The following is a 56,838-nucleotide window of genomic DNA, read 5'->3' on the forward strand; positions in this document are numbered from 1 at the left end:
AGCCCGATTGCACATCATTCGAGCCGACATAGGACAACAGCAGGTCGCTGTTCACCCGCGTATTCGACCCCACGACCGGAATGCCCGCGTCATGGGCGGCCTGCACCGCGGTCGCGCCGGCCTCGATGTCGATCGGCACGAAGATGATCGCGTCGAAGCCTTGGGTAATCATGGTTTCGAACTGTTCCTGCTGGACCAGCGCGTCATAGCGACCGTCGAACACGGTCACTTCGACCACGCCGTCGACAACGGCGGGATGCTGTTCCAGCGCGGCCGCCCAGAGCTGCATGAATTCGGCGTTCAGCCCGTAGACGGCGGCGCCAATGCGCGGCACGTCTTGCGCGACAGCCGCAGTGCCGCCCATCAGGGCCGCGGCCAGTGTCATGGTCTTGAGAAGTTTCGTCATCGTGCGTGTCCTCCCTTGGATATGGCACATTTCATCTGGTCGCCTTCGCAGTTGAAACCGCTGCCGAAGGCGGGCAGATTCTGGTAAAGGGTTGTCCGGTCAGGCGTGTTTGTGCCGCGCCTGGTCCAGCATCACGGCTGCCACGATCAGCATCCCCTTGATGACCTGCTGGTAGTAGGATTCCACCCCCATCAGGTCCAACCCGTTATTCACAACCGAAATCAGCAGCGCACCGATCAGCGTTCCCGTCACCCGGCCCACGCCGCCCGACAACGATGTGCCGCCGATGACCACCGCCGCAATCGCGTCCAGCTCATAGGCGATGCCCGCTTGCGGCAGCGCTGATCCGGTGCGCGCGGCCAGGATCATGCCGGCCAGCCCCGCCAGCGCCCCCGAGATGATGTAGACCGCCATCCGCACCCGTTTCACATTGATGCCCGACACCCGCGCGGCGTGGGGGTTGCCGCCTGCCGCGTAGACATGGCGCCCGAAGCGGGTCGAGGTCAGCACAACCAGCGCGACCACGAACACGGCGGCGAACAGCACGATGGGCATGGGAATGCCGAACAGGTCGCCCGTGCCGATATAGCGGTACTCATCGGTCAGCGACGGGACCGGGCGGCCGCCCGTGTAAAGCAATGTCAGACCGCGCGCCGCCGACAACATGCCTAGCGTCGTCACGAAAGAGGGCACGTTGAAATACGCAACCAGAACGCCATTCACCCAGCCCGCGACCATGCCCACCAGAATGCCCAGGCTGAGCGCGATGTAGAACGCATAGGGCGCTCCCGCGACCCCGGCGGTGGCAGAGGTGGTAGCCAATGACGCAGACACAACCCCCGCAAGTGCCACGACAGACCCGACCGACAGGTCGATCCCGCGTGTCAGGATCACGAAGGTCATGCCGATGGCGAGAATGCCGTTGATCGACGCCTGCCGCAGCACGTTGATGATATTGCGCTGGGTCAGGAAGAACTCATTGGCAAGCGCCAGCGCGGCGCAGACCAGCACCAGCGCGATCAGGATGCCATAGCGTTGCCCGTAATCGGCGGCGCGTGCCTTGAAATCCTGTGTGTCGGCGTTCGTGTTCATGCCTTGCTGTCCTCTTGCTCGATCTGCCCGGCTTATGCCGCCAGGTGCAGCAGTGAATTGGCCGAGAGCGCGTCGCGCCCCACTTCGCCGCTGATGCGGCCGTCGCGCAGCACGATGACCCGGTCGGCCATGCCCAGAACCTCGTCGGTTTCAGAGCTGATCATTATGACCGCGCCGCCCTTGGCCGCGAAATCCGACATCACGCGGTAGATCTCGCGCTTGGCGCCCACATCGACGCCGCGTGTCGGTTCGTCCAACAGCAGGATTCCCGGCTCTGTCAGGAACCATTTGCCCAGCACAACCTTTTGCTGGTTGCCGCCCGACAGGCCCGACACGACCAGCCGATCATTCGGGGTCTTGATGCCGAACGCCTCGATCATGCGTTGCGCGGCGCTCGCCTCTCGGGCGCGGTTCATGAAGCCCAGCTTCGACAACTCATCCAGCCGCGCCATGCAGATGTTGTCGCGCAAGTCGGCCATCAGGTTCAGGCCAGAGCCCTTGCGGTCCTCGGTCACGAAAGCCAGCCCATGCGCAATGGCGTCATTCGGGCTGGACAGGCTGACGCGCTTGCCGTTCAGCGTGATCTGGCCGCCCATATCGGGCGACAGGCCGAACAGGCGCTCGAAAATCTCGCTGCGGCCCGACCCCATCAGGCCATAGAGCGCAAGGATCTCACCACGGTGCAGGGTAAAGGAAATGTCCTTTACCCATGTTTCCGCGTTCAGGCCGTTGACCTGCAAGACCGGCTGGTCGGTGGGGGTGTTCGACTTGGCGAATTCTTCCGTCAGGGGGCGGCCCACGATCATCTCGATCAGGGCGTCGCGGGTGACATCGGCGATGGCCCCTTCGCCCACGAAGCGCCCGTCGCGGAACACGGTGTACTCATCGGCGATCTCGAATATCTCTGACAGGCGATGGCTGACATAGATGATGCCCTTGCCCTGCTCTTTCAGGCGCTTGATCGCGGCGAACAGCTCGTCCGCCTGCGCTTCGCCCAAGGCAGAGGTCGGCTCGTCCATGATGATGATTTCGGCGTTGTAGGACAGCGCCTTGGCAATCTCGACCAGCTGTAGCTCTGCGACGGTCAGGTCCATCATCAGGCTGCGCGCGGAAATGCTGAAATGCAGACTGTCGAGCAATTCCTGCGCATCGGCATTCATGCGGGCGAAATCGACGCGACCGAAAAGGCCCGTGGGTTCGCGGCCAAGGAAGATATTCTCGGCCACGCTCATGGCGGGGACGGGGCTGAGTTCCTGCTCGATGATCGACACGCCCGCGGCCAGCGCATCGGACGGGCGGGTGAACTGCGCTTCCTTGCCCAGAACGCGAATTGACCCCGCGTCGCGCGACTGGATTCCCATCACGATGGTCAGGAAGGTCGACTTGCCAGCGCCATTGCCGCCACATAGCGCATGGACCGTGCCGGGGCGCAGGGTAAAGCGCCCGTCCGACAGGGCCGCAACCCCGCCGAAAGACTTGGTCAGCCCGCGCACCTCCAGAAGCGGCTGCATGATGAGTTCCTCCCAGACCCGATCTTGGCCTTACGATGTGCCGCCGCCATATCAAATGTCAATAATAATTTAAAAAATGTCACACATGCCAAATAAAACACTGTAATAAAATGTAAAATTAAAATCCATAACTCTGGAGAACGTGAGCATTCACCCATCCAGACCGTCCACCCCGCCCGGTCTGGCCGGGCGCAAGCCGTGCGCGGCGGCAGTCTGTGCAATGGAAAAGGGCGCGCAAATCTGCGCGCCCTTGACCTGCCGACAGGGGAGAGAGGATTAGTTCGACAGCGTGAACGGGGCGGTATACTGGTCCACGTTGTCAGGCGTAATCAGCAGGCAGTCGAACAGCTGCTTTTCTTCTGCGACCATCGGCTCGCCATTCTTGATGTAGTAATCCGCCTGGATCACGGCCTCGCGCGAGAAGACGGCGACCGGTTGCAGGACCGTATACGCCATTTCGCCCGCCTTGATCGCGTCGACCGCGTCGGGGCTGCCGTCGAAACCGCCGATGATCGTGCCTTCCAGGCGGCCGGCTTCTTTCAGTGCGGCAATCGCGCCCAGCGCCATTTCGTCATTGCCAGAGATGACGGCGTCGATTTCGGGGTTCGCCTGCATGATCGACTGCATCCGGTTATAGCCTTGGGTGCGGTCCCAGTTCGCCACTTCCTCGGCGACCTTTTCCAGCCCCGGATACTGGCTGAGCACCGTGTTGTAGCCGTTAGAGCGGGTGGCCGCGTTGTTGTCCGACGGGTTGCCGAAGAATTCGACATACTTGGCTTCTTCGCCGACAATGCCCTGCCATGTCACGGCACCCAGTGCCGCGCCTTGGGCGTTGTTCGACACCAGCTGGGCAATCGCGATCCCGGCTTCGTTGATCTCGGCATTCACAAGGAACACCGGAATGCCCGCCTCGGTCGCGCGGCGCACGACACCCACGGAGCCATCGGCATTGGCCGGGTCGAGGATGATCGCGGCGGCGCCATTCGTGATTGCCGCGTCGACAAGGTTCGATTCGACATTCGTGTCGCCGCGATGGGCCGAGACATTTGCGGTATAGCCCAGCTCTTCGGCGGTCGCGCGGGCGACTTCGCCCTCGGTGAACCAATAGGGGTTGGCCGGGTCGTTGACGATGATGGAAATCAGCCCTTCGGCCCAGGCCGAGCTGGCCATCAGCGGCATCGAGACCGCAGCCGCGAGCAGCGCGCGTTTGGTAATCTTGAACATGGTTCTTCTCTCCCTTGGTGGTGTGCCGGAAACCGGCGGTTTCGCGCCGGGCCACCTTGGCCCGTGACGCCGCGAAGCTGGATCGGGGGTCAGAGCTTGAAGCCTTTTCCCCCGTATTGGATGGAGTTGAGCATGACGGCGAGCACGATCACCGCGCCGGTGAACACCGTTTGCCAGTAGGACGATACGCCGATGATGACCAAGCCCGCGCCCAGATAGACGATCACGAACGCGCCCAGAAGCGTGCCGCGAATGGTGCCGCGCCCGCCCATCAGCGATGCACCGCCAACCACAACCGCGGCGATGGCGGTCAGCTCATAGGTCGTGCCCGCCGTCGGCCCGGCAGAGGTCAGCTGCGAGCTGAGCACAAGCCCCGCGATGGCGGCGCAAATGCCCGACAGCACATAGACCCAGACCTGCACGCTGCGCACCGGAACGCCCGACAATTCGGCGGCGCGTGCATTGCCCCCGGTGGAATAGAGCCAGCGGCCAAACGGTGCGCGGGTCAGCAGCAGATGCGCGGCAAGCGCCGTGGCGGCCAGCACGAAAATGCTGATTGGCACGCCCCAAAGCCGGTTGAACCCCAGCCATTCAAAGCCGGTATTGCCAAGGCTCGGGTCGCCCGAAAGGCGGTTGAAGGTCAGCCCGTTGGTCATCAGAAGCGCCGCGCCGCGCGCCATGTACAGCGTGCCAAGCGTGGCCACGAAGGCGGGCACTTTCAAAAAGGCCACCAGAATACCGTTCACCGCGCCCACGAAAGCCCCCATCGCCAGCGCGCAGACCACCACGGCCCAGACCGGCAGATACAGGATCACCCCCAGCGATTGCAGTTCTACCCCCTGCATCAGCCAGCCCGCGAAGACGCCGCAAAGCGCAAGGGTGGATCCGACCGACAGGTCGATCCCGCCCGACAGGATGACCAGCAGCATCCCGATGGCCAACAGCCCGAAGATCGCCACTTGCGAGGTCATGGTCAGTGCGTTCGATGCCGTCAGGTAATTGGGCGACAGGAACGAGAAGATCGCGATGATCGCGATCAGCGCGAAGAAGGCCCGCCCTTCCAGCAGCAGGTGCAGCAGGTTCAGCCCTTGTTTTGGGGCGGCTTGGGCCGTCGCATCTGTGGTGCGGTCTGACATGGTTTCGTCCCTCATGCGTCTGTCAGGCAACCAGGCTTTCGCCCGAGGCGGCCATGATCGCTTCCTTGGTGGCATCGGCGGTGAACTCGGCCGAAATCCGGCCCCGGCGCATGACGATCACACGATGCGCGATGGACAGGCATTCGCCCACTTCGGACGTGGTATAGACCACCGCCATTCCCGCGCGCGCGTGGTCGGAAAGGATGCGGAACACCTCTGCCTTGGCGCCGATGTCAATGCCGCGTGACGGCTCGTCCAGCAGCATGACCGATGGCTTCGTGGCGATCATCTTGCCGATGACGACCTTTTGCTGGTTGCCGCCCGACAGCGACCCGATGGGCGCATCCGGGCCGTCGGTCTTGACCGTGACCTCCCGAATGGCGCGGTCGATGATCGCACGCTCGTCGGCGCTACGCGTGAACAATCCGCGTGTGAAATTCCCGATAGAGGCCAGCGACAGGTTGCGGCCCACGGTCATGGTTTGCACCAGCCCGTCGCGCTGCCGGTCCTCTGGCACCAGCACAAGCCCAGCCGCGATCCGCTGTGCAATGCTCAGCTCGTCTATGTCGCGGCCATGTAGCAGGATTTGCCCCTCGGCGCGCGGCAAGCGCCCGGCGGCGCATTCCATCAACTCTGTGCGCCCCGCGCCCATCAGGCCGTAGATGCAGACGATCTCTCCCGCCTTGACCGACAGGTCTATGCGGTTGACCGCCATGCCACCCGCCGCGCCGGGCACAGAAACGCCGCGCAACTCCAGCGCGGGCGTGCCCATCGCGTAGCCGGTGGGCGGCTGGCCAAGGTCGAAATTCTCGCCCACCATGTTTCGCACGATCCATTCCAGGTCGATCTCGGCGCGCGGGGCATAGGCGGTCATCACACCGTCACGCAGCACGACAGCATGGTCGGTGATCGTCAGCGCTTCTTCCAGGTGGTGCGAGATATAGACGATCGACACGCCCCGCGCTTTCAGGTCGCGGATGACCTTGAACAGCACCTCGACCTCTGACGCGGATAGCGCCGATGTGGGTTCATCCATAATCAGAATGCGCGAATTGACCGACAGGGCGCGCGCGATCTCGACGATCTGCTGCTGGCCCAGCCGCAAATCCTCGACCGGGGTCAGCGGGTCGATGTCTTCTTCCAGCTCGCGCATCAGGGCGCGGGTCTGGCGCTCTTCCTCGGCGTAATCGACACCGCTTTTGCCCATGATCTCGCGGCCCAGAAAGATATTGTCGCGCACGTTCATATTCGGCGCGAGGCTAAGCTCTTGGTGGATGATCGAGATTCCGTTGCGCTGGGCGTCGACGGTCGACGACAACTCCAAAGGGCGTCCGTCGAGGATCAACTCGCCGCTGCTGGGGCGCTGCACACCCGACAGGATTTTCATCAGCGTGGATTTGCCTGCGCCGTTTTCGCCGAAGAGTGTTGTCACTTGCCCCCGGTGCACATCGAAATTCACGCCCTTCAGCGCGCGCACGGCCCCGAAATTCTTGGCGACATTGCGCGCGGCCAGCACCACTTCCGACGCATCGGGGCGGGCAGAGGGGGTTTCGTCATGCCGGGGCGTGGTCATTGCCGCACCTCGAAGGCGACAGGAGTAATCAGCCAATTCTTGGGGTTTATCATGGTGAACGCGCCGGTCAGCGACACGGTCGCACCGTTGAGCGCATCGCGATCCAGATCGTTCAGGGTTTCGGCGGACATGGCGCGATTAATGCCCGCGCCCGCATCCTGATATTCGATCTGGTTGGTGAAATCGCCAAAGGCAATGTCGCCCACCACATCGCGCAGTTCCGTTCCGTTGATGGCCGGGCCGGTCTGCACCCGGATGGTCATGCCGTCGGGCAAGCCATCGACCGCAACCGGAAAGATCCCCGAGCGCCCTTCGCCCAGAACCCCCGTCACGCTGACCGCAAGCACCGGGAAGGCGCCTGCCATCGTGCCATAGTCGGCAATCGCGGCGGCGCGATCCTCTGCCAGAGCGTTTGCCATTGTCGCGGCATCGGGGGCGCGGTCCAGAACGAACTCGCGAATGCGCGGAAATTCACGCTGGCCGAATTGATCGGGGTCGAAAGCCTGCTGGCGCAGATCGTTATCCGACCCGATGCGCACCACGGTGGTGTCCAGCGCCATTGCCCCCAGCAGCAGCACCCCGGCTGCGCCCAGCACCAAGCCGCGACGCCCTAGCCGTGCCTTGCGAAACTGCGTTGCGCTGGTCGTTGCCATCGCGATCCTCCCTCGCCCCGTCGAAGCCGGGGTTTGCCCTGTATCTTGCGCGACGCTCCCCGCTCCTCGATTCGGGTGTGCCGCCTGTGCTGCGCCCGCTTGGAGCGACAACTTGTCACGACCATAGATGAAAAAATTTGCTCTGTCTGCAAAAAATTTCACACGCTGCGAAAATCTGTGCTAGAACGTAACTCCCGCGGGTTTGACGCGGGCTGGAGGACTGCAAGAGGGGCATGGCAAGATGACGGGCCACCACGACACCGCACGGAACTTGTGCCATGGCTGACCCGCAAGACATCATCATCGGGGTTGATGCGGGGACATCGGTGCTCAAGGCCGTGGCCTTTACGCTGTCGGGCGCGCAGATCGCCGTGTCTTCGGTGCGCAACAGCTACAAGACCGGGGCCGATGGCCGTGCGACACAGGACATGACCCGCACATGGGCCGATTGCGCCGCCGCCCTGCGCGGGCTGGCGGACCATGTGCCGAATCTTGCCGCGCGCACCGCCGCGATTGCGCTGACGGGGCAGGGCGATGGCACATGGCTGGTCGGGGCCGCCAACGCGCCAGTGGGCGACGCGTGGTTGTGGCTGGATGCCCGCGCCGCGCCCACGGTTCGCAAACTTGCGCGTGGAGAGGCTGAGCGCGCACGCTTCAGCGCAACGGGAACCGGGCTGAACACCTGTCAGCAGGGCAGCCAGTTGGCCCATATGCAAGCGACCGCGCCAGAGCTGTTGGCACAGGCAGAGGTCGCGCTGCATTGCAAGGATTGGCTGTATCTGAACCTGACCGGCATTCGCGCCACCGACCCGTCCGAAGCCAGTTTCACCTTCGGTAATTTCCGCACCCGGCGCTATGACGACACGGTGCTGGACGCGCTTGGACTGACCGCTCGGCGCGCGCTTTTGCCGGACATCGTCGATGGCACGCAGCTGACGCACCCGCTGACCGAAGCCGCCGCGCAGGCGACGGGGTTGCGCGCGGGCACGCCCGTGTCGCTTGGCTATGTCGACATGGTCATGACCGCGCTGGGCGCGGGCGTGCATACCGGCGATGCCGGTGCCGCCTGTTCCACCATCGGGTCCACCGGGGTGCATATGCGCGCCGTCGCCGCGCAGGATGTGCATCTGAACGCCGAGGGCACGGGCTATGTGATCTGCCTGCCGGTTCCGGGGCTTGTGACACAGGTGCAGACCAATATGGCGGCCACGCTCAATATCGACTGGGTGTTGGGTTTGGCGCAGGACGTGGTCGCGCAACTGGGTGTGGCGACCGACCATGCCGCGCTGGTCGCCCGCATCGACGACTGGCTGGCGCAAAGCCGGGCCGGGGCGGTGGTCTATCATCCCTATATCTCTGATGCGGGGGAACGCGGCCCCTTTGTCGATGCCGACGCCCGCGCCAGCCTGATCGGGCTAAGCGCCGGGCATCGGTATCCCGATCTTGTGCGCGCCGTGATCGAAGGGTTGGCCATGGCCGCGCGGGATTGCTACGCCGCCATGGGGCAGATGCCGCGCGAGTTGCGCCTGACGGGCGGCGCCGCGCGCTCTGCCGCGCTGCGCGGGGTTCTGGCGGCGGCCCTGAACACGCCCGTGCGGGTCAGCGACCGGGCCGAGGCGGGGGCTGCGGGTTGTGCGATGATGGCCGCTGTCGCCATCGGGGTCTATCCGGGTATGGACGCCTGCATCGCGGAATGGACGACCCCGCTTCTGGGTGCGCCCGACCTGCCCGCCCCCGAACTTGTTGGAACCTATGACGCGCTCTTTGCGTCCTATTGCGCGTCGCGCCAAGCCTTGCAGCCCGTCTGGGCGCAAATGGCCACGGCGCGCGCAACTGAAAGGTAGTTGCCATGACATATACACGCGATGTCGATCTGTTCGTGATCGGGGGCGGAATAAACGGGGCCGGAATTGCCCGCGACGCGGCAGGCCGTGGCCTGAGCGTGGTTCTGTGCGAGAAGGACGATCTGGCCGAAGGCACCTCGTCGCGGTCGGGCAAGCTGGTGCATGGCGGCTTGCGCTACCTTGAATATTACGAATTCCGGCTGGTGCGCGAGGCACTGATCGAGCGCGAGGTCTTGATGAACGCGGCCCCGCATATCATCTGGCCCATGCGCTTCGTATTGCCGCACAGCCCCGCCGACCGCCCCGCCTGGTTGGTGCGGTTGGGCCTGTTCCTGTATGACAATCTTGGCGGCCGCAAGAAACTGCCCGGCACCCGCGTTCTGGACCTGCGCCGCGATCCGGAGGGCGCCGCGATCAAGGACAAATACACCAAGGGGTTTGAATATTCCGACTGTTGGGTCGATGACGCGCGGCTTGTGGTGCTGAACGCGATCGACGCGGCAGAGCGCGGGGCAGAGGTGTTGACCCGCACCCCCGCCATTGCCGCGCGGCGCGAGAATGGCGCGTGGCTCGTCACCACCCGCAACAGCCTGACCGGCGAGACGCGCGAGTATCGCGCGCGGATGATTATCAACGCCGCCGGGCCTTGGGTGACGGATGTGCTGACCCGCGTCGCCGGGTCGAACAGTGCACGCAATGTCCGCCTTGTGAAAGGCAGCCATATCGTCGTGCCCAAGTTCTGGAAGGGTGAGAATGCCTATCTGGTGCAGAACCATGACAAGCGGGTCATCTTCATCAACCCCTATGAGCGCGACAAGGCGCTGATCGGCACAACCGACATCCCTTACGAAGGACGCGCCGAGGATGTCGCGGTGGATGAAAGCGAGATCCAGTATCTGCTGGATGCCGTGAACCTTTACTTCAAGGAAGAACTGACCCGCGCCGATGTGGAAAGCAGCTTCTCGGGCGTGCGGCCCTTGTTCGACGACGGCAAGGGCAACCCGTCTGCGGTCACGCGCGACTACGTCTTTGACGTGGACGAAACCGGCGGCGCGCCCATGCTGAACATCTTCGGCGGCAAGATCACCACGTATCGCGAATTGGCAGAGCGCGGGATGCACAAGGTCAAACGCTTCTTCCCCAAGATGGGGGGTGACTGGACCGCGACAGCGCCCATGCCCGGCGGCGATATGCCCAAGGCGGATTACGAAGCGTTCCGCGGCTGGATGAAGGCCACCTATCCGTGGATGCCGCGCAGCCTGCGGCGGCATTATGGCCGCCTCTATGGCACCCGTATTGCCATGATCGTGGGCGATGCAACATCTGTCGCGGGGCTGGGGCGGCATTTTGGCGGCGATTTGTACGAGGCAGAGGTCAGCTACCTGATGCGGCATGAATGGGCACAGACGCCCGAAGACATCCTTTGGCGGCGCACCAAGCACCGGCTGCATCTGTCCGAGGACGAGCAAGCCGCTTTCGCCGAATGGCTCACCGCCCATGCAGAGGCCGCCTGATGCCGCTGACACTGTCGCTGAACACCAACCCGCTGGTCAACCGTTTTGCTGAACCCGACGACCTGATCGACGCTATCACCCGCGACATCGGCATTCGCGACATCCAGCTGACGCATGAGTTCATCAACCCAAGCTGGCCCGCGCCGGTCATTCGCCGCCTGACGCGCGACATGGGCCGCGCGCTGGCACGCAGCGGCGGGCGGGTCACGTCGGGCATGACCGGACCCTATGGGCGGCTGAACCATTTCGGCCACCCCGATGCGGATGTGCGGCGCTATTATATCGACTGGTTCAAGACCTTTGCCGATATCATCGGCGAACTGGGCGGCACGTCCGTGGGCACGCAATTCGCCATTCTGACCTATCGCGATTACGACGACCCGGCCCGGCGCGAGGCGTTGACCCAGACAGCGATCGACGCCTGGGCAGAGGTGGCGGAACACGCCAAGGCCGCCGGTCTGGAATATGTGTTCTGGGAACCGATGAGCATAGGCCGTGAATTCGGCGAAACCATCGCGGCCAGCATGGCGCTGCAAGATCGGCTGACGGCGGCAGATATGGCCGTGCCGATGTGGATGATGGCCGATATCGACCATGGCGATGTGACCTCGCCCAACCCCGATGACACGGACCCCTATGCCTGGGCACGGGCCGTGCCGCGCGTGTCGCCTATCATCCATATCAAGCAATCCATGATGGACAAATCCGGCCACCGGCCCTTCACCGCGGACTACAACGCCAAGGGCGCGATCCAGCCGGCCCCGCTGCTGGCGGCTTTTGCCGAAGGCGGTGCGCGCGACAACGAAATTTGCCTGGAGCTGTCCTTCAAGGAACGCGAACCGAATGACCGGCAGGTCATCGCGCAGATTGCCGAGAGCGTTGCCTTCTGGGCCCCGCATATCGACACGGGCGCGGCGGACCTGACGGTATGAGCTGCGACGCCGCCGCGCTTGCCAAGGCGGTCGGGCTTGGGGCATTGCCAAAGGGGTTGTTTGCAAAAGGGTCATGCCGATGAAGGATTGGAGCGCCAGCGAGATCGAGCATTCGCTCGCCATTCGGGCGGCATGGCTGCATTACGTTGGCGGATTGCGGCAGGCCGAGGTTGCGAAGCGGCTGGGCGTGCCCTCGGTCAAGGCGCACAGGCTGATCCAGAAGGCCGTGGCCGAAGGGGCGGTCAAGGTCAGCATCGAAGGCGACATGGTCGAATGCGTGGAGCTGGAAGCGGCGCTGTGCGAACGCTTCGGGCTTGCAACCTGCGAAGTCGCCCCCTGCCTGGAAGAAGACGGCCTGCCGCTGCGCGCGCTGGGCGCGGCCGGCGCGTCGTGGTTGCGCCGCTGCCTGGAGCAGGGCGAAGACACCACCATCGGCATCAGCCATGGTCGCACCCTGACCGCCGCCGTGCGCAGCCTGTCGCATCTGTCCTTGCCGGACCTGCGCTTCGTGTCGCTGCTGGGCGGCCTGACCCGCAATTTCGCCGCCAACCCGCATGATGTGATGCACCTGCTGGCCGAAAAGACCGGCGCGCAGGCCTATGTCATGCCGGTCCCCTTCTTTGCCAACTCGGTCGAGGATCGCGCCGTTTTGCTGGCGCAGCGCGGGATCGCCGATGTGCTGACCATGGCGGAAAACGCCTCTCTCAAGCTAGTCGGCATTGGTACCGTGTCATTCGAGGCGCAACTGGTCGTCTCTGGCCTGATCCAGAAATCCGAGATCGAGGCGATCTCTGCCGATGGCGGCTTGGGCGAAATGCTGGGTCACTTCTTCGACGCGTCGGGCCATATCATCGACACGGCCCTGACGAAACGCACCATCGCCGCCTCGCTCGGGTCCGGGCCGGGGGCGGGCGGGCGTATCGTGGCGCTGGCGGGCGGCCCTCACAAGGTGGCCGCCATCAGCGCGGTGCTCAACAGTGGCAGGCTGCACGGCCTGATTACCGACGAAAACACCGCGCGCGCGTTGCTGGCCTAGTAGGACTTGGCCATAACCGCCAAGGATTTGGCGCGGATCTTCTCGGCCTGTCCTGCGGTGCCGAAAGCGTCGAACTTGATGATGCACTGCGCCGTCATCGCATCCATCGCGGGCTTCAGATACTTGCGCGGGTCGAATTCCTCGGGCTTCGAGGTGAACACTTCGCGGATCGCGGCGGTCGCGGCCATGCGCAGGTCGGTGTCGATATTCACCTTGCGCACGCCATGGCGGATGCCGCGCTGAATCTCTTCCAGCGGCACGCCCCATGTGGGCTTCATCTGGCCACCATGGGCGTTGATTTTCTCGCGCAGGTCTTCGGGCACAGAGGACGATCCGTGCATCACCAGATGGGTGTTGGGCAGACGCTTGTTGATCGCCTCGATCACGTCCATGGCCAGCACGTCGCCATCGGGTTCGCGGGTGAACTTATACGCGCCGTGGCTGGTGCCCATGGCAACCGCCAGCGCATCGACGCCGGTTTCGGCCACGAAGCGCTCTGCTTCTTCGGGGTCGGTCAGAAGCTGGTCATGGCTCAGCTTCTCGGTCGCGCCATGGCCGTCTTCCTGATCGCCCATGCCGGTTTCCAGCGACCCCAGGACGCCCAGCTCGCCCTCGACCGAAACACCGGCCGCATGGGCCATCTGCACCACGGCGCGGGTAATGCCGACGTTATAGGCGTAATCGGCGGGGGTGGTGCCATCCTCCATCAAAGAGCCGTCCATCATGACCGATGTGAACCCGTGCTGGATCGCGGTCACGCAGGTGCCCAGATTGTTGCCATGGTCCAGATGCATACAGACGGGGATGTGCGGATAAATCTCGACCAGCGCGTCGATCAGCTTGGCCAGAACCGTGTCATTGGCATAAGCCCGCGCGCCCCGGCTGGCTTGCAAGATCACGGGAGAGCCGGTCTTGTCGGCGGCGGCCATGATCGCCAGCCCCTGCTCCATGTTCGACATGTTGAATGCGGGCACGCCATAGCCGTTTTCGGCGGCGTGATCGAGAAGTTGGCGCAGGGTGATGCGGGCCATTGTCAGAACTCCGGTGTTTGGGAAAGATAATCGGAAACGGTCGCCACCTCGGACGCGGCACCGAAGACCAACGGCACACGGGCGTGGTTGTCCTGTGGCGTAAGGTCCAGAATAGGGTTTTGACCATCGGTTGCGGCCCCGCCTGCCTGTTCCATGAGGTAGGCGATGGGAAAGGCCTCGTAGGGCAGGCGCAGAAAGCCGTCCTTGTAGCCCGCGCGCGCGTCGGCGGGATACATGAACATGCCGCCACGGCGCAAAATGCGGTGCAAATCGCCCACGGCAGCGGCAATCCAGCGCATGTTGAAATTGCGCCCGCGGGGGCCGTCCTCCCCGGCCAGCAGGTCGGCGACATAGTGTTGCAGCCCCGGCACCCAATGCCGCTGGTTCGACGCGTTATAGGCAATCGTGCTGGCGGTGTCCTTGACTCGCACATCCGGCGCATCGACATGGAACTGGCCGCCGACAGGGTCCAGCGTGGCGATATGCACGCCCGCCCCCGTAGAAAAGCCGAAATCCACCGAATGGCCAAAGCTGACATAGGCGGCGGCGATCATTTCCCGGCCCTTGCGCCGGAAATGGCCCTGCGCCGGGAAGATCGCGAATAGCGCACCCAGCGGCGCGCCGATGCCGATGCTCCCAGACCCGTCAATCGGGTCCATCGCGACATCGAACCGCCCGGTCGGGGTCAGCGCGATGATGTCCTGCGCTTCCTCCGACAGAACGGTGGCGACCGACTGGCCTTGCAGCACGGTCAGCATGTGGTGATGTGCGCCCATGTCCAGCGCCTTTTGCGTGTCACCGGACTGGTTCGTGCCCACGACCGCGTTAGGGTTGCCGGTCAACCGCCCTTGGGCAAGCCGCCCGGCCAGCGCCTTGCTGCCCTCGGCCAGTGCCACCAGCAGCGCGCGCAAATCCGCATCGCCGCAATGCTGCTGCAAGAAGGCTGCCAGCGTCGGTGCGGTGATCGGTTCGTCGGTCGGCAGATGCAGGGGGTGCGTCATCGTCAAATCCCAATTTCGCCCGCTTATACAGTTGCCCCTTGAAAATCACAATCATAAATCACAAAATCACATCATTGACGATACTCATGTTATAAGGCATGTTAGCGCTAATCAGAGGGCACCCATGAAGCGCGACGAAAGACAGCAAGAGATCATGGACCTGCTGGTCGCACAGGGAGAGGTCGAGCTGGACGCCTTGGCCGAGCGCTTCGCCGTGTCGCGCATGACCATTCACCGCGATCTGGACGAGCTTGAAAGCGCGGGCGTGCTGCGCAAGATCCGGGGCGGGGCCACCATTCGCAGCGGCACCCAGTTCGAAAGCGATTTCCGCATTCGCGAACGTCAGGACGCGCCGGCAAAAGCTGCCATGGCCGCCGCCGCGCTGCGTTTGGTAGAGCCGGGGATGAGCGTTCTGGTCAATGACGGGTCCATGGCCGCCACGCTGGCCGATGCGCTTGTTGCACGTCGCCCGCTGACCATCATCACCAACAATGCAGCCGTGCTGGAGCGGTTGCGCGGCGAAGCCGGGATCACCCTGATCGCGCTGGGCGGCGTGTATTCGGCCAAGTTCAACGCCTATCTGGGCAAGATCACCGAAGATACTCTTGCCCAGCTCCATGCCGACATCGCCTTCATCTCGACCCCCGCCCTTGCCGGGCTGGAGGTGTTTCACATGGATGACGCGGTCGTGCGGGCCAAGCGCGCCATGATGGATGCAAGCGCAATGCGTTGCCTACTGGTCAACCATACCCGCTTCGGCCATGCCGCCCTTCACCGGCTGGCGGCACTGGCAGAGTTCGACCACATCATCACCGATACCGCGCCCGATGCGCAGGCGCGCGCCGCGCTTGCGCGCGCGGGCCTGACCCTGACCCTTGCAGACAGATTGGACCCCGACACATGAGCGACGCAGGATTCTGGATCGGCACAAGCTGGAAAATGAACAAGACCCTGCCGCAGGCGATGGACTTCGCCACGCGGCTGGCCAATGCCGATGCCGCGCGCGACGCGCGCGTGCAGCGCTTCGTGATCCCGCCCTTCACGGCGGTGCGGCAGGTGAAAGCGGCTTTGGCTGATACGTCTGTCAAGGTTGGCGCGCAGAACATGCACTGGGCCGATGCCGGTGCCTGGACAGGAGAGGTCTCTGCCCCGATGCTGGTTGATTGCGGGCTGGACATGGTCGAGTTGGGCCATTCCGAACGCCGCGCGCATTTCGGCGAAACCGATGAGACCGTGGGCCTGAAGGTGGAAAGCGCCGTGCGCCATGGGCTGACCCCGCTGATCTGCCTGGGCGAGACATTGGCCGAACGCGACGCAGGCCGCGCCGCCGAGGTGCTGGCACGCCAGACCCGCTTGGCGCTGGCCAAACTGTCCGATGCCCAGAAAGCCGCGCCGGTTCTGTTTGCCTACGAACCCGTCTGGGCCATCGGCGAGGGCGGTATATCCGCCACATCCGATTATGCCGATGCTCGCCAGGCTGAGATCATAGCCGTCGCAGAAAGCGTCTTGGGGCGGCGTGTGCCCTGCCTCTATGGCGGTTCCGTCAACCCCGAGAATTGTGCCGAACTGATCGCCTGCCCGCATGTGGACGGCTTGTTCATCGGGCGTTCTGCTTGGGATGTGGACGGCTATCTGGACATTCTTGGCCGCGTTTCGGCGGCCATCTGACCCTTTGAAAGGAGTGACACTCATGAAACTTGCCATCGCAGGCGACAGCGCCGGAGAAGGTCTGGCCAAAGTTCTCGTCGACTACCTGAAAGACAAACACGAGGTTTCAGACCTGTCGCGCACCGCTGACGGGCCGGATGATTTTTATGCCAACCTGTCCGACCGCGTGTGCAGCGCGGTGTTGCGCGGGGAATATGACCGCGCGATCCTTGTTTGCGGCACGGGCATTGGCGTGGCGCTGTCGGCCAACAAGGTGCCCGGCATTCGGGCCGCGCAATGCCATGACACATATTCGGCAGAACGCGCTGCGCTGTCGAACAACGCGCAGGTCATCACCATGGGCGCGCGCGTGATCGGCACGGAACTGGCCAAGGCGATTGCCGATGCCTACTTGGCCCAGAGTTTCGACCCCGAGGGCCGCTCTGCCGGGAATGTGCAGGCCATTGACCGGGTCGACGCGAAATATCGCAGCGCCTGAGTGCGTTCCTGCGGTTCTGTCACACGCGGTTGCGGTGGCGGGTCCGCAACAGCGCGCGCGTGTCGTCCAGCTCTTGGCTGCGGCGCGCGCTGTCCCAGCCCAGATGTGTCGCCGCCAGATCGGCGAGGGCTTGCAACCCCGCTTCCGTGATCTGGCCGGTAATCGCCAGCGAAGTGCGACGCAGCACCATGTCTTGCAGGTGCACGACATGTTCGTGGGTCAGGATATGTCGTATCTCTTGCACCGAATGATCGGGCGCGTCTGGCAGGGGCGTGGGGGCTGACCCTTCGGCCCGCAAGATTTCGGCGGCCACGCTGCCATAGCGCCCCAGCAGCAAGCCCGCGCGCAGGGGCGTGCAGCCGGTGGCCTCTGCCATTTGGGCAGCCCATGCCGCGCGGTCGTCGGGATAGTCGCGCCCACCGCCGATAGGCAGGGTGTCTGTCCCGGTCCGGCGCGGCCTGCCCAATCGCGCAAGGACCGTATCGGCCACCTCTTCGGCGAAGCCGCGAAAGGTGGTCCATTTGCCCCCGACCATGGACAGGATCGCAAAGGGGCGGGTGTCATCCGCAGGCAATTCCGGCGTGGAATGATCGCGGCTGATAAGCCCCGCCGCCGTGCCCTCCGACACGGGCAGGGGCCGGATGCCGCTATAGACATGCACGATCTGATCTTCGCCGAAGCTTAGGGCCGGAAACAGTCCGCGCAGTGCCGTCAGGAAATAGCCGACCTCATCTTCGTCGCAGGCAACGGTATCGGGGTTGTCGGCCCGAATGTCGGTAGAGCCGACAAGCACCCGTCCCAGATGCGGAAAGGCAAGGCAAATGCGCCCGTCATCGGCCTCGAAATAGACCATCTTGCCGCCAAGCGCGCGCAAAAGGTCGGGGTGGTCCAGCAGGATATGCGACCCCTTTGTGCCGCCGATGAAGCGCGAGGGCGCGCCCAGTCTGCCATTGACCAGGTCGATCCAAGGCCCGGCGGCGTTCACCACAAGGCGTGGCGCCAGCCACTGCTCTGCGCCATCCGGCCCGCGCAGCCCGACACGCCCCGCATCCGCGCCCAGAAGCGCCGTGTGGTTCATCGCGGTCGCCTGTGGGCCTGCGCGCAGCCCGTCCTGCACCAGTTCCAGCACCAGCCGTTCAGGATAGGTGACATGCGCGTCGTAATACTGGCCGGCGGCGCGAATGGCGGGGGTCAGCGCCGGGATCTCGCGCAGCGCGCGCCGCCTGTGCCACATCTGGTGGCGGGGCATGACGCGGGCGCGGGCACCGTAGAAATCATACATCATCAGCCCCGCCCAGATCAGCGCAGCGCCCCGGCTGCGCGGGGCAGTGGTGGACCCCATCAATGTGCGCAGCGCGGCCCCTATTCCCTTGGCCCTGGACATGATCGGAATGACGGTCGGCAGCGGGCTGACCAGATGCGGCGCGTTACGCAAAAGCAGGTTCCGCTCGTAGGTCGATTGCGCGACAAGGCGTAATTCGCCGGTTTCGAGGTATTTCAACCCGCCATGGATCAACCGCGACGGTGCGGCCGAGCTGCCGCCGCCATAATCGCCCTTGTCGGCCAGCACGACCGACACCCCCTGAAGCGCCAGATCCCGGAACAGGCCCGCCCCGTTCACCCCGGCCCCGAGGATCAGAACATCGCAACGCTCGGGCAGGGTCATGACAGGTCCACAAGGTTCAGGGGCACGCCTGCATCGCGCAATGCGCGTGCCTGCGACGCGGGCAGCCCGGTATCGGTATAGACGGCGTCGAACGCATCCAGCCGGGCCAGCTTGTTCAGTGCGATCCGCCCGAATTTGCCGGACCCCAGCACCAGCACCCGCCGTTCTGCCGCGGCCAGCATGGCCGCCTTGGCCCGTGTGACCTGCGCGTCTTGCACAAGCGCCACGCCATCGGCCACGCCAGAGGCCGAGACCAGCGCCAGATTGACCCGGATACGCCCCAGCGCCGCCTCGCAATCCGGGCCGATAAAGGCGTTATAGGTCGGGGCATAGTTGCCGCCGATGGCGATCAGCGCAATCTCGTCGCGATGTGCCAGTTCTTGCATCAGCCCAAGGCTGTTGGTCGCGACCGTCAGGGGGGCGGCATCGGCGATCATGGGGGCCAGCGCCGCCACGGTGGTCGAATCGTCCAGCAGGACTGCTTGGCCCGGCGTGACTTCGGCCATCGCCGCATGGGCCAGTGCGGCCTTGGTCGCCATGTCGGCCTGACTGCGATAGGCATACAGGCTTTCATAGACGCTAGAGGGTTGCGCCGTGACCGCGCCGTGCAATTTGCGCAAGACGCCTTGCTGCGCCAGTTTGTCGATGTCGCGATGGATGGTCATGCGCGACACGCCGAAATGTTCGGCCAAGGCGTCTAGCCGGGCTTCGCCCTGCATGCGCACATATTCGGCAATCGCGGTCAGCCGATCGGGGGTCATGGGCGTTCCTCTTCTTCCAGCCGTGCCCAGACCGGGGCCAGGGCATCGGCCATGTCGCAATGCAGCCGGTAGCGCCGGGCAAGGTGAGGGGCGCGTTCGGGGTCGGGTTGGTAGTGGCGGCGCAGGGTGTTCAGGTCTCTGGGGTCCGCGGTCGGGCTGTCGAACAGGCCAACACCCGCGCCCGCGCACAGGGCCGCGCCCCATGCGGCGGGTTCTTCGGTATCGGTCACGATCAGGGCTTGGCCCAGCGCATCCGCAAAGAGCTGCGCATAGGACGGGTTGCGAGAGATCCCGCCGGTCAGGTGCAGCGTGCCCGTCGTGAACCTGTCGCGCAGCGCATCGACATGGACCCGGTGGTTGAAGGCGATGCCTTCCATCAAGGCGCGCAGCATATCGCCCCGGTCGCTCCAGCCGCGCAGCCCCAGAAACCCGGCACTTGGCCCCGGCCCGTAAGGAGAACCGAAAAGATAGGGGTGGAACATCACCCCCGAACGGCGGTCGCGCGCGGCGTCCAGCTCTTGTGCCAGCTTGGCGTGCAGCCCGTCGCCCAGCCCGGCGCGTTCCTGCGCGCAAAGCCGGTCCATGAACCAGTCGTAATTCGTGGCCGAGGCGGGCGAGATTGCCATGTTGTTCCATTCGCCCTTGCGCAACCCGTTGCGGCAAAACCAGTGCCGGTCGCAGCGCGGGGCATCGGACACGGTTTCGTTGATGGAATAGGTGCCCGCCACCATCGTCGCATGACCCAGACCGTAGCCGCCCACGCCTAGTGCCGAAGCCGTCACGTCATGAAGCCCCGCCACCACGGGCACACCGGCAGGCAGGCCGCAGACAAGCGCGGCCTGCTCTGTCAGCTGTCCGACGATCTGGTCGGGCAGGTCAATCGCAGGCAGCGCCGGGCGCAAGGCCGCAAGGCCGTAGGCATCCAGAATGTCGGGCGCGTAGTCTTGCGTCTGCACATCGGTAAAGGACGTGCTGGCCTCTGTCAGGTCGGTGCCGATGGTGCCGGTCAGGCAAAAGCGCAGCCAGTCCTTGCAGGCCAGCACATGCCCGATCGCGGCGAAGCGTTCGGGCTGGTGCCGGGCGATCCACGCCAGAAGCGCCGAAGGGGCAGAGGCGTGCGGCGTCTGTCCGCTGCGTTGCAGGGCCTTGCCAAAAAGCTCCGTGCGCCCCCACTCGGCCACAAGATCGCCGGCGCGGCTGTCCAGCGACAGGATGCCGGGGCCAAGCGGCCGCCCGTCACGGTCCAGCAGGTACAGCCCGTCGCCATGTGCCGTGGCCCCTATGGCGGCGACCTGTGCGGATCGTGGCAGTTGCGCGGCAATCTCTGCCACCGCCTGGCAGGTGGCGCTCCAGAGGGCCGTCATGTCGCGTTCGACGAATTTCGGCTGTGGTATGAGTTGCGGAACCCTGCGCCGGGCCACGGCCAAGGGGGTTCCGCTCGTGTCGAACAAGACCGCCTTGGTGACGGTCAGCCCGACATCTATGCCGACCAACAGAGGGGTCATGGCGGTTTGCTCCAAGCTCTGCCTGCTTTGTAACATGTTACGATGATAAATTCACATAAATAAAGGGGCATAATCTGCGATTTAATACCTGAGCCATGCCACACCGCCCGCGAAACAATTCTGAGCGCGCCCGTTGAACAGGGCACGGCCCCTTCCCACTTCTGCGATAGGCTCGCGCGCTGGCCATTTTGACCTGACAGGGCAGACCATGCGACACTGGACAGGTGATGAGTGTAAAGAACCGCAAGCGGATAGAGCGCCAACTGGATGCCATGACGCAGGATGTGCCGCTTCTGTGGCGGCTGCGCGGGGCATATCGTGACCGCAAGGGCGTGCTGTGGCGTGCGCCACTGGGCCTGATGCTGGTGGCTGGCGGCTTCTTGGCGGTCTTGCCGGTCTTTGGCCTGTGGATGATCCCCTTGGGTCTTGTCCTGCTGGCTGTCGATCTGCCGCCCCTGCGGCCCATCGTTGGCGCCGCGTTGATCCGCTTGCGCCGGAAATGGGCGCTGTGGCGGCGCGAAAAGCGTTAACCCTTAACGAAAGATCCCGACTTGGATTGGTTGTTTCTTGCTGCGGGCCTGTTGGGCCTTTTCCTTGGTGGCGAGGCGCTGGTGCGCGGCGCGGTCGCGGTGGCGCATCGTTTCGCCATGCCGCCCCTGCTGATCGGGCTGACCGTGGTGGGCTTTGGCACCTCGACCCCGGAATTGCTGGTGTCGGTTCAGGCCGCTTTGGGCGGTGTGCCCGATATCGCCATCGGCAATGTGGTGGGTTCTAATATCGGGAATATCCTGCTGATCGTGGGTGTGACGGCCCTGATCTGGCCCGTCACGGTCGCCGCGCGCAGCCTGCGGCGCGATCTGGCGGTGATGCTGCTGGCCGCGCTCGCGCTGGTGCCCTTGTTCTGGCTGGGGCAGATCGGGCGTGTTGCGGGGCTGGGGCTGGTGCTGGGCCTGCTGGCCTATCTGGTCTGGTCTTATCTGGACCCGCAGGGCGATGCGCCTGCATCCGACGCGCCCGTGCAACCGCTCTGGCAATCGCTCGGCTGGCTGGTCGCGGGTTTGATAGGGCTGATGCTGGGCGCGCGGCTGTTGGTGGATGGCGCGGTCAATATCGCGCAGGCGCTGGGCCTGTCAGAGGCGTTCATCGGCCTGACCATCGTGGCCGTGGGCACGTCGCTGCCAGAACTTGCGACCTCGCTCATGGCGGCCTTGCGCAAGCAATCGGCGATAGCGATCGGGAATATCGTCGGCTCCAACATCTTCAACGTGCTGGGCATTCTGGGCGCGACGGCCATGATCGCGCCGATCCCGGTGGCGGGGCGTTTCCTGACCGTGGATTTGCCAGTGATGATCGGCGTCTCGGCCCTATTGGCCGGGTTACTGCTGGCGCGTTCCAGCGTTGGCCGTCAAAGTGGCGCGGCGCTGCTTTTGGGCTACGCGGCCTATATCTGGGCCGCGCAGGGTTAGCGACTAAACCAGCAGATGCGCCATCTGGCGCAGCGCCAGTTCATAACCATGCGTGCCAAAGCCCGCCATCACCGCATCGGCCCGCTGGCTGACATAGGAATGGTGGCGGAACGCCTCGCGCTTGTGGACCTGGCTGATATGCAGCTCGATCACAGGGCCATCGAAGGCGTTCAGCGCGTCCAGAATGGCGACAGAGGTATGCGTCAACGCGGCGGGGTTGATGATGATCCCCGCGGCCGTCCCGCGCGCCTCTTGCACCCAATCGACGATCTGGCCCTCGTGGTTTGATTGCAGGAACCGCAGCTTCAGCACCAACTCTGCACCAAGTGCGGCGCAGGCCTGCTCTACATCGGCTAGGGTGGTATGGCCGTAGACCTCTGGCTCTCGCTGGCCGAGCAGGTTCAGGTTGGGGCCGTTCAGAATGTAGATCAGGCGGGCCATGGCGCGCGTCCTTTGTGCTGTCTTGTCCCGTTCTAGCCGCAACTTGGCACGCGCGCCAAGGGAAAGGCGCTTTGAAGTGGTCGCATGTCTTTTGCGCAAAACCGGGGGCCACTTTTGCGCGACATGCTCTACTCCGCCAGAGCGCGCATGACCGCGATCAGGTCGGATTTCCCTTCGAACCCGATGCCGGGCAGCTCTGGCATGGTGATATAGCCATCCTCGACCCGCACCCCGTCAGGAAAGCCGCCATAGGGTTGGAACAGGTCGGGGTAGCTTTCATTGCCGCCAAGGCCCAAGCCTGCCGCAATGTTCAGCGACATCTGGTGCCCGCCATGCGGAATGCAGCGACGGCGCGACCAGCCCAACTGGTCCAACACATCGAGCGTGCGCAGATATTCCACCAAGCCATAGGACAGCGCGCAGTCGAATTGCAGCCAATCGCGGTCGGGGCGCATCCCGCCATAACGCAACAGGTTGCGCGCATCCTGATGCGAGAACAGGTTTTCGCCCGTGGCCATGGGGCCGGGGTAGAATTCGGACATGGCAGCCTGAAGCTGGAAATCCAGCGGGTCGCCGATTTCCTCATACCAGAACAGCGGATATTCCCGCAGCATCTTGGCATAGGCGATGGCGGTTTCCAGATCGAAGCGGCCATTGGCATCGACCGCCAGTTGGGCTTGCGACCCGATCTCATCCAGAACGGCCTCTATCCGGCGCTGGTCTTCGGCCAAGGGCGCGCCGCCGATCTTCATCTTCACGACCGTATAGCCCCGGTCCAGATAGCTGCGCATCTCGGCGCGCAACTGGGTGTCATCCTTGCCGGGGTAGTAATAGCCGCCTGCCGCATAGACAAAAACGCGCGGGTCGGCCTGCGCGCCATATTCCTCTGCCAACAGGCGAAACAGCGGTTTGCCTGCGATCTTGGCAACAGCGTCCCATACCGCCATGTCGATGGTGCCGACCGCGACCGACCGCTCGCCATGGCCGCCCGGTTTTTCATTGGCCATCATCGCGGCCCAGATGCGATGAGGGTCCAGATTGTCGCCCGCGTCATTTACCAGCGATGCCGGGTCGGCCTGCAACACCCGGTCGCGGAACCGTTCACGGATCAGCCCACCTTGGCCATAGCGCCCGTTAGAGTTGAAGCCATAGCCCACGACCCGCCGCCCGTCGCGCACTTGGTCGGTGACGACCGCGACAAGACTGGCGGTCATTTTGCTGAAGTCGATATAGGCGTTGCGGATGGGCGATGCGATGGGTTTTGTTACCTCGCAGATATCCAGAATACGCATATGTGGCCTCCCGTTTTGCGGGCACACTAGAAGCCGCGCGGGCAATGGTCCAGAGCGTGCGATGCCCCTCGCCACTTGCGCGCGCAGCCGCTATTCTGCGCCTATGCCCGCCCTCTGCCGCGACTGTCTGACCCAATTTCCTGCTGGGCCGCGCTGCCCGGCCTGTCACAGCCGCCGCGTTGTGGCCGATGCAGAGCTATACGATCTGTCCATCGCGCATATGGATTGCGACGCGTTCTATGCCAGCGTCGAAAAGCGCGACAACCCGGCCCTGCGCGACAAGCCCGTCATCGTCGGCGGCGGGCAGCGGGGTGTTGTCACAACCGCGTGCTACATCGCGCGCATTCATGGCGTGCGCTCTGCCATGCCCATGTTCAAGGCGTTGCAGCTTTGCCCAGAAGCGGTGGTCGTAAAGCCCCGGTTCGAAGCCTACGCCGCCGCCTCGCGCGAGATAAGGTCGATGATGGAAGACCTGACGCCCGCCATCGAACCCCTGTCGCTGGACGAGGCGTTTCTGGATCTGTCGGGCACCGCAACCCTGCACCATGCCCCGCCTGCCGTGATGCTGGCAGGGCTGGTGCGCCGGATGGAACAGGAGTTGCGCCTGTCGGGGTCCATCGGGCTGTCGCATAACAAGTTTCTGGCCAAGATCGCGTCCGATCTGGACAAGCCGCGTGGGTTCTCGGTGATCGCCAAGGCCCAGACCGAAGCCTTCCTGCGCGGCAAACCCGTGGGCATTATCTGGGGCGTGGGGGCCGCGACGCGCGCGCAGTTGGAGCGCGCGGGGATCAGCACGATTGACGATCTGCTGCGCTGGGACCGCGCCGATCTGGTTGCGCGCTTCGGATCGATGGGGTTGCGCCTGTATGAGCTTGCGCGTGGGCAGGATGCGCGCCGCGTCAGCCCTGATCGTGCGGTGAAATCCATCTCAAAGGAAACCACCTTCGGCAGTGACATCTCTGACCCCGACCTGCTGGAGGGGCATTTGTGGCGGCTGGTAGAGCAGGTGTCCAGCCGCGCCAAGGCGCGCGGGCTGGCGGGTCGTGTCGTGACCGTGAAGCTGAAGCGCGCCGACCACCGCAGCCTGACGCGCCGTCACGCGCTGGATGGGCCGACGGCGCTGGCCGATACGATCTGGCGCACCGCGCGGCCCTTGTTGGCGGGCGCGCTGGGGCAGGGGCCGTTTCGGCTGATCGGGGTCGGCATTTCCGAGCTGGTCGCAGATGACGGCACAGGGTTCGCGCTGGACTTGTTGGACCAAGGGGCTGCAAAACGCGCCAAGGCAGAGCGCACGATAGACAGCTTGCGCGACCGTTTCGGGCCGGATGCCGTGATAAAGGGGCGAAGTTTGCGATGACACGCGTTTTGGTCATGGGCGCGAGTGGGCGCATCGGTGCCTATCTGCGCCAGTTCTGGCACGGTCTGCCGCTGGAACCCGTCTGGCAGTTTCGCAGCAATGCCCCGGATGGCGCGCTTCTCTGGAACCCGCTTGCGGAGCCGGTGCCCGATTGCGCCCGTGTCGATGCGGTTCTGTGCCTTGCGGGTGTGACCTCTGGCCCCGATCTGGGTCTGAATACCGATCTGGCCTTGGCCGGGCTGGATGCCGCGCGCAGGCTTGGGGCCGGGCGGGTGCTGCTGGCATCAAGCGTCGCGGTCTATGGCGCGGACCCCGGCCCCCATCCAGAGGATGGCCCCTGCACCCCGGCCAATGACTATGGCCGCGCGAAGCTGGCGATGGAGCAGGCGGCGCGTGGGCAGGCCGATATGCTGGAGCTTTGCTGCCTGCGGATAGGCAATGTCGCGGGCGCCGATGCGCTTTTGGGCGGGTTGCAGCCCGGTCGCCGCCCAGTGCTGCACCGCTTTGCGGACGGCCAAGCGCCGCGCCGTGCCTATATCGGGCCACGCGCTTTGGCGCATGTCTTGGCGCAATTGGCCTGCCATGATGGGCCCTTGCCTCCGGCCCTGAACATCGCTCAACCGGGGCTGGTTGGCATGGATTCGCTGCTGCGCGCTGCCGGGCAGGCGTGGGATTGGGCCGATGCGCCCGCCCATGCCTTGCCCGAATTGCGCCTGTCCCTTGACCGACAGCAAGCGCTTTGCCCGTTGCCCGCTGTCGCGCCAGACGCCTTGGTAGCCGAGTGGCGCTTGACATGGGCGGCGGCAGCGCCGACAGACCCGGCATGACCCTGACCAAACGCCTGTTCGATATCGGTTTCACGATCTTTTTGGCCCCGCCCGCGCTTGCGGTGTTCGCGGTCATTTTCGTTCTGCTGTGGCTGCGCGAGGGCTGGCCCGTGTTCTACGGGTCGGAACGAATGCACGCGCCGGGCAAAGGGTTCACGCTGTGGAAATTTCGCACCATGCGCAACGTGGCCACGGATTCGGGCGTGTCGGGGGGCGATAAATCGGACCGCATCACGCCCTTCGGCCGCAAGCTGCGGCGCCTACGGATGGATGAGTTGCCGCAATTTCTGAACATCCTGCGCGGCGATATCAGTTTTGTCGGCCCGCGCCCGCCGCTGCGCCAATATGTCGAGCGGTTTCCCGAGCTTTACGCGCGCGTGCTGCGGTCGCGGCCGGGGGTGACGGGGCTGGCGTCATTGGTGTTCGCGCGCCACGAAGAAATGCTTTTGCGCAACTGCGCCACGCCAGAGGAAACGGATGCGGTCTATGCCCGTCGCTGTGTGCCGCGCAAGGCGCGCATTGACCTGCTGTATCAAAAGCACGCAAGCCTTGGGCTGGACCTGTTGCTGATCGCGCTTACGGTTGCGCGCGCTGCGGGAAAGCTGCGCGGTCGGCGCTTGCCGCGCCGCCGCCCCGCCCATTGGCGCGCCTAGCCCGAATAGCCGCCGGTTTGATACCAGCGCCAAGCGTCTTCGATCATCAGCTTCAGCGAAGAGCGTTCCTGCTGCCAGCCCAACTCCTCGACCGCGCGGCGGCTGCCCGACACAAGCGCGGTCGCATCGCCCGCGCGGCGTGGGCCGAAGCTGTGGGGCACGCGGTGCCCGGTGCCCGCGCGGCATTGCGCGATTACCTCGGCCACGGAAAAGCCGACCCCGGTGCCCAGGTTGAACACGCGGCTGCCGCGCCCAGCGAGCAGCCATTCCAGCCCCAGAACATGCGCGCGGACAAGATCCATGACATGCACGTAATCGCGGATGCAGGTGCCGTCATGCGTGGGGTAGTCTTTGCCGTAGATGACAAGCGCCTCGCGCGCGCCTGCGACGGCCTCTATCATGACGGGAATAAGATGTGTCTCCGGCTGGTGCCACTCGCCGACCTCTGCCTCTGGGTCGGCACCGGCCACGTTGAAATACCGGAAAATGACCGAGTTCAGCCCATGGCTGATCCCGAAATCGCGCAAGATGCCTTCGACCGCCAGTTTCGACGCCCCATAGGCGTTGAGCGGGCGTTGCGCGCTGTCCTCATCCAGCACGACACCGTCCTGATCGCCATAGGTCGCACAGGTGGACGAAAACACCATGTTGGTGCAGCCCGCGTCCAACATTGCCTCGACCAGATTCAACGACCCGCTGACATTGTTGCGCCAGTACAGGCCGGGGTCGCGCGTTGCCTCGCCCACTTGGCTGAGCGCCGCGAAATGCATGACCGCGCAGGGTTTGTATTCGGCGAATGCCGCATCAAGCGCGGCGCGGTCTAGCAGATCGGCCTGCACCAGTGGCCCGAATTTCACCGCCTGCGCCCACCCCGTGCGCAGGCTGTCATAGACGACCGGGGTATAGCCCCCGCGAGCAAGCAATTTGCAGGCATGAGAGCCGATATACCCTGCGCCGCCCGTGACAAGGACGACCTTGTTCTCTGGATTGTCCGACATCCTGACCGCCCCGGTGTCCGTTTATCCGGACGCCTTTTCCATCCGGTCACGGATCAGGGCCATGAACGGTTCGCGATATTCCGGGTCGGCCAGGGCCACATCGACGATGGCGGTCAGATACCCGAACTTGTCGCCGCAATCATAGCGTTGCGAGGGGTTCTTGATGGCAGAGACCTTGCCCTCTTGCGCCAGTTGGTCGATCGCGTCGGCAAGCTGAATTTCGCCGCCCGCGCCCGGTTTCAGATCGCGCAGAACGGCAAAGATCTCGGGCGAGAACACGTAGCGCCCGAATGACGCAAGGTTGGACGGGGCGTCTTCGCGCGCGGGTTTCTCGACAATGCGCTCGACGGGCATCAGCCCGTTTTCATCTGCCGCGCCGGTTTTCAGAATGCCATATTTCGACACATCGGCATAATCGACTTCGGACACCGACAGCGTCGTTTGCGGTTTTGCCTGATAGGCGTTGACAAGTGCTTGGGTGGGCAGCGTTTCGCCATGCATCAGATCGTCGGCCAGCAGGACGACGAAGGGATTTTCGCCCACCGCAGGTGCCGCGCAGAGCACGGCATGACCCAAACCAAGGGGTTCGGGCTGGCGCACGAAAATGCAGGACACGCCTTCGGGCACGATGTTGCGCACCATGTCCCGAATGTCATGTTTTCCCTTGGCGACAAGCTGGGCTTCCAGCTCCAGGTTCGCATCGAAATGGTCGCCCACCGCGCGTTTGTTCCGGCCGGTCACGAATACCAGTTCCGTAATGCCCGCCGCGATCGCTTCTTCCACGGCGTATTGCACGATCGGCTTGTCGATGATCGGCAAAAGCTCTTTCGGCATGGCCTTGGTGGCGGGAAGGAAACGCGTTCCGAGACCGGCGACAGGAAAGACCGCCTTCGTGATTTTGGGCATAATTCTTCCTAAAAGTTGTATTTGCAGCCTGCAAGGTCACTACACGCTTCGGCTACGGCGCCGCAAGGCTAAAGCCCGATGTATTGAGCGGATCACCGCCTGCAAATCGCGGTATGGCTTTGCACAATGCGCCCGGAAGCCTAGGATGCCCGCAAGCGTTTGCCCAATGTTTGTGCATTTTGTGTGCCAAATTGGCATTTTGCAGTGCTAGATGGATTGTGTAACACAAGGCCTTGGTGTTTACGCAGCCATGAATACGCGACAGGTCGCCCGCCTCATCGGTAGCCCAGAGGTCACGCAAGATGTTCTTCGAGCCATTCTTCGCCAAGAATGAACGACTGTTCCGACTGGCTGTCGCTTTGCGGGACATGCGGCGCGACTACAAGCAAATCCTGTTGTTGCTGATCGACGTGACCGTGGTGCTGATCGCTTTCGGCGTCCTTCTGGTGCTGGACCCGTCGATGTCTGCCCTTTGGGTCGCGTCATTCGAGCAGGTCGGTACGCTCGTGATCTTGCTATGCACCGCGACGGTTGGCTCGGGTCTGTTGGGCTTGCCGAAGGTTCAGCTGAAATCCTACGAGGCGCGCGGCATGGGGCGCAGCGCCATACTGGGCGCGATCCTCGGGGTCGCCGCTTTCCTGACTGATTTGGCGCTTGGACCGCTGTTTTCCAGCTCCGGGCCGGTGCTTCTTGCTTGCCTGTTCGTGATCGGGTCGGTGCTGGCGCGGTTTCTGATGTTGCAACTTGTGCGGCGGCTATATCAAGTGAATGCACAGGTGACGAATGTGCTGATCTATGGGGCCGGCACCACCGGGATGCAGCTTGCGCTTGCGCTGCGGGCGTCCGAGAACATGCGCGTGGTCGGATTTCTTGACGACAACTCGGTTCTGCAAGGCATCAGTGTTGCGGGCCTGCCGGTGCACCCGCCCAGCAAGGTCAGCGACGTGGCGGCCCGAAATGGTGTGTCGCGGGTGCTGTTGGCGATGCCGTCCATCTCGCGGCCCAAGGTGGCCCGGATCGCGCGGCGCCTGACCGATATGGGCTTCGATGTGCAAAGCCTGCCGTCTTTCTCGCAATTGGTGGGCGAAGAGCGCCTTGTCGATGCGTTGAAGCAGGCATTGCCCGACAGGTTCCTGTCGCGCAGCGCGCTGGACAAGACCATGGACGGCGCCTGTGGCGTCTATGCCGGGAAATCCGTTCTGGTGTCCGGCGCAGGCGGCTCTATCGGGTCGGAACTGTGCCGGCAGCTTTTGCTGTGCAAGCCGCGGCGCTTGGTGCTGCTGGAATCGAGCGAGCACGCGCTATACCAGATCAACGATGAACTTAACGAACTAAGCCGCACGTCGGATTGCGAGATCATTCCAATTCTGGGCACCGTGACAGAGCGCAGGCTGGTCCATGCCGCCCTGTCCACGCATGAGGTGCAGATCGTGCTGCACGCCGCGGCCTACAAACATGTCCCGATGGTCGAGGCGAATGTCCTCTCCGGGATTGCCAATAACGTGCTGGGCACTGCCACGCTGGCGCGCGTGTCGGCAGAGCTTGGGGTCGAGCGCTTCGTCCTGATCTCTACCGACAAGGCTGTCCGCCCCAAGGGCGTGATGGGGGCCACCAAGCGCATGGCAGAGCTGATCGTCGCCGATTGTGCCCGAAAGCAAAGGGCGAAAGGCCGTAACGAGCCGACGGTCTTTTGCATGGTGCGGTTTGGTAATGTGCTTGGGTCGTCCGGGTCGGTCATCCCGCGCTTTCAGGAACAGATCGCCAGCGGTGGCCCGATCACGCTGACCCATCCCGACATCGAGCGCTTCTTCATGACCATTCAGGAAGCCACGCAGCTTGTGCTGCGCGCCGGGGCCATGGCCACGGGGGGCGACGCTTTCGTTCTGGACATGGGTAAACCCGTTCGCATCGCCGACCTTGCCCGCAAAATGGTCGAATCGGCAGGGCTGACCGTGCGCGACGAACAGAACCCCGAAGGCGATATCGAGATCGTCATCACCAGCCTGCGCCCCGGAGAGAAGCTTTACGAGGAACTCTCGATCACCGATGGCCAGATGTCGACCGAGCATCCGAAGATTTTCGCCGCGAGAGAGGCCGGTCTGTCGGATTTCCAGATTACGCGGGCCATTTCCGGCCTGCGTCGGGCGGTGGCTGGCGGTGACAGCGCAAAGGCGCGCAAGGAACTGATGCACTGGGTGCGGCAGGATCTGGATGCGCTGGGCGGGCAGGCCACGCAGCGCTATGGAACCGGTGGGGCAACGCCGAATTCCGTCGACGCAGAGTGACGCGGGCATTTTCCTGCCGAATTCCGGGCCGTGTCGGGCAGAATTAAGGGCGCGTTTACGCTTGGTCTGAATACTGGGGCCGGTTTCATTCGGCTCTCCATTTTGCATGACAGCTCCGGTCCGGTTTACAGATTTGCTAACAAGGGAACGTCGTGCACGGCTGCGCGCGGAGCGCCTGTATGAACAAGCGCGCGCCGAACTTCGGGCTGCCAATGACATGTTGAAGGGTCATGCCTTTGCCCTGTCCGAACAGATCATGTCGCAGCGTCAGGAATTGCAGCTTGTGCGCGAACAGGCGGTGGCCTTGCGCGATGTGAATTCGCAGGTCGCGCAGGATCTGGAAGTGGCCCATTCCGAGGTGGATCTTGCCAATCTGCGCCTGCGCGAAGCCATTGAAACCATGCCGGACGGGTTCGCGGTGTTCGACCCGAAGCAAAGCCTTGTGATGGCGAATCAGGCGTTTCTTGGCGTGTTCGACGGATTTCCAGAGGTCGCGCAAGGCATTCGCTACACCCGCATACTCGAGATTTGCGCCTATGAGGGCTTGGTGCGCCTGCAAGGCGAAAGCCCCGCCAACTGGGTGGATGCGATGCTGGCGCGCTGGACGCAGGACCATATCAAGCCGGTCGAATTGCATTTCGAAAGCGGCATGAGCGTGCGCCTTATGGACCGCCGCGCGCCCAATGGCGACTACGTGTCCCTTGTGCGCAACATAACCGAGTCCCTGCGCTACCAGGCCGAACTGATAGAGGCGCAGGAACGTGCAGAGGCGGCGGCGCAGGCGAAATCGGCGTTCCTTGCGAATATGAGCCATGAAATCCGCACGCCGATGAACGGGGTGGTCGGCATGGCCGACCTGCTCTCAGAAACCGAACTGGACAGCGAACAACGCATGTTCACCGACACGATCCGGTCTAGCGGTCAAGCGCTGGTCACGATCATCAATGACATTCTGGATTTCTCGAAGATGGATGCGGGCCGGATGGAACTGCACCCGGAGCCGTTCGATCTGGAAAAGACCATCCACGAGGTGATGACGCTGCTGGCACCGAGCGCCCGCGCCAAGGGGATCGAACTGATCCTCGATTACGACATGTTCCTGACCCGCCACCTGATCGCCGATCCGGGGCGTTTGCGGCAGGTCTTGACCAATCTTGTGGGCAACGCCGTCAAGTTTACCGATAGCGGGTATGTGCTGGTGCGCGCGGTGGGTGTGGGGGTGTCAGAGGGCGGCCACCTCGTGCATCTGACGGTCGAGGATACCGGCATCGGAATCGCACCGGAAAACCAGGAGCATATCTTCGGAGAGTTCCAGCAGGTCGAGGAAGCCACCAACCGCCGCTTTGAAGGAACGGGGCTTGGCCTGGCGATAACCCGCCGCATTCTGGACATGATGGGCGGCAAGATGTGGCTGGAATCAGAGCTTGGGGTCGGGTCGTGCTTCGGGGTGTCGCTGGCGTTGCCGGGCGCGACCCAGCCCGACGCCGCGCAGCCCCCCAACTGGCCGACAGAGATCGGCAAGGTGCTTTTGGTCAGCGACCATCTTATCAGCCGCGGGATTGTCGAGCGTCAGTTGCAATCGGCCCATGTCAAGATCGCCACCGCCACGCAGGCAGAGGCGGCCGCGAAACTGGCGCGGCAAGTCGCGCCCGACCTTGTGCTGCTGGACTATGAATTGTCAGAAGCCGACCCGCTGGTGATACTTCAGCGGTTGCGCGCTGTTCTGCCCGATTGCCCTGTGATCGTGCAAAGCGCGGCCATACAGGACACGGACCACGCGTTGGCGCGTGATGGCCGCGTCGCCGTTTTGCCAAAACCGCTGTTGTGGCGCGACCTGTGTGCAGCCGTCTGCCGCTTGCTGGGCACCCATGCGCAAGCGCCGAGCCCCCCAGACCTGCCCGCCAAGCCAGTCGCCACCTTGCCCGACCGCACCCTGCATGTGCTTTACGCAGAGGATAACGCCACCAACCGACTGGTCTTTAGCAAGATGATCCGGGATTTGCCGATAGAGCTAAGCTTGGCCGTGAATGGCCGAGAGGCGGTTGAAAAGGTCAATACCGCCACGTTTGACCTGATTTTCATGGATATTTCCATGCCCGAGATGGATGGCCGAGAGGCCACGCGCCGCATTCGCGCACTGCCCGGCGGCGCGTCGATCCCGATCATTGCGCTGACCGCGCACGCGCTTCAGGAAGAGATCGACAAGATCATGGATGCCGGCATGAACGCCACGCTGACCAAACCGCTGCGCAAGGCCGCACTGATGGAAGCCATTGGAACATATGCGCCAGCAGACCCGGCCCCGCAGCACAAGGACGCCTGATGCGAATGTGGGCCGAGTCTAGACTGCGGAACTGTGCCCGGTCTTTTCCATGGAATAGGCGTCGAAGATGGTCGCGATCATCCGCGTCAGCGGTCGCCCCTCTTGCGGAATCACCAGCGCGTCCCCTTCGCGGGCGACGAATTCACCGAACTTGTCGCAGGCCGCCTTGAACAAACCCTCTACCGCGTCGGCGGGGGCGCCGAACTGGGTGCACAATTCCTGCGCCGATACGCGGAAATCGCACATCAACGCTTCGATCGCGCGCCCGCGCCAGATGTCTTCGGGTGTAAAGACATGGCCGCGCACGGTTGCGAATTCGTTGGCCTGAACTGCCTTTTTCCATTGGGCCGTAGCCGGGGCGTTCTGGGCGTAACCTTGGGGGAACCGAGAGATCGACGATGCCCCCAGACCGATCAGCACCGGCGACAGATCGTCGGTATAGCCTTGGAAATTGCGCCGCAGCGTTCCCGCTTTTGCAGCCTTCGCCATCCCGTCATGCGGGCGGGCGAAATGGTCGATGCCGATCTCGTCATAGCCGTCCCACATGAACAGGCGGCGCGCGGTGTCGAACAGTTCCAGCCGTTCTTCGGGGCGCGGTAGCGTGTCGGACGGAATCATCTGTTGGCGGCGCGCCATCCACGGCACATGGGCATAGCCATAGAGCGCCACACGGTCGGGGTTGAGCGTGAGCAGCTTTTGCACCGAATCGGCAATGCGCTTGGGGGTCTGATGCGGCAGCCCATAAAGGATGTCCGCGTTCAGGCTGGTGATACCACGGGCGCGAATCGCATCGACCGCGGCCTTCGTAATCTCGAAGCTCTGGTCGCGTCCGATCACGGCCTGAATCTCGGCATCGAAATCTTGCACGCCGATAGAAGCGCGGTTCATCCCGGCTTCGGCCAAGGCATCAAGGCGGGATTCGTCAATCTCGTTGGGGTCGATCTCGACCGAGAATTCGCCGTCTTTCGCCATGGGCGCGATGTCGAACACAAGTGCTGCAATGGCGCGCATCTCGTCGGGCGGCAGCATGGTCGGGGTTCCACCGCCCCAGTGCAGGCGCGACAATTCCACCCCTTCGGGCAGCGTTTGGCGCAGCATTTCCAGCTCTGCCTTGAGCGTTTGGGCATAGGCCACGACCGGCGCGTCGGAACTGGTGCCCTGCGTGCGGCAGGCGCAGAACCAGCACAACCGGCGGCAGAAAGGCACATGCAGATAGAGCGAGATTTGTGAGCCGGGTTCGATCTGCCCGACCCAGTTGGCGAAAGTCTGGCCCGTCAATCCGGCGCTGAATTGGGGTGCGGTCGGATAGCTCGTATACCGTGGCACACGTGCGTCAAACAGACCAAGCTTTGAAAGTTGCGAAACATGCTTCATGTGTCTAGAATAAAGGACAGATGCCCAAAATCCTTGACACAGATCAATCCTGATGACGCGCGCGACGACTTCTCTCAAGACTTACAATCAGGATTGCTCCGATTGTCCCATTCGTCACCGCGCGGTCTGCGCCCGATGCGAGACGGACGAGCTGGAGCGGCTGGAGCAGATCAAGTATTACCGCAGTTTCGAGGCGGGCCAGACCGTTGTCTGGGCCGGCGACAACATGGATTTCGTGGCCTCCGTGGTCACGGGTATCGCGACGCTGTCGCAAACCATGGAAGATGGCCGCCGCCAGATGGTCGGGCTGCTGCTGCCCTCGGATTTCATTGGCCGTCCGGGGCGGGCGACCTCGGCCTATGACGTGACGGCTGCGACCGATACGGTGATGTGCTGCTTCCGCAAGAAGCCGTTCGAAGACATGATGCTGAACACGCCTCATATCGGTCAGCGCCTGCTGGAAATGACGCTGGACGAGTTGGATGCCGCGCGCGAATGGATGCTGCTTCTGGGCCGCAAGACCGCGCGCGAAAAGATCGCAAGCCTGCTGACGATTATCGCGCGGCGCGACGCGTCCTTGCAGCTGAGCGTGGCGGATGGCGAGTTGAGCTTCGACCTACCGCTGACCCGAGAGGCGATGTCGGAATACCTGGGTCTGACATTGGAAACCGTCAGTCGCCAGATGTCGAACCTGCGCAAGGAAGGTCTGATCGTGACCGAAGGCAAGCGCCATATCACGATCCCCGATTTCGACCGTTTGCTGGAAGAAACCGGCGACGATTCGGATGGCGGCTTCCTGATGTGATCTTGCCCGAAACTTGACGCGCTACCGCCACAAAGGCGGCACAATGCCGTGTCTACCTTAGCGGGAATTATTTCCTGTGGGGGACGACATGACCGAGCATGTGGCGCGCCGTGGCTTTGACTGGGACAGAGACCAGGAATCCTTGCTGGAAACGCGCGATATTCCGGTCGCGCAACCCGAAGCGGTGGCAGCGGGCCCCAGATGGCCCAGCCTGCTGAACGGTCGGATGGGGCTCTTCGCGCTGGGCCTGATCTTTGCCCTTGCCCTGGCCTATGAGAAAGACCTGACATCGCAGTTCCGCAGCGGATCGACCCTGTCCTTTGGGATTGTCCCGGCATCCGCGCCGATGCAGAGCGCGATTCCGGTGCCCGATGGGCTTGTGGCTTACAGCGAAGGGCAGGCGCAACGCTATTTGCGCGATTTGCGACTGGCCGACATGCAGACCTTGCACGACTACATCGCCCGCACGAACACGGATCTTGCCAAGGCCGAACCGGGCCTGCGCCCTTTCTACCAAGACGCGCAGACCTTGCTGATGACAGAGCTGGCCCGGCGCAGTGCTAATGCATCATGAAGACAGGCGTCGCGGCCTCTGACAGCAGGCTGCGCGTGGTGCCCCCAAGGATGGCCTGACGCAAGCGCGAGTGGCTATAGGCACCCATCACCAACAGATCGCCAGCGTTGTCGCGCAGGTGACGTTGCAAAGTATAGGCAATGCCCGTCCCAGCGCTGGCAATGACCGCGACCTCGGCCTTTACGCCGTGGCGAGCCAGCATCGTGGTCAAAAGGCCACCGGGGTCCGACCGTTCCTGCCCGTGGGCGGGCGGGTCTATGATAACCACATTCACCAAATCCGCACTGGCCAGCAGCGGCAAGGCGGCCCGCGCGGCGTGCAGGGCTTCGTCGCTTTGGTTCCATGCCAGAACGATTCGGGAAAACTCTGGCAGGCTGGTCATTGCGGGCGGCAAGACGAGCACGGGCGCATCGCCTTCGAATAGCGCGGCCTCTATGGCCAGTTCATCCTGCGGGCCGCGCCCGTCGCCATAGGGGCTGGGCAGCAGGACAAGGTCGGAATAGCGCGCCTTTAGCCCCACATAGGACGCGATTCCCCCCATGGGGACGACGGCGTCTTCGGTGCTCCAGCGCAGGGCAAGGCCATCCAGCCGCGCGCGCACCTTGTCGCGCAAATCCTGCGCGCGGGCCTGCAACTGGTTCAGTGTTTCCTGAAACATCACCGCAGGCGCGCCGCCGACAAAGCCCACGGCCTGTGTTGTATCGACGGCAAGGCAACAGATTTCCAGATGCGCGTCGCTGCGTCGGGCCATGGTCGCGGCCATATCCAGAAACGACTCGAGTCCGGTCTCGGACGTGACGAAACTAATCAAGGATTTGTAAGCCATGGTGTCCGCTCCTTCTTGGTTCGAGGCCATCCTGCCCCGAAACACCTGAACATTCCTTGATCCGTCGCAAGGAAAGCGGTCCCCACCTTTGACCTAGGTCAAGGTTAGAAGCCCAGCCCCGTGACAAAAGGCACCATACAAAAATGTGTTTCCCGGCGTTAGACCGGGCGCGCGAACAGAAAAGGGACGCAGATTATGTTGGGATACATAAAGCTCGCCGTTTTGGGCTTCGCGGTGGTTGTCGCCGCCGTGGCCGCAGGACTGGCACGCGACCTGTCATACCAGATCCATGCTTTGATCTTCATGGTATCGGCAGCAATCGCTTTCATCTGGCTGATCCGTCGTGTGGGCGAACCCGCACCCGTGGTCGATCCGAATACTTATATGGACGGGCCTGTGCGCTTCGGCGTGATTGCGACCGCCTTCTGGGGCGTCGTGGGCTTTCTGGTGGGCGTGGTCATCGCGTTCCAGCTTGCGTTCCCATACCTGAATTTCGAATGGGCCCAAGGGTTCCTGAATTTCGGTCGTCTGCGCCCGCTGCACACCTCTGCGGTGATTTTTGCGTTCGGCGGCAACGCCCTGATCGCAACCGCGTTCTTCGTCGTGCAGCGCACCTCTGCCGCGCGCCTGTGGGGCGGCGGTCTGGCTTGGTTCGTGTTCTGGGGCTACCAGGTGTTCATCCTGCTGGCCGCGACCGGGTATGTCACCGGGTCGACCCAAGGTAACGAATATGCCGAACCCGAATGGCTGGCCGACCTGTGGCTGACCATTGTCTGGGTGGCCTTCCTTGCCATCTACATGGGAACGCTCATCAAACGCCGCGAGCCGCATATCTACGTGGCCAACTGGTTCTACCTTGCCTTCATTGTGACCGTGGCGATGCTGCACCTTATCAACAACGTGCAGATCCCGGTGTCGTTCCTCGGTTCCAGCTCTGTGCCGGTGTGGTCGGGCGTGCAGTCGGCCATGATCCAGTGGTGGTACGGGCATAACGCCGTGGGCTTCTTCCTGACAGCGGGCTTCCTTGGCATGATGTACTACTTCATCCCCAAGCAGGCCGAACGCCCGGTCTACAGCTACAAGCTGTCGATCATGCACTTCTGGGCGCTGATCTTCCTGTATATCTGGGCCGGTCCGCACCACCTGCACTACACCGCGCTGCCCGACTGGGCGCAGACGCTGGGCATGACCTTCTCGATCATGCTGTGGATGCCGTCCTGGGGTGGTATGATCAACGGCCTGATGACGCTGTCTGGCGCATGGGACAAGCTGCGCACCGACCCGATCATCCGCATGATGGTGGTGGCTGTGGGCTTCTACGGTATGGCCACGTTCGAAGGCCCGATGATGTCCATCAAGGCCGTCAACAGCCTGTCGCACTACACCGACTGGACCATCGGTCACGTCCATTCCGGCGCGCTTGGCTGGAACGGCATGATCACCTTCGGCGCGCTTTATTACCTGGTGCCGAAGCTGTGGCAGCGTGAGGGTCTTTACAGCCTGCGTCTGGTCAGCTGGCATTTCTGGCTCGCGACCATCGGGATCGTTCTTTATGCGGCATCCATGTGGGTGACTGGCATCATGGAAGGCCTGATGTGGCGCGAAGTGGATGCGCAGGGCTTCCTCGTGAACTCTTTCGCAGACACGGTTGCCGCGAAATTCCCGATGTATGTGGTGCGCGGTCTGGGCGGGACGCTGTTCCTCGCCGGTGCGATCATCATGTGCTACAACCTGTGGAAAACTGTGACCAGCACGGCAGAGCGCAAGCCTGCCAGTGCCGGTGCCGCAGTGCCCGCTGAATAAGGAAAGGGCACGAAAATGGGACTTCTTGACCATCACGGCAAGATCGAACGCCACGCCACGCTGTTGCTGGTTCTCAGCTTCCTCGTGGTGACGATCGGGGGCATCGTGCAGATCGTGCCGCTGTTCTATCTCGACAACACCATCGAGAAGGTGGAGGGGATGCGCCCCTACTCGCCGCTGGAAATCGCAGGTCGCGAGATCTATCGGCGCGAGGGCTGCTATGTCTGCCACAGCCAGATGGTGCGCCCGATGCGCGACGAGGTGGAGCGTTACGGCCATTACTCGCTGGCAGCGGAATCGATGTATGACCATCCCTTCCAGTGGGGGTCCAAGCGCACCGGGCCTGATCTGGCCCGCGTCGGTGGCCGCTACTCGGATGACTGGCACGTTCAGCACATGATCAAGCCGCAAAGCGTTGTGCCGGAATCGATCATGCCGTCCTACGGGTTCATGATGAACCGTGAACTGACCCGCGAAGACGCGGAAGAAGTGATCGACATCATGGGCGTCTACCGTATGCTCGGCCATCCCTACACGGATGAGATGATGGAAGTCGCGATGGATGACTTCTTCGCGCAGGTCGATCCGTTCGGCGATCCGGTCGCAGACCGCTATCCGGGCGCACAGCAGCGCAATTTCGACGGGCAGGAAGCTGTCACCGAAATGGACGCGGTCATTGCCTATCTGCAAATGCTGGGCACGCTGGTCGATTTCGACACCTTCGTGCCGGACGCATCGCGCTAAGAAAGGAGGGACGCAATGGAAACCTATTCCCTGCTGCGTGCCTTCGCCGATAGCTGGCACCTGCTGTTCATGTTCTGCTTCTTCATCGGGGTGTTCGTCTACATCCTGCGCCCCGGTGGGAAGAAGGTCCACGAGGACACGGCGAACATGATTTTCCGCAACGATGACAAGCCTGCCGCAGAGGATAACCGCAAGCGGCACGCCGGTCACGCCGATCTGAGAGAGGCCAAGTGATGGCTGACAATTCGAAAAAGAGCGCCAACCACCAAAAAGGCGATCCGAACACGACCGGCCATAGCTGGGACGGGATCGAGGAATTCGACAACCCGATGCCCCGCTGGTGGGTCTGGATCTTCATCCTCTGCGTGATCTGGTCCGTTGGCTACTGGGTCGCTTTCCCGGCATGGCCGGGCATGAACCAGGCGACAAGCGGTGTGCTGGGCTACGCCTCGCGTTCCGACGTGGCCGAGGAAATCGCAGAGTTCGAAGCCCGCCACGATGTTCTGTTCGCGCAGATCCTGGAAACCGAACCGGGCGAATTGGTTCAGAACGAAGACCTGCACCGTTTCGCCGTCAACGCGGGGGCCTCTGTCTTCGCGGCGCAGTGTTCGCAGTGCCACGGCGCGGGCGGTGCCGGTGTTCAGGCCGGCGGCTTCCCCAACCTGCTGGATGACGACTGGCTGTGGGGCGGCACGACCGAGGACATCGTGCAGACCGTGACCTACGGTATCCGCAACGAGGACTACATGGACGCACGCTACTCTGAAATGCCCGCTTTCGGGCGTGACGAGCTGCTAAGCGAAGAAGAAATCCGTCAGGCGACGCATTTCGTTCTGTCGCTGTCCGGGTCGGACCATGACGCACAGCTTGCTTCGGCCGGGGCCGAGGTTTTCGACTACAACTGTTCGTCCTGCCACGGTGCTGGCGGCGAAGGCGACACCTTCCTCGGTGCGCCCGCGCTGAACGACCAGATCTGGCTTTATGGCGGCTCGGAAGAGACCGTCTATGAAACGATCTACAATTCGCGTTTCGGCGTGATGCCGGGTTTCACCGACCGTCTGCGCGAAGCGGAAATCCGCGCCGTTGCGGCCTATGTCCACCAGTTGGGCGGCGGCGAGTAATCTGCGCAGAGCAAGCAATCCAAAACCCGGCCTGTTCCGCAGGCCGGGTTTTTTCATGCGCCGTCTGTGCTTGGCGGGTCTACCGGGTTTGACGCGGTGCGACCAAGCGCACGCGCTCTTCCACGCGGGTGCCGGGCCTGACCGGCCCAGTGCTTCGGTCCAATCGCGGCAAAGCGGTGTTGACGCGGCTGGCGACAAACAGCATTCTTGCATGAATTTCTAACATAACGGCCTCCGGTCCAATGGGGTTCATAGGCCTATTAGGGCTGAAAAACGCCAAAACGCGACTCTGGAATTCATCTGGTATGAAAGAAAAGCTTACATAATGGACTGGCGCGACATGCCCCCGCTTTCGGCCTTGCGCGCCTTCGCAGCGTTGGCCGAATCCGGCTCGGTCGTGGCCGCCGCGGCCCGGCTTGGCGTGACCCATGCCGCCGTCAGCCAGCAGATCAGGGCGTTGGAAAAGGCGCTTGACCTGCCGCTTGTATCGCGCAGCGGTCGACAGATAGAGCTGACCGAAGACGGTCGCCAATTGGCGCTGGGCCTGTCCCATGGCTTTGCAGAGATCATGCGCAGCGTCAGCGGCGTGACCGAAGCGCAGCGCGACCGCCCTTTGCAAGTGACCACGACCGCGATGTTCGCCAGCACATGGCTTGTGCCGCGCCTTGGGTCGTTTCGGCTTGCCCATCCCGGCGTCGATCTGGTGCTGGACCCATCGCCCGTGCAGCGCCCGCTGGAACCGGGCGGCTTCGATGCTGCGATTCGCCACGGCACCGGCGATTGGCCGGGGCTGGAGGTGCACAAGCTGATGGATGCGCCGCTCGTCGTGGTTGCAGCCCCCGCCCTGCTGAAAGGGCCGCCGGGTGGCGGGGCCGACGCGCTGACCGGCCTGCCATGGCTGAGTGAGCTGGAGCAGAATGAGGCCTCGCTCTTCCTGTCGCGCCAAGGCGTGGCCACAGCGCTCAGCGGCGGGGTGATCCACTTGCCGGGCAATCTTGTGCTGGACGCGGCGCGCAACGGTCATGGGCTGGCCGTTGTGACAGAGGTTCTGGTGGCAAATGACATTGCCAGCGGCAACCTGCGTGTCGTTCTGCGCGACCAGGTGGATCGCGGATATTACCTGGTCACGCGGCAGGGGGTGCATCGCCCGCCGTTGCGCGCCTTTTGCCGGTGGTTGCGATCCGAAGCCAACGCGCCGGGACCGAATGTCGCAGCGCGCAGGGTTTGATCTGCGTCAATGTAAGGCCCATCTCTTTTCTGTAGGAATTCACAGGCTTGCCTAGGCTTGCAGCGCCGGTCTCTGTTTTCCTGTTCGCGCGTGTTACCGGAGATCGGCGCCTTCATGGCTTGCACCTCTTTTCCTCAATTGCGAAAACTTGCACGCGCCATGCGGTTTTTGACGCAGGTCAAGGACGCTGTGCGCCCCGCGTGAAACAACCGCGGCAAGTCACAGTCAGGAGACAAGCGTGAGTTCGTCAGATCAAAGCCCCCCGTCGCTCTATGCCAAACGCGAGCCGATTTTCCCGCGCCGCGTGAAAGGCAGTTTCCGCACCATGAAATGGTGGCTGCTGGCCGGGATGCTGGGGCTTTACTACATCCTGCCATGGATCCGTTGGGACCGTGGCCCCGAAATGCCCGATCAGGCCGTGCTTCTTGACCTGCAAGGCCGCCGCTTCTTCTTTTTCATGATCGAGATCTGGCCGCATGAATTCTACTTCGTGGCGGGCCTGCTTATCATGGCGGGGATCGGGTTGTTCCTGTTCACTTCGGCCTTGGGTCGGGTGTGGTGCGGTTACGCCTGTCCGCAAACCGTCTGGACCGACCTGTTCATCTTGGTAGAGCGCTGGGTCGAGGGCGACCGCAACGCACGGCTGCGCCTGTATCACAAGAAGTGGGATTTCGAGAAAATCCGCAAATACGGGCTGAAATGGACCCTGTGGTTCCTGATCGGCATGGCAACCGGCGGGGCGTGGGTGTTCTATTTCGCCGATGCGCCGACGCTTCTGGTCGACCTTGTGACCCTGCAAGCGCCGATGATCGCCTATCTGACGATCTTTGTCCTGACCATGACGACCTTCCTGTTCGGCGGGTTCTTCCGCGAGCAGATTTGCATCTATGCCTGCCCATGGCCGCGCATTCAGGCCGCGATGATGGACGAAGACACCCTGACCATCGACTACCGCGACTGGCGCGGAGAGCCGCGCGGCAAGCACCGCAAGGGCGAGGGGTCGGAAAACCTGGGCGATTGCATCGACTGCATGGCCTGCGTCAATGTCTGCCCGATGGGGATTGATATTCGCGACGGTCAGCAGCTTGCCTGCATCACCTGCGGCCTGTGCATTGACGCCTGCGACGACGTGATGGACCGGATCGGCAAGCCGCGCGGCCTGATTGGCTACATGGCGCTGTCCGACCACGAGAGCGAGCGCGCCGGCAAACCGCCCAAATCGGTCTGGAAACACGTCTTCCGTGTACGCACGATCGTCTATACCGCGATCTGGTCGGCTGTCGGTGTCGGTTTGGTGGTGGCATTGTTCATCCGGTCCGATCTGGACATGAGCGTGTCGCCCGTCCGCAACCCCACGCATATCGTCTTGTCCGACGGCACGGTGCGAAATGTCTATGATGTGCGCCTGCGCAACATGGCCAACGAAGAGCGTGACTTCGTGCTGTCGATTACCGACAACCCCGATTTGAGCTTGTCGATCGAGGGGTACGACTCGACCGCGGTCACGCTCAGCCCGGATGAAATGGCGCAGGTCCGCGTCTATCTGGAAGCGCCGAATGGCACCGAATCCGCCGCCGCGCCGCGCAGTGACGTGCGCATCTGGTCCACGATTGCCGGAAGCCAGGAGCGCGTTTATTCTGAAACTGTCTTCAACGGGAGAGGTCAATGACCAAGGACAACGACGCCAAGGGCTTTCGCATGACGGGTCCGAAAGTGCTGGCGATCACGCTGGCGGCTTTCGGAACGGTCATCGCGGTGAACCTGACCTTGGCGTGGTCCGCTGTCAGCACCTTTCCGGGGCTAGAGGTGCAGAACTCTTACGTCGCCAGCCAGAACTTCAACGAGGAACTGGCGGCGCAAGAGGCCTTGGGCTGGGATGTCTCGGCAGAGGTCGAGGGCGGTGAACTGGTGCTGACCATCACCGGCCCCGATGGCTACCCCGCGCAGGTCGCCACGCTGGATGCGCTTCTGGGGGCGGCCACCCATGTCCGTGACGACCAGCGCCCGGATTTCGTTTTCCTGAACGGCGCCTTCCGTGCCCCGGTGGACATCGCGCCGGGCAACTGGAACATCCGCCTGCGCGCGACGGCAGCGGATGGCACCTTGTTCCAGCAGCGCGTCGTGCTGCATGTCGAAGGATAACACAGCATGACGACCGTGCGTGCCTCTGCCTGTCCGGCTTGCGCGGCGGCCCCTGCGGCCGAAGAGCTTGCGCGCAAGGAGCTGTCCAAGGCGCGCGTGCTTCTGTCGGTGCCGGAAGTGCATTGCGCGGCCTGTATCTCGACCATCGAGCGGGATTTGGCCAAGATGCCGGGGATCAATTCCTCGCGCCTGAACCTGACGCTGAAGCGCCTGAGCGTGGATGCAGAGGCCAATATCCGCCCCGAGGACGTGATCGCCCGGCTGGATGCCTTGGGCTACGAGGCGCATGAGCTGGACGCGGGCGCGCTGTCGATGACCGAAACCGAACGCCAAGGCCGCGAATTGCTGATGCGGCTGGGCGTGGCGGGCTTTGCCATGATGAACATCATGCTTTTGTCGGTCGCGGTCTGGTCCGGGGCCGAGGGGCCGACGCGCGACCTGTTCCACCTGATTTCGGCGGTCATCGCCATTCCGACCGTGGCCTTCGCGGGCCAGCCCTTCTTTCGCAACGCATGGAAGGCGCTGCGCGCGGGCCGCATGGACATGGACGCGCCCATCAGCTTCGCGATCCTGCTGACGCTGGGCCTGTCGATATTCGAGACGCTGCAATCGGGCGCACATGCCTATTTCGATTCGGTGGTCATGCTGATCTTCTTCCTGCTGGCGGGTCGCTATCTGGATTTCCGCGCGCGCGCTGTTGCACGTTCCGCGGCGCAGGAACTGGCCGCGCTGGAAGTGCCGCGCGCCATTCGGCTGGCGGACGGGGTGGAAGAAACCGTGGGCGTGGCCGAACTGGTCGCGGGCGATCTGGTCCTGGTGCGCCCCGGCGGGCGGATGCCGGTGGACGGCTTGGTCGTCGCGGGCCAGTCGGAACTGGACCGCGCGCTTCTGACGGGCGAAACCCTGCCGGTTTTCGCGGGCGAAGGCACCATTGTCAGCGCGGGCGAGGTGAACCTGACGGGGCCGCTGACCGTGCGTGTCACGGCTGCGGGCAAGGATAGCTCTCTGCACCGGATGGCTGACCTTGTGGCCAACGCCGAATCGGCGCGCACCAAATACACCACGCTCGCCGAACGCGCTGCCCGCGCCTACGCGCCCAGCATCCCGATCCTGTCGCTGGGGGCGTTCTTCGTCTGGATGTATCTGACCGGCGGCGATATTCGCGTTGCCATCAACGTGGCTGTGACGACGCTAATTATCACCTGCCCCTGTGCGTTGGGTCTGGCCGTGCCCGCCGTGGTGACAGCCGCCAGCGGCAAGCTGTTCCGGAAAGGCCTGCTCATCAAGGACGGCACCGCGCTGGAGCGTCTGGCCGATGTCGACACGGTCGTTTTCGACAAGACCGGCACCCTGACCATGGGCGCGCCAGAGGCGACCAATCTGGACACGGTCCCCGATGATGCGCGCCGCGTGGCGCTTGCACTGGCCGAAGCCTCCAGCCACCCGCTTGCCGCGTCGCTGGCCAAGGGGCTGCGCGATCTGGGCGTGCGGCCCGCGCCCGTATCCGACCTGACAGAGGTTCCGGGCTATGGTGTCGAAGGCATCTGGCACGACACGCGCGTGCGCTTGGGCCGTCCTGCATGGGTGGGTGCCACAGCGGTAGAGTTGACGGCGGCCTATCTGTCGCTTGGCCAGACAACCCATGCCTTCACCTTCACCGACCAGCTGCGCCCCGGCGCGGAAGAGGTCGTGCGCGCGCTGCATGAGCAGGGCAAGCAGGTCTGGCTTATCTCTGGCGACGTGCCGGGCGCGGTGCAGGCCTTGGCCCAGCGGCTGCATATTGACCAATGGCAGGCCGAAGCGCTGCCGCAGGAAAAGGCGGCCAAGGTCGCCGCGCTGCAAGACGGGGGTGCCAAGGTTCTGATGGTGGGCGATGGGCTGAATGACACGGTCGCGCTGAGTGCCGCGCATGTCTCGATCTCGCCCGCCAGCGCACTTGATGCCGCGCGCGCGGCGTCTGACATGGTCATGCTGGGCCGCGACATTGGCCCGATCGCAGACGCGTTGCGCATGTCGGTCCAAGCCAAGCGCCGCATCCGAGAGAATTTCTGGCAATCGGGTATCTATAATGCGATCTTCGTGCCGATTGCGTTGGTGGGGCTGGCAACACCGCTGATCGCGGCGGCGATCATGTCGGTTTCGTCCATCTCGGTCACGCTGAACGCGCTGCGCTTGAAATAAAGGCCCGCATGGAAGTTCTGACCATCCTGATTCCGGTTTCGCTTATCCTTGGCCTATTGGGCTTGGGTGCGTTCATCTGGACATTGCGCAAGGGCATGTATGACGACCCGGATGGCGACAGCCAACGCATCCTGACGGACGAGTTCGACGACAAGCCAAAGCCGATAGACCCGGACAACGGGTCGGCCTGACTAGTCCTTTTGGTTGTGTTTCCATCGGCGGTGGGTCCACATCCACTGGTCCTTGTGCTGCCGCACCAGCGCTTCCAGCGACGCATTGAGCGCTTTGGTCATCGTCACGGGGTCACTATGCGGAACAGGGTCTTCAATCCGAACGCTGAATTCCAGCCCGTCCGGCTTGCGGATGCCGTAAACCGGCACAAGCAGCGCGTTGTATTTCAGCGCCATTTCAGCCGCTGACAGCGCCGTGCGCGCGGGTTGACCCATGAAGGGCAACAGCTCTCCATGTTCCATGTAGTGATCGGCCACCAGCCCGACCATGCCGCCATCCCGCAGGAACCGCAGCATTCCCGCCAACCCGTCGCGCCCGCGTGCGAAGACGGGTGTGCCGATACGGGAAATGGCGGCAACGTAGCGCGCGTTGAAAGCGGGGTTGCTCATTGGCATGTAGAACCCGGCCACCTTGAAGCCTTGGGCCAGAAGCAGCGCGCGCGCGGCGTCGTAATTGCCGAAATGGCCCGTCACCAGAATGACGGGCTGACCTTTTGCATGGGCTTCGTGCAGGGCGGCAAGCCCTGTGCCTTCGACATCCGAGCGTGTGGCGCGGGCGACGAATTCCGCGCCCGAGAAGATTTCGGCAATCGTGCGCGCCATGTTGCCGGGCACGGTGCGGGCAATCCGCTCACGCTCGGCCGCGGGCAGGTCTGGCGCGACAAGGTCCAGATTCGCCCGCACCCGGCGGCGCAACCCGCCAAGCGGGCCGACCACATGCGCGCCCAGCCACCCGAGACACGGAATGCGCAACTGGTAGGGCAGGGGGCGCAGCCCCTCTAGTAATGCGCCCGCCAGCCAGTCCTGCAAGCGGTGGCGCAGCGCTATCGGGGCTGCTTGTGCCATCAATACTTGTAGTCGTCGTAGATGCGCGTCAGATCGCCCTGCCAATCGCCATGGTAGCGCGCCAGCAACTCGTCGGCGGGCGCTTGCCCGGTTTCAAGCGATTCCTTCAGCGCGTTCAGGAAATGGGTTTCATCGGGCAACATGCCGCCCGCACCCTGCCGCGCGCGGGCCTTCAGCCCGGCTTCGGCAGTGTCGACGACTTGGCGTGCAATGTCATAAAGCTTCACGCCGCCCGCTTCGCCCTGAAGCCCGTCGACAGAGGCCGCGACCCGCAAGCCCTCGCGCGTTTCGGCGTCCCACCCCTTGGCGATGTCCCACGCGGCGTCGAGCGCGTTTTGGTCGTAGCACAGACCGACCCACAGCGCAGGCAGCGCGCAAAGCCTGCGCCACGGGCCACCATCCGCGCCGCGCATCTCGATGAATTTCTTCAGCCGCGCTTCGGGGAAGATGGTGGTCAGATGGTCGGCCCAGTCCGACAGCGTCGGCACTTCGCCGGGCAGAGCGGGCAATTCACCGCGCATGAAATCGCGGAAGGATTGGCCGAGTGCATTGATATACTTGCCATCGCGATAGACGAAATACATCGGCACATCGAGCGCGTATTCGACCCAGGTCTCGAACCCGAACCCGTCCTCGAACACGAAGGGCAACATGCCCGTGCGCGCCGGGTCCAGATCGCGCCAGACGCGCGAGCGCCAGCTTTTGTGGCCGTTGGGTTTGCCGTCCAGAAAGGGGGAATTGGCGAATAGCGCGGTTGCCACGGGTTGCAGCGCAAGCGCCACGCGCAGCTTTTGCACCATGTCGGGCTCTGACCCGAAATCGAGGTTCACCTGAACCGTGCAGGTCCGGTACATCATGGTTTTGCCCATGGTGCCCACGCGGTCCATGTATTCGGTCATCAGCTTGTAACGGCCCTTGGGCATGACCGGCATCTGCTCATGGCTCCAGATCGGGGCGGCACCAAGGCCGATGAATTCGACCCCGATTTCTTCGGCCACCGAGCGCACTTCGCGCAGGTGCTGGTTCACCTCGTCACAGGTCTGGTGAATGTTCTCCAGCGGTGCGCCCGACAGTTCCAACTGCCCGCCGGGTTCCAGAGAGACATTCGCGCCGTCCTTTTCCAGCCCGATGATATGACCCGCTTCCAGCACCGGTGCCCAGCCGTAGCGGTCGCGCAACCCTTCCAGCACCGCGCGGATAGAGCGCGGGCCGTCATAGGGAAGCGGGTTCAGCGTGTCGCGGCAATACCCGAATTTCTCGTGCTCGGTGCCAATGCGCCACTGGTCCTTGGGCTTGCAGCCCGCGGCCAGATACTCGGCCAGTTGGGCTTTGCTTTCGATCGGCCCGCCGCCGGATTGGGGAATGGACATCTGGCATTTCCTTGTTCGTGTTGCGGGCAGACTTGGGCCGGGTATGCGCCCAAGTCAAGCCTTGGCGAGCCGGACGGGCCGTCGGCTGGGGTGCAGCCACAAAACGCGCGCGGGTTGCGGATGGTCCAGCGCGGCCAGAACATCGGCCATGCGCAGACCGTTCAACTGGGCAAAAGCGTCGAACAGCGCATCGCTGCCTTGCGCGGCCACGGGGATGTGCAGCACCTCTTCCGCAGTGACCAGACGCCAGGTTTGGCCGTGGTCTACAAGGTGCAATTCAACGACTTGGCCAAGTCCGACAAACCCGCCCGTCTCTGGCCCGAAATAGCTGATTTGCCCTTCCACAACTTGCACGATGCCGGGCGCGGCGGTGTCGCGGTGAAAGCGAAGCCTGCGCCATGCCAGCAGCGCAAGGCCCAGCCCCGTGGCAATCAGGATAGCGCCGATGATCTGGATAAAACGGTCATGGCTTTGCAGCGTCCAGACCCCGAAGGCTGACAGCGCAAGGCTGGCCAGCACCTCGGACCAGCGGCGCAGCGTTTGCATCAGTTCGGGGCGGATCAGGCTCATGCCGGGTTCGCCAGCGTGATCGGATCTTGCAGCAGGGCCACGCGATACCGGCCAACATGGCAAAATCCGATGCGTTCATAGGCGCGTGCTGCCGCGTCGGAATTGGCAAACAAGGTCGCCTTGTGAAAGCCACGCGCTTTCAACTCTGCCAGATGCGCCGCAATGACGCGCCCACCGCGCCCCTTGCCGCGCAAATCGGACGGCACGAACACACCCCCAACCTGCGCGACGCCGCGCGCGACCGCGTTGACGCTGGTCATGGCCGTGATCTGTCCATCCTCGACCAGCAGGCGCAGGCGGTCGGACCCGATGGCGGCATCGGCACGGCGCGCGGCTGCGTCGCCACCCGGCTTGGTGTTTGTTTCGGTCATGTAGGCATCGAACCACGCGGTCAGGGTGTCGCGGTCATCCGGGGCGGGGGTTCGGATTTCAGCGTCGACTGCGCCCAACTCGTCCAGCGCAAACGTGTAAAGCGGCTCGTCCTGGTTGACCTGCCAAACTGCATCGCGCAGCGGCAGCGCATCGAGGATCAGCGCCACCTGCTCGGACGGCCCGGTCATGCCGCGCAGCGTGTAGCCTTTCAGCAGATGCGCATAGGTCTGTGCCTCCAGCGCGGTCAGGCGCGGGATCTGGCAGGCCAACAGCCCACTATTCGTCGCGCCGAACACGCCGATGATGCCATCGCCGGTTTCCTGCAGGAAGAAGCTGGTGCCGTAAGGATGCTCGGTCTCTTGCGTGCCGAGGGCGTCCAGATTGCCCAGCAGGAACATGGAACTGTCGATATGCGCTTCCAGAAACGCGGCCAAGGCGTCTGCGTCTTGCGGGCCGGCTTTGCGGATCATGTCCAGTCTCCGACGTTGGATTGCCACAGGGTCAGCGCCGCGACCGCAGCCGTGTCGGCGCGCAAGATGCGCGGCCCAAGCGCGATAGGGTGCACCATGGGCAGGCCGCGCAGGCGGTCACGCTCGGACGGCGAAAACCCGCCTTCTGGGCCAATCAGGATGGCAGCGGGGGCAGGCGGCAGGGGGCGCGGTTCGGCGGCATCGGCCAACCCCTCATCCGCCCAGATCAGCGCGCGCCCCTCGGGCCAGTTCCCCAGCAGGCGCGACAGCGGTTGCAGATCGGCAACCTCTGGCACATAGGTGCCGCCGCATTGCTCTGCGGCCTCTATCGCGTGGGCTTGCAGGCGGTCCTGACGGATGCGGTCGGAATTCGTGAATTCTGTCTGCACAGGCAAAATCCGCGCGGCACCCATTTCAGCCGCTTTTTCCACGATGAAATCGGTGCGCGCTTTCTTGATGGGGGCAAAGACTAGCCACAGGTCGGGCGGGTTGCGCTGCGGGGCAATCTGGTGGCGGCACAAAAGCGTGCCGCCGCGTTTGCCCGCCTCTGCCACTTCGGCCAGCCAAGCGCCGTCGCGCCCGTTGAACACGGCCACCGGCGCACCCGGCCCAAGCCGCATGACATTGAACAGGTAATGCGCCTGGTCGCGCGACAGGTCCAACCCTTGCCCCGCCCCCAAGGGCTGCTCTAGATAGAGCCTGATTTTCACCGCTTCGCCAGACATGGGGCCGAATTTATGGACAATGACACGCAAAGGCCAGAGGGCACGGATACCCCCGTGGCCGACGCCTATGCGCTCAATTGGGTGGACCGCTACGCCCCGCCCAAGGCCCGGCCCTATCTGCGATTGTCGCGCGTTGATCGGCCCATCGGCACATGGCTGCTGTTGTTGCCTTGCTGGTGGGGGGCGTTTCTGGGTGCGGCGTCTGCGCCGGATACGGCGGGCTGGCTGACGGTCTGGATATTCGTTGCCTGCGGCATCGGCGCGGTGCTGATGCGCGGCGCGGGGTGCACATGGAATGACGTGACCGACCGCGACATCGACGACAAAGTCGCGCGCACCCGCTCGCGCCCCATTCCGGCGGGGCAGGTCACGACCCGGCAGGCGCTGATCTGGATGGGCGTGCAAACCGGCGTCGCGGCATTGATCCTGTTCACCTTCAACTGGGCAGCAATCGGTCTGGGGGTGCTGTCGCTGGCGCTGGTCGCGATCTACCCTTTCGCCAAACGCTTTACATGGTGGCCGCAGGTGTTTCTGGGGCTGGCCTTCAACTGGGGCGCGGTTCTGGCCTGGACGGCGCAAACCGGCAGCCTGGGGTTGCCTGCGATTTTCCTTTATCTGGCGGGCATAAGCTGGACGCTGTTCTACGACACGATCTATGCCCATCAGGACCGAGAGGATGATGCGCTGATCGGCGTGAAATCCACCGCGCGCCTGTTTGGTCGCAACACCGACAAATGGCTGCGCGGGTTCCTGGTGGCGACCGTCGTGTTGATGTCGCTGGGGATCATCTTCGCGCTGGCACCGCTGGCCGACCCTTTGTCCATGTCGATCGCTCTGGCCGGGGCTTGGGCGATGGGGTGGCATATGCAATGGCAGCTTGGCCATCTGGATATCGACGACGGCGCAACCTGCCTGAAGCTGTTTCGGGCCAATCGCGACGCCGGGCTTTTGCCTGCGCTGTTTCTTGCCGTCACCATTTTCGTCTGATTGCGCAGCTTGCGCGATAGCGATAGGGGACAGGCATGAAACGATTTCTGACCTTGCTGCCCGGTCTCTCGAAGCCGAATCTGGCAGATTACAAATGGCATCTCATGACGGCGGCGGCTTTTGCTGTTGCCGCGGTTCTGGCCTTTGGCGCGGCGCAGCTTAGCGCGCGCGTCATCGAGAACGTCGTCGTCGACGCCACCGCAGAGGCGCTTGCCGCTGACGAGTTGACCTGGGCGTCGGTCGAAACCGATGGCTTGCTGCTGCGCCTTTCGGGCGAAGCGCCGAACGAAGCCGACCGTTTCCGCGCGATCCGGGTCGCGAACCAGATCGTGTCGGCAGAGCGCATTCTGGACGAGATCACGGTCAAACCGTCCAGCGATCTTGCCGCGCCCGAATTCTCGATGGAGGTGTTGCGCAACGGGCTGGACGTGCAGATGGTCGGCCTTGTGCCGTGGGATTTCGACACCGATGCCTATGTAACCCGCATAGAGGAAATGGACGCCGAGCTTTCGGTCGAGAACCTGCTGGAAGTCGCGAACTACCCGGTGCCCTTCGCTTGGGCCAGCGCCACGGATTTCGCGCTCTTGGCGCTGAACATGCTGGACGTGGCCAAGATTTCGGTCGCGGCGGGCCGGGTCGATGTGGTGGGTTTGGCCGGATCGGAAGAAGAGCGTGACCGCAAGCGCACCGAATTGGCGCGCGAGCGTCCGCGCGACGTAATCGCGTCGCTGGACATTTCGGCCCCGCGCCCGGCGATTACCCCTTTCACGCTGCGCTTTGCGATTGACGACGAAGGGGCCCGTTTCGATGCCTGTTCCGCCGATACCGAAGCCGCGCGCCGCGCCATCCTGTCCGCCGGGCGTGCGGCGGGTGCCAGCGGTCGGCTGGAATGCACGGTCGGGCTTGGCTCTCCGACCCCGCGCTGGGAAGAGGGGGTCGTGAGCGCGATCCAGACCCTTGCCAGCCTTGGGGCGGGGACCGTTACCTTCTCTGACACCGACTTGTCCTTGGTTGTGCCCGCGACCGTAGAGCCGGAAGTTTTTGACCGAGAGGTCGGGGCGCTGGAAAACGCACTGCCGGACGCGTTTTCGATGAATGCGCTGCGCCTGCCGCCAACCGGCGCGCAATTGGCCGAAAGCGAAGAGACCGCCTATTTTACCGCCAGCCTGAGCGCCGAGGGCCGGGTCACGCTGGGCGGGCGACTGACGGACGAGCGCACGCGCGACGCGGTGCAAAGCATGGCGCAGGCCAATTTCGGGCCTGCCGCCGTCACCATGTCGGCCCGGCTGGACCCGGACCTGCCCGGTGGCTGGCCGCTGCGGGCCTTGCTAGCGGTCGATGTTCTGAGCGTCTTGAACAGCGGTGATGTCCGCGTGCAGCCGGACCTGTTCGAGGTGACAGGCGTCAGCGGGATGCAAGACGCTTCCGACCAGATTTCGCGCCTGCTGGCCGAGAAGCTGGGGCAGAATGCCGTGTTCTCGCTGGATATCAGCTATGACGAAGCGTTCGATCCCGTCGCGCAAATGCCGACCCCGGCCCGATGCAAGGACTGGATTGACGAGATCCTCGCACAACGCAAGATCACCTTCGATGCCGGGTCAACCACGGTCACGGGCGAATCTGCCGATGTGCTGGACGAAATTGCCGAAGTGCTGCGCGGCTGTGGCCGTCTGAGCATGGAAGTGGGCGGCCATACCGACAGCCAGGGGCGTCTGGAAACCAACATGCGCCTGAGCCAGCAGCGCGCCGAAGCCGTGGTGGCCGGTCTGCTGGCGCGCGGTGCCCTTGTCAGCGAGTTCGAGGCGAAGGGCTACGGCCCCGAATTCCCGATTGCCGATAACGGCACCGAAGCAGGCCGCGAGGCGAATCGCCGGATCGAGTTTTCGCTGATTGGCGCATCGCTGGAAGCCGCGCAGGCCGAACGCGCCGAAAACGGCGAGGAACCGCAGGCCGACACCGCCCCGGCCCCCGAACCGCTGGACGAATCCGAGCTTGTGATCGGGGTTTCGGAGCCGGGCGACGACACGCTGCGCCCACGCACCCGACCGACCGACCTAGCCGAGTAAAGAACAGGACACGAAAATATGAACCGCATTCAATTCGTCTTGGTCACGGCCCTTGTTCTGTTTGTCGCCTTCGCGCTGGGCTGGTTCACGAATTGGCTGATCCATCGTTTCACCCGCGTGCGCCAACAGGATCTGGGCGAATTGGACAAAATGGCTCAAGCCCTGCACGAGGCCGAAGAAATCCGCGATCAGGCAATCAACTATGTCGAAACGCGCGAGCGCGACCTGACGGCCCGGATCAAGCAGCTTGAAGCAGAGGTCAGCGCGGCCATGGACGGGCTGCGCGAAGCCCGTGGCGAAGCTGAATATTACCGCAACCAACTGCAAGAGCGCGGCGATTAGCCCGCCGCGGGGACGGACGCGGCAAATTCGCTCTTGGCAAGGCGCGGCAATCCGACTATGCAGCCCAACGTCGCGGGATTGGCCTAACAACCAAGCCCCAGACGATTCGTCCGAGACGGTGGGTGATGCTTGCATCATAAATCCTGCCTGAGGCGGGACAGAGACAATTTTCTGACCGGGGAATACCTCGGGCGAAATTGGAGAGTGCCCGTTCGGACCTCTTGTCGGGTGTAACAGCCCGGCGCAACGAGCCGAGGGGGCGACCCCTCGAAAATTGGAGAGACCCTGTGGATAGAGCCCAAAAAGAGAAAGTGGTCGAGGAACTCGGCCAGATCTTCGAAAGCTCTGGCGTGGTTGTGGTAGCACATTACGCTGGCCTCACGGTTGCAGAGATGCAGGTTCTGCGCGCTCGCATGGGCGAAGCGGGCGGATCCGTACGCGTCGCCAAGAACAAGCTCGCCAAGATCGCCCTGGAAGGAAAGCCCTGCGCAAGCATCTCCGGCCTTCTGACAGGAATGACTGTTCTCGCTTATTCCGAAGACCCCGTCGCAGCCGCGAAGGTGGTTCAGGACTACACCAAGGACAACCCCAAGCTGGTGGTTCTCGGTGGTGCCATGGGCGAGACAGCGCTTGACCCGGCTGGTGTCAAGGCGGTTTCCGAAATGCCCTCGCGCGAAGAGCTTATTGCTTCGGTCGTGGGCTGCATCGGTGCACCTGCCTCGAACATTGCCGGTGCGATCGGCGCGCCTGCTTCGAACATTGCCGGTATCCTTTCGACGATCGAGGATCGCGAAGCGGCATAAGCAACCTATGGCCTGCGTGGCGTGACACTCGCCCGCGTTGGACAAACAAACCTGAACAGAACGGAACAGAACAATGGCTGACCTTAAAGCACTTGCAGAGCAAATCGTGAACCTGACTCTGCTGGAAGCACAGGAACTGAAAACCATCCTGAAGGATGAATACGGCATCGAGCCCGCTGCTGGCGGCGCCGTGATGATGGCAGGCCCGGCTGGCGACGCTGGCGCGGCTGCTGCTGAAGAAAAGACCGAATTCGACGTTATCCTGGTCGATGCAGGCGCAAACAAGATCGCGGTCATCAAAGAAGTTCGCGGCATCACCGGTCTGGGCCTGAAAGAAGCCAAGGACCTGGTCGAAGCTGGCGGCAAGGCTGTGAAAGAGCAGGCTCCGAAAGAAGAAGCCGAAGAGATCAAGAAGAAGCTCGAAGAAGCTGGCGCGAAGGTCGAGCTCAAGTAATCGGGCGAGATGCGCCGCATCTCGACCCTACCAAACTGAAACTGGGGCCAGAGCGCATCTGGCCCCAGTTTGTCGCTGTTTCTGGACAGCCCTTTCCAAGGCTTAACCGCCGAGAGGGCTGTCCAGGGAAAGTGTTCGGCTCGGGAGCGAACCTGTGGGAGGGTTCGCAGGAATAGAGCCTCTGACCCGTTTCGCAAGCGGCCGGCGGCTGAGGCCCGACAGCCCGCCCGCCCGCGAAGACAAAGAAGGTGATCACGCTAATGGCGCAAACCCATATTGGCCAAAAACGCATCCGCAAGATGTTCGGCAAAATCCGCGAAGTGCTGGAGATGCCGAACCTGATCGAGATTCAGAAATCGTCGTATGACCTGTTCCTGCGCTCGGGTGATTCCGACAAGCCGCTGGACGGCGAAGGCATCATGGGCGTGTTCCAGTCGGTGTTCCCGATTAAGGATTTCAACGAAACCGCCACGCTGGAATTCGTGAAATACGAGCTGGAAAAGCCGAAATACGACACTGAAGAGTGTATGCAGCGCGACATGACCTATGCCGCGCCGCTGAAGGTGACGCTGCGCCTGATCGTGTTCGATATCTCGGAAGAAACCGGCGCGAAGTCGGTGAAGGACATCAAGGAACAAGACGTGTTCATGGGCGACATGCCGCTCATGACCAATAACGGCACGTTCATCGTGAACGGCACCGAGCGCGTGGTGGTCAGCCAGATGCACCGCTCGCCCGGCGTGTTCTTCGACCATGACCAAGGCAAGACGCACAGCTCGGGCAAGCTGCTGTTCACCTGCCGCATCATTCCCTATCGCGGGTCGTGGCTGGATTTCGAATTCGACGCCAAAGACCTTGTCTTCGCGCGCATCGACCGCCGCCGCAAACTGCCCGTGACCAGCCTGCTTTATGCGCTGGGCATGGACCAGAACGCGATCATGGACGCCTATTACGACAAGGTGAAATTCCGCCTTGAGAAGAACAAGGGTTGGGTCACCAAGTTCTTCCCCGAGCGCGTGCGCGGCACCCGTCCGACCATGGACCTGATCGACGCCGCCACCGGCGAAGTGATCTGCAAGGCCGGCGACAAGATGACGCCGCGCATGGTCAAGAAACTGATCGACGCGGGCGAAGTGAAAGAGCTTCTGGTCCCGTTCGAGCACATTCTGGGCCGCTATGTCGCCAATGACATCATCAACGAAGAAACCGGCGCGATCTATGTCGAA

The 56,838-nt window shown here is 63.3% G+C and carries 54 protein-coding genes (2 of these 54 cut by a window edge); 31 read left to right on the forward strand and 23 right to left on the reverse strand.

All coding sequences use genetic code 11. From position 1 onward, the window contains the following. The 7 genes from J1C52_RS05505 to J1C52_RS05535 all read right to left on the reverse strand — a co-directional run. A protein-coding gene (locus J1C52_RS05505; RefSeq protein ID WP_227426921.1) for a substrate-binding domain-containing protein crosses the window boundary here: on the reverse strand, positions 1-406 show its 5' portion. Its footprint begins 581 nt before the window's first position; the window shows 406 of its 987 coding nt (coding positions 1-406); its start codon is at positions 404-406; the stop codon falls past the left edge of the window. Between the two features lie 99 nt (positions 407-505). Continuing rightward, positions 506-1,498, reverse strand: a complete 993-nt coding sequence (locus J1C52_RS05510; protein ID WP_227426922.1) for an ABC transporter permease — start codon at positions 1,496-1,498, stop codon at positions 506-508. A gap of 32 nt (positions 1,499-1,530) precedes the next feature. Beyond that, positions 1,531-3,009, reverse strand: coding sequence for a sugar ABC transporter ATP-binding protein (locus J1C52_RS05515; RefSeq protein ID WP_227426923.1), 1,479 nt, complete (start codon positions 3,007-3,009; stop codon positions 1,531-1,533). A 276-nt stretch (positions 3,010-3,285) separates the two neighbouring features. After that, complete coding sequence (locus J1C52_RS05520; RefSeq protein WP_227426924.1) at positions 3,286-4,233, reverse strand: D-ribose ABC transporter substrate-binding protein; 948 nt, start codon at positions 4,231-4,233, stop codon at positions 3,286-3,288. A gap of 89 nt (positions 4,234-4,322) precedes the next feature. Continuing rightward, a complete protein-coding gene (locus J1C52_RS05525; RefSeq protein ID WP_227426925.1) occupies positions 4,323-5,369 on the reverse strand; it encodes an ABC transporter permease in 1,047 nt (348 codons plus the stop codon). Between the two features lie 22 nt (positions 5,370-5,391). Continuing rightward, entirely contained in the window at positions 5,392-6,942 is a 1,551-nt protein-coding gene (locus J1C52_RS05530) for a sugar ABC transporter ATP-binding protein (RefSeq protein ID WP_227426926.1), read from the reverse strand. Then, on the reverse strand, positions 6,939-7,595 hold the full coding sequence (locus tag J1C52_RS05535) for a DUF2291 family protein (protein ID WP_227426927.1): 657 nt from the start codon (positions 7,593-7,595) through the stop codon (positions 6,939-6,941). Before J1C52_RS05535 ends, J1C52_RS05530 begins: the two co-directional genes overlap by 4 nt. Positions 7,596-7,873: 278 nt before the next feature. Here J1C52_RS05535 and J1C52_RS05540 point away from each other — a divergent pair, with 278 nt between their 5' ends. From J1C52_RS05540 to J1C52_RS05555, 4 genes are all read left to right on the forward strand, one after another. Next, entirely contained in the window at positions 7,874-9,439 is a 1,566-nt protein-coding gene (locus J1C52_RS05540) for an FGGY-family carbohydrate kinase (RefSeq protein WP_227426928.1), read from the forward strand. Between the two features lie 5 nt (positions 9,440-9,444). Beyond that, a complete protein-coding gene (locus J1C52_RS05545) occupies positions 9,445-10,953 on the forward strand; it encodes a glycerol-3-phosphate dehydrogenase (RefSeq protein ID WP_227426929.1) in 1,509 nt (502 codons plus the stop codon). Next, positions 10,953-11,885: a sugar phosphate isomerase/epimerase family protein gene (locus J1C52_RS05550; RefSeq protein ID WP_227426930.1), complete on the forward strand. Its 933-nt coding sequence runs from the start codon at positions 10,953-10,955 to the stop codon at positions 11,883-11,885. Before J1C52_RS05545 ends, J1C52_RS05550 begins: the two co-directional genes overlap by 1 nt. A gap of 79 nt (positions 11,886-11,964) precedes the next feature. After that, positions 11,965-12,921, forward strand: coding sequence for a sugar-binding transcriptional regulator (locus J1C52_RS05555; protein ID WP_227426931.1), 957 nt, complete (start codon positions 11,965-11,967; stop codon positions 12,919-12,921). Here J1C52_RS05555 and fba read toward each other — a convergent pair. Continuing rightward, entirely contained in the window at positions 12,918-13,952 is a 1,035-nt protein-coding gene (gene fba / locus J1C52_RS05560; protein WP_227426932.1) for a class II fructose-bisphosphate aldolase, read from the reverse strand. The two genes, J1C52_RS05555 and fba, sit on opposite strands and share 4 nt — an antisense overlap. A 2-nt stretch (positions 13,953-13,954) precedes the next feature. Beyond that, positions 13,955-14,953, reverse strand: a complete 999-nt coding sequence (locus J1C52_RS05565) for a class 1 fructose-bisphosphatase (RefSeq protein ID WP_227426933.1) — start codon at positions 14,951-14,953, stop codon at positions 13,955-13,957. 124 nt (positions 14,954-15,077) lie between these two features. Here J1C52_RS05565 and J1C52_RS05570 point away from each other — a divergent pair, with 124 nt between their 5' ends. The 3 genes from J1C52_RS05570 to J1C52_RS05580 are packed head-to-tail and all read left to right on the forward strand — an operon-like array spanning position 15,078 to position 17,099. After that, positions 15,078-15,857 (forward strand): DeoR/GlpR family DNA-binding transcription regulator, encoded by a 780-nt coding sequence (locus J1C52_RS05570; RefSeq protein WP_227426934.1) that lies wholly within the window; start codon positions 15,078-15,080, stop codon positions 15,855-15,857. Further along, on the forward strand, positions 15,854-16,621 hold the full coding sequence (locus J1C52_RS05575; RefSeq protein ID WP_227426935.1) for a triose-phosphate isomerase: 768 nt from the start codon (positions 15,854-15,856) through the stop codon (positions 16,619-16,621). The genes J1C52_RS05570 and J1C52_RS05575 overlap by 4 nt, the downstream gene beginning before the upstream one ends. A gap of 22 nt (positions 16,622-16,643) precedes the next feature. Next, positions 16,644-17,099 (forward strand): RpiB/LacA/LacB family sugar-phosphate isomerase, encoded by a 456-nt coding sequence (locus tag J1C52_RS05580; RefSeq protein WP_227426936.1) that lies wholly within the window; start codon positions 16,644-16,646, stop codon positions 17,097-17,099. Positions 17,100-17,118: 19 nt separating this feature from the next. Here the strand turns inward: J1C52_RS05580 and J1C52_RS05585 are convergent, their stop codons facing one another. From J1C52_RS05585 to J1C52_RS05595, 3 genes are read right to left on the reverse strand one after another with little or no spacing between them, the layout of a single operon-like run. Next, entirely contained in the window at positions 17,119-18,765 is a 1,647-nt protein-coding gene (locus tag J1C52_RS05585; RefSeq protein WP_227426937.1) for a glycerol-3-phosphate dehydrogenase/oxidase, read from the reverse strand. Beyond that, complete coding sequence (locus J1C52_RS05590) at positions 18,762-19,526, reverse strand: DeoR/GlpR family DNA-binding transcription regulator (RefSeq protein ID WP_227426938.1); 765 nt, start codon at positions 19,524-19,526, stop codon at positions 18,762-18,764. Before J1C52_RS05590 ends, J1C52_RS05585 begins: the two co-directional genes overlap by 4 nt. Next, on the reverse strand, positions 19,523-21,031 hold the full coding sequence (locus J1C52_RS05595) for an FGGY-family carbohydrate kinase (RefSeq protein ID WP_227426939.1): 1,509 nt from the start codon (positions 21,029-21,031) through the stop codon (positions 19,523-19,525). The genes J1C52_RS05590 and J1C52_RS05595 overlap by 4 nt, the downstream gene beginning before the upstream one ends. Positions 21,032-21,258: 227 nt before the next feature. Between J1C52_RS05595 and J1C52_RS05600 the strand changes: the two genes are divergently transcribed. Further along, on the forward strand, positions 21,259-21,561 hold the full coding sequence (locus tag J1C52_RS05600; protein ID WP_227426940.1) for a tryptophan synthase subunit beta: 303 nt from the start codon (positions 21,259-21,261) through the stop codon (positions 21,559-21,561). A 21-nt stretch (positions 21,562-21,582) separates the two neighbouring features. Continuing rightward, positions 21,583-22,497, forward strand: a complete 915-nt coding sequence (locus J1C52_RS05605) for a calcium/sodium antiporter (protein WP_227426941.1) — start codon at positions 21,583-21,585, stop codon at positions 22,495-22,497. A gap of 3 nt (positions 22,498-22,500) precedes the next feature. On the opposite strand, the gene aroQ is transcribed toward J1C52_RS05605, so the two are convergent. After that, positions 22,501-22,938, reverse strand: a complete 438-nt coding sequence (gene aroQ / locus J1C52_RS05610) for a type II 3-dehydroquinate dehydratase (protein ID WP_227426942.1) — start codon at positions 22,936-22,938, stop codon at positions 22,501-22,503. A 128-nt stretch (positions 22,939-23,066) separates the two neighbouring features. Then, on the reverse strand, positions 23,067-24,230 hold the full coding sequence (locus J1C52_RS05615; RefSeq protein ID WP_227426943.1) for a mandelate racemase/muconate lactonizing enzyme family protein: 1,164 nt from the start codon (positions 24,228-24,230) through the stop codon (positions 23,067-23,069). 103 nt (positions 24,231-24,333) lie between these two features. Here J1C52_RS05615 and J1C52_RS05620 point away from each other — a divergent pair, with 103 nt between their 5' ends. Genes J1C52_RS05620 through J1C52_RS05630 form a run of 3 tightly spaced genes read left to right on the forward strand, consistent with a single transcriptional unit; the run spans position 24,334 to position 27,067 of the window. Further along, positions 24,334-25,587: a DNA polymerase IV gene (locus J1C52_RS05620; protein WP_227426989.1), complete on the forward strand. Its 1,254-nt coding sequence runs from the start codon at positions 24,334-24,336 to the stop codon at positions 25,585-25,587. Continuing rightward, positions 25,584-26,414: an NAD-dependent epimerase/dehydratase family protein gene (locus J1C52_RS05625; RefSeq protein ID WP_227426944.1), complete on the forward strand. Its 831-nt coding sequence runs from the start codon at positions 25,584-25,586 to the stop codon at positions 26,412-26,414. The genes J1C52_RS05620 and J1C52_RS05625 overlap by 4 nt, the downstream gene beginning before the upstream one ends. Further along, entirely contained in the window at positions 26,411-27,067 is a 657-nt protein-coding gene (locus J1C52_RS05630) for a sugar transferase (RefSeq protein ID WP_227426945.1), read from the forward strand. Before J1C52_RS05625 ends, J1C52_RS05630 begins: the two co-directional genes overlap by 4 nt. Here the strand turns inward: J1C52_RS05630 and galE are convergent. Together galE and galU are read right to left on the reverse strand one after the other, a co-directional pair. After that, positions 27,064-28,065 carry a UDP-glucose 4-epimerase GalE gene (gene galE, locus J1C52_RS05635; RefSeq protein ID WP_227426946.1) on the reverse strand — a complete coding sequence of 334 codons (1,002 nt, stop codon included), beginning with the start codon at positions 28,063-28,065 and terminating at the stop codon, positions 27,064-27,066. The genes J1C52_RS05630 and galE overlap by 4 nt on opposite strands. Positions 28,066-28,086: 21 nt before the next feature. After that, positions 28,087-28,971, reverse strand: coding sequence for a UTP--glucose-1-phosphate uridylyltransferase GalU (galU, locus tag J1C52_RS05640; RefSeq protein ID WP_227426947.1), 885 nt, complete (start codon positions 28,969-28,971; stop codon positions 28,087-28,089). A gap of 302 nt (positions 28,972-29,273) precedes the next feature. On the opposite strand from galU, the gene J1C52_RS05645 reads away from it, so the two are divergent. After that, positions 29,274-31,256 carry a polysaccharide biosynthesis protein gene (locus J1C52_RS05645; RefSeq protein WP_227426948.1) on the forward strand — a complete coding sequence of 661 codons (1,983 nt, stop codon included), beginning with the start codon at positions 29,274-29,276 and terminating at the stop codon, positions 31,254-31,256. 217 nt (positions 31,257-31,473) lie between these two features. Continuing rightward, positions 31,474-33,579 (forward strand): response regulator, encoded by a 2,106-nt coding sequence (locus J1C52_RS05650; protein ID WP_227426949.1) that lies wholly within the window; start codon positions 31,474-31,476, stop codon positions 33,577-33,579. An 18-nt stretch (positions 33,580-33,597) separates the two neighbouring features. On the opposite strand, the gene hemN is transcribed toward J1C52_RS05650, so the two are convergent. Further along, positions 33,598-34,953, reverse strand: coding sequence for an oxygen-independent coproporphyrinogen III oxidase (hemN, locus tag J1C52_RS05655; protein ID WP_227426950.1), 1,356 nt, complete (start codon positions 34,951-34,953; stop codon positions 33,598-33,600). 52 nt (positions 34,954-35,005) lie between these two features. Here hemN and fnrL point away from each other — a divergent pair, with 52 nt between their 5' ends. Next, positions 35,006-35,758 (forward strand): transcriptional regulator FnrL, encoded by a 753-nt coding sequence (gene fnrL / locus J1C52_RS05660; protein WP_227426951.1) that lies wholly within the window; start codon positions 35,006-35,008, stop codon positions 35,756-35,758. 88 nt (positions 35,759-35,846) lie between these two features. Then, positions 35,847-36,332: a hypothetical protein gene (locus tag J1C52_RS05665; protein ID WP_227426952.1), complete on the forward strand. Its 486-nt coding sequence runs from the start codon at positions 35,847-35,849 to the stop codon at positions 36,330-36,332. Here J1C52_RS05665 and J1C52_RS05670 read toward each other — a convergent pair. Beyond that, positions 36,319-37,158 carry a universal stress protein gene (locus J1C52_RS05670; protein WP_227426953.1) on the reverse strand — a complete coding sequence of 280 codons (840 nt, stop codon included), beginning with the start codon at positions 37,156-37,158 and terminating at the stop codon, positions 36,319-36,321. The genes J1C52_RS05665 and J1C52_RS05670 overlap by 14 nt on opposite strands. 195 nt (positions 37,159-37,353) lie before the next feature. Between J1C52_RS05670 and ccoN the strand changes: the two genes are divergently transcribed. The 9 genes from ccoN (at position 37,354) to ccoS (ending at position 46,568) form a co-directional block, all read left to right on the forward strand. Beyond that, complete coding sequence (ccoN, locus tag J1C52_RS05675) at positions 37,354-38,961, forward strand: cytochrome-c oxidase, cbb3-type subunit I (RefSeq protein ID WP_227426954.1); 1,608 nt, start codon at positions 37,354-37,356, stop codon at positions 38,959-38,961. A gap of 15 nt (positions 38,962-38,976) precedes the next feature. Then, positions 38,977-39,705: a cytochrome-c oxidase, cbb3-type subunit II gene (ccoO, locus tag J1C52_RS05680; protein ID WP_227426955.1), complete on the forward strand. Its 729-nt coding sequence runs from the start codon at positions 38,977-38,979 to the stop codon at positions 39,703-39,705. Between the two features lie 15 nt (positions 39,706-39,720). After that, positions 39,721-39,939, forward strand: a complete 219-nt coding sequence (locus tag J1C52_RS05685) for a cbb3-type cytochrome c oxidase subunit 3 (protein ID WP_227426956.1) — start codon at positions 39,721-39,723, stop codon at positions 39,937-39,939. Then, positions 39,939-40,826 carry a cytochrome-c oxidase, cbb3-type subunit III gene (gene ccoP, locus J1C52_RS05690; protein WP_227426957.1) on the forward strand — a complete coding sequence of 296 codons (888 nt, stop codon included), beginning with the start codon at positions 39,939-39,941 and terminating at the stop codon, positions 40,824-40,826. The genes J1C52_RS05685 and ccoP overlap by 1 nt, the downstream gene beginning before the upstream one ends. Before the next feature lie 340 nt (positions 40,827-41,166). After that, entirely contained in the window at positions 41,167-42,054 is an 888-nt protein-coding gene (locus J1C52_RS05695; protein WP_227426958.1) for a LysR family transcriptional regulator, read from the forward strand. A 238-nt stretch (positions 42,055-42,292) separates the two neighbouring features. Continuing rightward, positions 42,293-43,723: a cytochrome c oxidase accessory protein CcoG gene (ccoG, locus tag J1C52_RS05700; RefSeq protein ID WP_227426959.1), complete on the forward strand. Its 1,431-nt coding sequence runs from the start codon at positions 42,293-42,295 to the stop codon at positions 43,721-43,723. Next, the gene (locus J1C52_RS05705; protein WP_227426960.1) at positions 43,720-44,196 is read left to right on the forward strand and encodes a FixH family protein; all 477 of its coding nucleotides are present in this window, start codon (positions 43,720-43,722) and stop codon (positions 44,194-44,196) included. The genes ccoG and J1C52_RS05705 overlap by 4 nt, the downstream gene beginning before the upstream one ends. A 6-nt stretch (positions 44,197-44,202) precedes the next feature. Further along, a complete protein-coding gene (locus J1C52_RS05710) occupies positions 44,203-46,377 on the forward strand; it encodes a heavy metal translocating P-type ATPase (protein WP_227426961.1) in 2,175 nt (724 codons plus the stop codon). A gap of 8 nt (positions 46,378-46,385) precedes the next feature. Beyond that, complete coding sequence (gene ccoS / locus J1C52_RS05715) at positions 46,386-46,568, forward strand: cbb3-type cytochrome oxidase assembly protein CcoS (protein WP_227426962.1); 183 nt, start codon at positions 46,386-46,388, stop codon at positions 46,566-46,568. Here the strand turns inward: ccoS and J1C52_RS05720 are convergent, their stop codons facing one another. The 5 genes from J1C52_RS05720 to J1C52_RS05740 are packed head-to-tail and all read right to left on the reverse strand — an operon-like array spanning position 46,569 to position 50,960. Continuing rightward, the gene (locus tag J1C52_RS05720; RefSeq protein WP_227426963.1) at positions 46,569-47,453 is read right to left on the reverse strand and encodes a lysophospholipid acyltransferase family protein; all 885 of its coding nucleotides are present in this window, start codon (positions 47,451-47,453) and stop codon (positions 46,569-46,571) included. After that, positions 47,453-48,823, reverse strand: a complete 1,371-nt coding sequence (locus J1C52_RS05725; RefSeq protein WP_227426964.1) for a glutamate--cysteine ligase — start codon at positions 48,821-48,823, stop codon at positions 47,453-47,455. The genes J1C52_RS05720 and J1C52_RS05725 overlap by 1 nt, the downstream gene beginning before the upstream one ends. Before the next feature lie 54 nt (positions 48,824-48,877). Beyond that, positions 48,878-49,393 carry a hypothetical protein gene (locus J1C52_RS05730; RefSeq protein ID WP_227426965.1) on the reverse strand — a complete coding sequence of 172 codons (516 nt, stop codon included), beginning with the start codon at positions 49,391-49,393 and terminating at the stop codon, positions 48,878-48,880. Beyond that, positions 49,390-50,235: a GNAT family N-acetyltransferase gene (locus tag J1C52_RS05735; protein WP_227426966.1), complete on the reverse strand. Its 846-nt coding sequence runs from the start codon at positions 50,233-50,235 to the stop codon at positions 49,390-49,392. Before J1C52_RS05735 ends, J1C52_RS05730 begins: the two co-directional genes overlap by 4 nt. Further along, complete coding sequence (locus tag J1C52_RS05740) at positions 50,232-50,960, reverse strand: 16S rRNA (uracil(1498)-N(3))-methyltransferase (RefSeq protein ID WP_227426967.1); 729 nt, start codon at positions 50,958-50,960, stop codon at positions 50,232-50,234. The genes J1C52_RS05735 and J1C52_RS05740 overlap by 4 nt, the downstream gene beginning before the upstream one ends. A 12-nt stretch (positions 50,961-50,972) precedes the next feature. On the opposite strand from J1C52_RS05740, the gene ubiA reads away from it, so the two are divergent. The 6 genes from ubiA to rpoB all read left to right on the forward strand — a co-directional run. Further along, complete coding sequence (ubiA, locus tag J1C52_RS05745) at positions 50,973-51,947, forward strand: 4-hydroxybenzoate octaprenyltransferase (RefSeq protein ID WP_227426968.1); 975 nt, start codon at positions 50,973-50,975, stop codon at positions 51,945-51,947. 35 nt (positions 51,948-51,982) lie between these two features. After that, the gene (locus J1C52_RS05750) at positions 51,983-54,013 is read left to right on the forward strand and encodes an OmpA family protein (protein ID WP_227426969.1); all 2,031 of its coding nucleotides are present in this window, start codon (positions 51,983-51,985) and stop codon (positions 54,011-54,013) included. An 18-nt stretch (positions 54,014-54,031) separates the two neighbouring features. After that, positions 54,032-54,355: a hypothetical protein gene (locus tag J1C52_RS05755; RefSeq protein ID WP_227426970.1), complete on the forward strand. Its 324-nt coding sequence runs from the start codon at positions 54,032-54,034 to the stop codon at positions 54,353-54,355. 287 nt (positions 54,356-54,642) lie between these two features. Then, positions 54,643-55,158, forward strand: coding sequence for a 50S ribosomal protein L10 (gene rplJ / locus J1C52_RS05760; RefSeq protein ID WP_227426971.1), 516 nt, complete (start codon positions 54,643-54,645; stop codon positions 55,156-55,158). A 73-nt stretch (positions 55,159-55,231) separates the two neighbouring features. Next, positions 55,232-55,612 (forward strand): 50S ribosomal protein L7/L12, encoded by a 381-nt coding sequence (rplL, locus tag J1C52_RS05765; protein WP_227426972.1) that lies wholly within the window; start codon positions 55,232-55,234, stop codon positions 55,610-55,612. 260 nt (positions 55,613-55,872) lie between these two features. Then, positions 55,873-56,838, forward strand: the beginning of a protein-coding gene (rpoB, locus tag J1C52_RS05770) for a DNA-directed RNA polymerase subunit beta (protein WP_227426973.1). Its footprint extends 3,171 nt past the window's final position; the window shows 966 of its 4,137 coding nt (coding positions 1-966); the start codon lies at positions 55,873-55,875; the stop codon falls past the right edge of the window.

Source organism: Roseibaca sp. Y0-43, from assembly GCF_020667835.1.
Taxonomy (GTDB): Bacteria; Pseudomonadota; Alphaproteobacteria; order Rhodobacterales; family Rhodobacteraceae; genus Roseinatronobacter.

Coding starts and splice junctions, on each gene's coding strand:
- J1C52_RS05510 (WP_227426922.1), bottom strand. CDS start 1,498: ATGAACACGAACGCCGACACACAGGATTTCAAGGCACGCGCCGCCGAT.
- J1C52_RS05515 (WP_227426923.1), bottom strand. CDS start 3,009: ATGCAGCCGCTTCTGGAGGTGCGCGGGCTGACCAAGTCTTTCGGCGGG.
- J1C52_RS05520 (WP_227426924.1), bottom strand. CDS start 4,233: ATGTTCAAGATTACCAAACGCGCGCTGCTCGCGGCTGCGGTCTCGATG.
- J1C52_RS05525 (WP_227426925.1), bottom strand. CDS start 5,369: ATGTCAGACCGCACCACAGATGCGACGGCCCAAGCCGCCCCAAAACAA.
- J1C52_RS05530 (WP_227426926.1), bottom strand. CDS start 6,942: ATGACCACGCCCCGGCATGACGAAACCCCCTCTGCCCGCCCCGATGCG.
- J1C52_RS05535 (WP_227426927.1), bottom strand. CDS start 7,595: ATGGCAACGACCAGCGCAACGCAGTTTCGCAAGGCACGGCTAGGGCGT.
- J1C52_RS05540 (WP_227426928.1), top strand. CDS start 7,874: ATGGCTGACCCGCAAGACATCATCATCGGGGTTGATGCGGGGACATCG.
- J1C52_RS05545 (WP_227426929.1), top strand. CDS start 9,445: ATGACATATACACGCGATGTCGATCTGTTCGTGATCGGGGGCGGAATA.
- J1C52_RS05550 (WP_227426930.1), top strand. CDS start 10,953: ATGCCGCTGACACTGTCGCTGAACACCAACCCGCTGGTCAACCGTTTT.
- J1C52_RS05555 (WP_227426931.1), top strand. CDS start 11,965: ATGAAGGATTGGAGCGCCAGCGAGATCGAGCATTCGCTCGCCATTCGG.
- fba (WP_227426932.1), bottom strand. CDS start 13,952: ATGGCCCGCATCACCCTGCGCCAACTTCTCGATCACGCCGCCGAAAAC.
- J1C52_RS05565 (WP_227426933.1), bottom strand. CDS start 14,953: ATGACGCACCCCCTGCATCTGCCGACCGACGAACCGATCACCGCACCG.
- J1C52_RS05570 (WP_227426934.1), top strand. CDS start 15,078: ATGAAGCGCGACGAAAGACAGCAAGAGATCATGGACCTGCTGGTCGCA.
- J1C52_RS05575 (WP_227426935.1), top strand. CDS start 15,854: ATGAGCGACGCAGGATTCTGGATCGGCACAAGCTGGAAAATGAACAAG.
- J1C52_RS05580 (WP_227426936.1), top strand. CDS start 16,644: ATGAAACTTGCCATCGCAGGCGACAGCGCCGGAGAAGGTCTGGCCAAA.
- J1C52_RS05585 (WP_227426937.1), bottom strand. CDS start 18,765: ATGACCCTGCCCGAGCGTTGCGATGTTCTGATCCTCGGGGCCGGGGTG.
- J1C52_RS05590 (WP_227426938.1), bottom strand. CDS start 19,526: ATGACCCCCGATCGGCTGACCGCGATTGCCGAATATGTGCGCATGCAG.
- J1C52_RS05595 (WP_227426939.1), bottom strand. CDS start 21,031: ATGACCCCTCTGTTGGTCGGCATAGATGTCGGGCTGACCGTCACCAAG.
- J1C52_RS05600 (WP_227426940.1), top strand. CDS start 21,259: ATGAGTGTAAAGAACCGCAAGCGGATAGAGCGCCAACTGGATGCCATG.
- aroQ (WP_227426942.1), bottom strand. CDS start 22,938: ATGGCCCGCCTGATCTACATTCTGAACGGCCCCAACCTGAACCTGCTC.
- J1C52_RS05615 (WP_227426943.1), bottom strand. CDS start 24,230: ATGCGTATTCTGGATATCTGCGAGGTAACAAAACCCATCGCATCGCCC.
- J1C52_RS05620 (WP_227426989.1), top strand. CDS start 24,334: ATGCCCGCCCTCTGCCGCGACTGTCTGACCCAATTTCCTGCTGGGCCG.
- J1C52_RS05625 (WP_227426944.1), top strand. CDS start 25,584: ATGACACGCGTTTTGGTCATGGGCGCGAGTGGGCGCATCGGTGCCTAT.
- J1C52_RS05630 (WP_227426945.1), top strand. CDS start 26,411: ATGACCCTGACCAAACGCCTGTTCGATATCGGTTTCACGATCTTTTTG.
- galE (WP_227426946.1), bottom strand. CDS start 28,065: ATGTCGGACAATCCAGAGAACAAGGTCGTCCTTGTCACGGGCGGCGCA.
- galU (WP_227426947.1), bottom strand. CDS start 28,971: ATGCCCAAAATCACGAAGGCGGTCTTTCCTGTCGCCGGTCTCGGAACG.
- J1C52_RS05645 (WP_227426948.1), top strand. CDS start 29,274: ATGTTCTTCGAGCCATTCTTCGCCAAGAATGAACGACTGTTCCGACTG.
- J1C52_RS05650 (WP_227426949.1), top strand. CDS start 31,474: ATGTTGAAGGGTCATGCCTTTGCCCTGTCCGAACAGATCATGTCGCAG.
- hemN (WP_227426950.1), bottom strand. CDS start 34,953: ATGAAGCATGTTTCGCAACTTTCAAAGCTTGGTCTGTTTGACGCACGT.
- fnrL (WP_227426951.1), top strand. CDS start 35,006: ATGACGCGCGCGACGACTTCTCTCAAGACTTACAATCAGGATTGCTCC.
- J1C52_RS05665 (WP_227426952.1), top strand. CDS start 35,847: ATGACCGAGCATGTGGCGCGCCGTGGCTTTGACTGGGACAGAGACCAG.
- J1C52_RS05670 (WP_227426953.1), bottom strand. CDS start 37,158: ATGGCTTACAAATCCTTGATTAGTTTCGTCACGTCCGAGACCGGACTC.
- ccoN (WP_227426954.1), top strand. CDS start 37,354: ATGTTGGGATACATAAAGCTCGCCGTTTTGGGCTTCGCGGTGGTTGTC.
- ccoO (WP_227426955.1), top strand. CDS start 38,977: ATGGGACTTCTTGACCATCACGGCAAGATCGAACGCCACGCCACGCTG.
- J1C52_RS05685 (WP_227426956.1), top strand. CDS start 39,721: ATGGAAACCTATTCCCTGCTGCGTGCCTTCGCCGATAGCTGGCACCTG.
- ccoP (WP_227426957.1), top strand. CDS start 39,939: ATGGCTGACAATTCGAAAAAGAGCGCCAACCACCAAAAAGGCGATCCG.
- J1C52_RS05695 (WP_227426958.1), top strand. CDS start 41,167: ATGCCCCCGCTTTCGGCCTTGCGCGCCTTCGCAGCGTTGGCCGAATCC.
- J1C52_RS05705 (WP_227426960.1), top strand. CDS start 43,720: ATGACCAAGGACAACGACGCCAAGGGCTTTCGCATGACGGGTCCGAAA.
- J1C52_RS05710 (WP_227426961.1), top strand. CDS start 44,203: ATGACGACCGTGCGTGCCTCTGCCTGTCCGGCTTGCGCGGCGGCCCCT.
- ccoS (WP_227426962.1), top strand. CDS start 46,386: ATGGAAGTTCTGACCATCCTGATTCCGGTTTCGCTTATCCTTGGCCTA.
- J1C52_RS05720 (WP_227426963.1), bottom strand. CDS start 47,453: ATGGCACAAGCAGCCCCGATAGCGCTGCGCCACCGCTTGCAGGACTGG.
- J1C52_RS05725 (WP_227426964.1), bottom strand. CDS start 48,823: ATGTCCATTCCCCAATCCGGCGGCGGGCCGATCGAAAGCAAAGCCCAA.
- J1C52_RS05730 (WP_227426965.1), bottom strand. CDS start 49,393: ATGAGCCTGATCCGCCCCGAACTGATGCAAACGCTGCGCCGCTGGTCC.
- J1C52_RS05735 (WP_227426966.1), bottom strand. CDS start 50,235: ATGATCCGCAAAGCCGGCCCGCAAGACGCAGACGCCTTGGCCGCGTTT.
- J1C52_RS05740 (WP_227426967.1), bottom strand. CDS start 50,960: ATGTCTGGCGAAGCGGTGAAAATCAGGCTCTATCTAGAGCAGCCCTTG.
- ubiA (WP_227426968.1), top strand. CDS start 50,973: ATGGACAATGACACGCAAAGGCCAGAGGGCACGGATACCCCCGTGGCC.
- J1C52_RS05750 (WP_227426969.1), top strand. CDS start 51,983: ATGAAACGATTTCTGACCTTGCTGCCCGGTCTCTCGAAGCCGAATCTG.
- J1C52_RS05755 (WP_227426970.1), top strand. CDS start 54,032: ATGAACCGCATTCAATTCGTCTTGGTCACGGCCCTTGTTCTGTTTGTC.
- rplL (WP_227426972.1), top strand. CDS start 55,232: ATGGCTGACCTTAAAGCACTTGCAGAGCAAATCGTGAACCTGACTCTG.